Raw genomic sequence first — 57671 nt, forward strand, 5'->3', positions numbered from 1 at the left:
CGAAAACGCAAGTTCCGCGGAACTCTATCTTGAAGTTGGAGATCCTTCTTTGGATACGTCTAAAATCCCGATGACGAAATCCATATCGTATCAGGATCAATACGCGCGTTGGAATAAGATTTTTTCATCGGGCGGTTATCTACAGGGAAACGTGGGAGAATTTCCCGAAAACGAAAAACTTTTTTTCGCACAAAGAGAAATCCGTTCCGTTACCTTGATCCCTCTTTTTGTTTCGAACGAATGGTTCGGGTTCGCGGGTTTCGAAAATTTCAAAACGACAAAAATCGTCAAAGAGGAAATTTTTACGATTCGTACTTTCGTGGATCTGATCAGCGTATTTTTAGAAAGAAAAAACATATTAGAAGAATTGAAAGTTCATAGGGAAAAACTCGAGGTCCTCGTGGATCAAAGGACGGAAGAACTCAATCTTCAAAAGGAAATGGCGGAAAAAGCGAACAAAGCCAAGTCGGAATTTTTGGCGAACATGAGCCACGAACTTAGAACTCCGCTCAATTCCATCATCGGATTTTCAAGACTGATGCAACTCCCCGATGACATGGAAAAGGAAAACAAGTATAAGGATCTGATCTTTCATTCGGGAGTTCACCTTTTGAATATCATCAACGATATTCTGGACGTTTCCCGAATCGAAGCCGGTAAATTGGTGTTGAACGAATCGGATTTCGATCTTAAGGAACTGACATCCACTTCGATCGAAATGATTCTCGGGCAGGCGATCACAAAAAAGATCGGAATGACGTTCGAGTTTTTTCCCGAAGGAGCCGACTTCGAGATCAAAGCGGATCCGAAACGAATTCGACAAGTGATTCTCAACTTGCTCGGCAACGCGATCAAGTTCACCGATTCTTCCGGAGAAATTTTAATCCGACTGGAAAGATTGGAGGATCGGTTTCTTCTCGGAGTTCGCGATTCGGGAATCGGAATTCCTCCCGAAGAGATTCCGAATATTTTCGAAACCTTTTATCAAGTAAAGAGAGAAGACAGAGGCGCGTATGAGGGAAGCGGACTCGGACTTCCGATCGTTAAAAAGATCGTCGAAGCGCATCACGGTTCCATCGAAGTGGAGAGCGAACTCGGGCGCGGTAGCAAGTTCAGCGTTTTTATTCCATTCTCCCCTTTTCAATCGAAGAACGACGTTTCGTTATCGTCGGCCTCGAGTCGAAATTCGACTTCGAACGCTTCCATGCAAGAATCCTTATATCCTTCTGAACTTAAGTCTCTATCGCTTCTCCTTGCGATTCAGGATCGAATTTATGATAGAGCGATTGAAAGATATTTCATACATAACGCACAAGAGTTCATTGCGCTCCGTACCGTGAAAGATTTTTCCAAAATTTCACAAAAAAGCCTCGATTCTCATAAAATACTGCTATATGATACACGTCTGCTCTTGGAAGAAACGGCGGTTGTCAGGTCCTTGAGAACCTTATTGAACGGGGATCCTAAGTTCAGACATCTCGTCCTTTTGGAAACCGCGGATATTCCGCTTCCGTTTCAGGAAGATTTGCTTCCTTTCTTCCCGGATTATACGATCCAGAACCCGTTTTCCTTAGATAAGTTGAAATCGATTTTAATCGAAATTGAGAAGGAGATATATCTTGGAGATCGAACTGAAAAAGAAGAATACTCTTCATAGAATTCCGAACGATCCGATTCTGATCGTCGAGGATAAACAAGAGAACAGCATTCTTCTCGAAAGCTTATGCGACGAGCTCGGCGTAAAACACGAGGTTGCGGCTAACGGAGCCGAAGCCATGCAACTCATCGGGGATCGCAAATATTCGGTTATTATTTTGGATCTTATGATGCCCGTGATGGACGGGGGCTCGTTTCTCGTAAAACTCAAAGAAATTTATCCGAACGCGGTGGTTCTCGTTCAAACGGCGATCGACAGCAACGAGAAGATCATCGAGATCATGAAACTCGGAGTGTTCGACTACATCATCAAACCGATTTACCCCGAAATTTTTCTCAAGGTTCTTCAGAAGGCTTTGAACTATTGTTATCTCAAAAACATGGAGGACAATCTCGCCGAGATCGAAGGTCAAAAATTGAGAAGTCAACTCGAATGGCTTACTTATAAGGAAACGATCCGGAAATCCGATAGCGAATCGTTTGAAAAAACTTCGATTCACAGTTTGAAAACTTCCCTTTCCCAAGGAAGCGGGATCGGAGCGATGACGAGTCTTTTGGATATGATCGATTCCGTTAAAATCCAAGAAGGAAACTATTACAAGGTGGACAAGGAAGTCTTGGATCTACTTCTCACGAACAATCGGATCACCAAAAACATGCTCCTCGGTTTGGAAAAACTTTTGAATCTGATCGATCAGGATTTCGAACCTTCGGTCGTTTCTTCCAAGGAAGTTCTCGAAAAAATCAAGGAACTGCCCGAAAGTCTGAATTCTTTTATGAATTCGAAAAAGGTTTCGGTAAACCTTCCCGTTCTAAAAAGAGAATATAAGATAAACGTAAACCTTTCCCTTTTGTATCTGGCGATGGAGGAACTTTTTTTAAACGCGTTCAAGTATTGTTCGTCCAATTCTCCCATCGAAATTTTTACGAACATAAACCAAAGTTATTTTTGTATCACGTTTAAGAATCGAGTGGATGTGAAACCGTACGGCGGAATTCCGGAAAAGTTCGAACAACTCGTGATCCAACCTTTTTTCCGAATCTATCCTCCCGTGGAAAACGTAAGTCATCTGGAAAAGTTCGGTCTTGGTCTCGGGCTTACCGCGGTGGATCATATCGTCCGTAAACATCACGGTCTTTTTTTCATACACAACGCGAACGATCATACTTCCGAGGACGTGAGTCTTTGCGTTCTCGCGGAAATTTTTATCCCACTGGTTTGACAAAGGAGAAAGTAAAGAATGAAACGAATTCTCATCGTGGACGACTCGGCGGTTTTTAGAAAAATTCTGAACCTGCATCTGAGCAATTCCGATTTCGACATACTCGAGGCCGTGGACGGTCAGGACGGATTGGATAAACTCCGAGGCGATAAGGTGGATTTGATCGTAAGCGATATGAATATGCCGAACATGGACGGGATCACTTTCGTAAAGGAGATCAAAAAAGATCCGAAGAATAAGTTTACTCCGATCATCATGCTCACCACTGAATCCCAGGAAGAAGTAAAAAGCGAAGGTTTGGCCGCGGGCGCGCGGGCCTGGTTGACGAAACCGTTCTCGCCGGAAGAATTGGTGCAAACGATCCACAAACTTCTCCCTTGATAACTATATGTCATTTTTATTATATACAAATCCGGCAATATACGAATCGAAGGATTCTTCGAAATCCGGTTTGAAAGTAACCGTCGAAGGCGAGCTGACGATCTACGAAGCCTCCGAATTCAAGGAGAAGCTCGACGGCGTAATGAAAGAGTCTCCCTTTTTTTTGGAAATCGATCTTTGGAAAATCGCGAAGATGGACACTTCTTGTCTTCAGATTTTGCTCGCTCTCAAGAAGGAAGCCAAACGAAAGGACGCGAACGTACGTTTCGTAAATCACAGTCACAGCGTTCTTCGATTGATCGATCTTTTCGGACTGACTGGATTCTTGAGAGATAAGATCAAACTTTCCAAAGAAGAACGCGAAGAATTTTCGTTTCAATACGGTATGAATAAGGACTAAAGATGGATCTTTCCGAAGTCAGGGACACGTTTATATCCGAATCCGAAGAATTGCTTTCTTCTATGGAATCCAATCTTTTGATTTTGGAAAAGGATTCCGGAAACACCGAGGGAATTCATTCGGTGTTTCGTGCGATTCACACGATCAAAGGAACTTCCGGGATGTTCGGTTACGAACCGATCGAAACGTTTACGCACGATGTGGAAACGTTTTTGGATCGGATCCGTTCCGGTAAACAAAACCTGACCAAAGAAGGAATCGAATTTCTTTTTTTAGCCTGCGATCATATCCGTCATCTTGTGGGAATCGTGGGCGATACCCTCGTGCTCGATTCTAAAACTTCTCATAGACAAGCCGAGCTGATTCAACTCGTGAAAAAACTTCTTTCCGAAACCTCCGCGGAGAGAACACAAACAACTTCGGATTCGGGGAAGAATGGCGAATCCAAAAAGAATACGATATCGTCGGGCTTTAGCCTTCCTTCCAGTTCCGCGTATTGGCAGATCACCCTAGTTCCGAATCCGCATCTTTTCGAATCGGGAATGGATCCTTATACGTTCATCAAATACTTATCCCAATCCGGAAAGATCAGACATCTTTTCGTATATCCCGATTCGATTCCCGATTGGGAAAGTTTTAATCCGGAGTTATCGTATCTCGGGTTTGAAATTTCCTACGAATCCTCTTCGGACGGAAACGAAATTCATTCCACGTTTGAGTTTGTCAAAGAAGGAAGTTATCTAAAGATTCTCCCTCCGCGATGCGCCTTAAGTTTTTTTGCGGAGAATTGCGATAACTTTCCATTGGGCAAGGAGGTTTATTTAAACGCGCTCGAGATTCAAAAATCGTTAAACGAAGAGGAAATCGAAAAATTAAGAAATAAATCCGACGGGCTCGTATCCGAAGAAAATTCGAGTTCCGTGATCGACTCGGGCGCCTCGCCTTCCGGTTCTTCTTCCCTTACGGAGAATGGAAAAGAATCCGAAACCCTCAAGATGCAAACCAAAACCTTACGAGTCGATTCTTCCAAGATCGACACGTTAATCGCTCTTGTGGGAGAATTGATCACACAAGAAGCGAATCTCAGCAGAAGAATCGGAGAAACGGAAGACACTCAGCTGATCGAAAGTTCGGAATCCTTGTATCGTCTTGTCAGCGAGATTCGCGAGTTCGCTCTCAGTCTTCGTATGGTGCCGATCGCGGATCTTTTTGAAAAATACAAACGGGTCGTTCGCGATCTTTCCAAAGAACTCAACAAACAAGTGGAACTGGAGATCATCGGCGGAGAAACCGAACTCGATCGATCCGTGATCGAAAAAATCGCGGACCCGATCGTTCACATTCTTAGAAACGCACTCGATCATGGAATCGAAACGGCGGAGGAAAGAATTCAAAAAGGAAAACCCGCCACGGGGAAATTACAAATCCAAGCAAGTCACGGCACGGGAAGTATATTGATCGTGATCCAAGACGACGGAAAGGGTTTGGACGCGGAGAAGATCGTCGAAAAGGCGATTGCAAAGGGACTGATCGGACGAGATCAGAATCTATCCGAATCCGAAATTTATTCCCTGATCTTTCAGCCCGGATTTTCGACCGCCGAACAAGTCACCAATCTATCCGGCCGGGGCGTCGGTATGGACGTGGTTCTTCGTAACATAGAATCCCTGCGCGGAACCGTTCAGATTCAAACGGTAAAGGATCAAGGTAGTTCCTTTCAAATTCGTTTGCCTCTGACTCTTGCGATCATAGACGGTTTTTTGGTTAAGGCTTCCGGTCTTTACTTTATCGTTCCGATGCAGATGGTGCGCGAAACGGTGGAATCCAAGGTCGTATTGAACGGTTCTTCGGCCGGAACCATGAATCTACGCGGCGAACTTCTACCAGTGCTTCATCTTTCCGAATTTTTGGTTTTGGAAAGATCCGCATTCGAAAAAGAGAATATTCTGATATTAGAATACGAAGACAAGTCCTTCGGGATCGTAGTGAACGATCTTCACGGAGAGGTTCAATCCGTGATCCGTCCGATGGCGGAAATTTTCAAAAATATCAAATGTTTCAGCGGCACCTCGATCTTGGGAAGCGGTGAAATCGCGTTTATACTCGACGTTCCGGGATTGTATAATTCGATCCGAGATCAGGAACAAAATAAGAACAGGGAGCTTACCGCTAAGACGGGTTAGGGATTAGAAATACGGAATTATTTTACAGATTTTGAATATGGAGAAAACAGATGTTTCGAAAAAACTTAGGAATTTGGATCGGACTCGCCATCACCATAAACGGATTCGTTTTTTTATCGATTCAAAATTTTCGGAGTTTTGCTCCCGTTTCGGGAACGAATTCCGGAGAACGTTTGGAGTCCCTGCGACGATCCGGTGAATCTTTCTTGAAGACGGAGGAATCTTTTTCGGAATTCTCCCTTCATCTTTCTCTGGGAAAGGAAAAGGAATCCCTAATCGACGATCTCGATAAAATCGAAACGAATCTAAAAAATCTGAAATCGAATCTCGCCGATTCGGAACAAAAAGAAGACGCTTCGATCCGAAAGTTCGATAAGAAGATCGCTTCTCTTTTTTCTTCCTTGGAGGACTTGAAGGAGAGAATCTCGGCTTCTAAGGATTTAAAAAAAGATTCCCCTCTTCTTTTAAAATCTCCATTCTTCGGAGAATTTTCGGACTTTAGACAAGCCAGAACGGAAATCTACAAAGAACTATTGAAATCCGCGGAATCGGCTTCGGTCGCGGCCGTTCCCACGAACGCGGACAATCCGTTCTTAATTACAATTTTAGAATATACGGGAGTTTCGATTCTTCTGATAGGAATGCTCTGGTGGTTTAGTAGAAACAGTCAAAGTACCATTCTCAATTTGGAAAGGGAATTTTTGAGAATGAGAACCGCCGTGGACAACGTCACAACGAATATCATGATGGCGGACCGGAATTTCGACATCGTCTATATGAACAAAGCGATTCGGGAAATGTTCGGGAAAGCGGAAACGGACATCAAAAAACAACTCACCAACTTCAATCTCGGAAGTCTGATGGGAACCAACATCGATACCTTTCATAAAAATCCAGCGCATCAAAGAGGGCTTTTGAATCAGCTCAGCGGAACCTTTCAATCCTCGATCTCGATCGGAGGTCGTGATTTCGATCTGATCGCAAATCCGATCACGGACGTAAAGGGAAACAAACTCGGCACGGTCGTCGAATGGAACGATGTCACGGAACAGAATAAAATCCAAAAACAAAGAAAGTTCGAGAACGAGGAACTGACACGCGTTAAAGTGGCCTTGGACAACGTGACCACGAACATCATGATGGCGGACCGGAATCTGAACATCGTGTATATGAACAAATCGATTCGTTCCATGTTTCATCTCGCGGAAACGGATATCAAAAAACAGTTCGCATCTTTCAATCCGAGCGCGTTGATCGGAACGAACATCGACACCTTTCATAAAAATCCAGCGCACCAAAGAGGACTATTGGATAAATTGTCGGACACTTTCCGTTCTTCGATCACGATCGGAGGAAGGACCTTCGATTTGATCGCAAATCCCATCATCGACGAAAACGGAGAACGTTTGGGCTCCGTGGTGGAATGGAGCGACGTAACGGAACAAAACAAAATTCTCGAACAAAGAAAAATCGAAAACGAAGAATTGATCCGGGTTAAGGTCGCCTTGGACAGCACTTCGACCAACATCATGATCGCCGATAACGAATTCAATATTCGTTATATGAATAAGGCCGTCGTTCAGATGCTCGAGAACGGTGAATCCGATATCAAAAGACAGTTTGCGCATTTCAATCTCAAGACGTTGCTCGGATCGAATATCGATCAGTTTCACAAAAACCCCGCGCATCAAAGAGGAGTTTTGAGTAGTTTTACCGGAATTCACAAGGCTACGATTAAAATCGGAGGAAGAACGTTCAATCTCATCGCCAATCCGATTTTGGACGCAGGTGGAAAACGACTTGGTTCGGTTGTGGAATGGTCGGACGTAACGAACGAACTCGCCGTTCAGGACGAGGTGGAAGGAATCGTAAACGCGGCCGCAAAAGGAAACTTTACGACTCGAATTTCTTTGGATTCCAAGAGCGGATTTTTTCTCAATCTAAGCCAATCCTTGAACCAATTGCTGGAGGTCAGCAATCGAGGTTTAAACGAGGTCGTGGAAGCCTTGGAAAGAATTTCCGCAGGAAACCTGACCCAAAAGATAACGAACGAGTATCACGGAACTTTCGGAATGTTGAAAGAATATTCCAATACCACGATGGATAAACTCAACGAGATCATCGGAGATATCATCGTACGTTCTTCGAGTCTTGTAACGTCCGCGACTGAGGTTTCGTCCACGGCGAATTCTCTCAGCCAAGGCGCATCGGAACAAGCCGCGAGCGTCGAGGAAACGACTTCTTCCTTGGAAGAGATGACCGCATCCATCGATCAGAACGCGCAAAATTCTCGTCAGACGGAACAGATCTCTTCCAAATCCTCCAAGGACGCGGAAGAAGGCGGAGCTTCCGTGATCGAAACGGTGAAAGCGATGAAGCAGATCGCGGAGAAGATCAGCATCATCGAGGATATCGCGTATCAGACCAACTTACTCGCGTTAAACGCCGCGATCGAAGCCGCAAGAGCCGGGGATCATGGGAAAGGATTTGCGGTTGTCGCGTCCGAGGTTCGTAAACTCGCCGAAAGAAGTCAGAAGTCCGCAAATGAAATCAGCAGTTTGGCCGGAAGCAGCGTTGCGATCGCGGAAAGAGCGGGTGATTTGATTTCTCAGATCGTTCCTTCGATTCGTAAAACGGCGGATCTCGTTCAGGAGATCACTGCGGCCAGCGACGAACAAGCCGCGGGAGTTTCCGAAATCAACAAGGCTATGGGACAACTCGATCAGGTTTCTCAACAAAACGCATCGGCTTCGGAAGAATTGGCCGCAATCTCCGAAGAGATGAACGCACAAGCGGAACAACTCAGAGAATCGGTTCTTTTCTTTAAGATTTTGGACGGGGACAAACGGATGAGCAACGGAGGCGGATTGATTCATCGGGATCCTTCCGGAAGCAGAATCCTAAAAACGACTCCGACGACTCGAAAAGATTTGAACAAGGGTAAATCCGAAAACTCTGGTTTATCCTCAACGACCGAAAAGTTCGAGAAATATTAATAAGAGGCGGACGATGAACAATACTTTGGAGGAAAACCAGTTTCTTACGTTCTATCTCGGAGAAGAATGTTATGGAATTGGAATATTAAACATCAAAGAGATAATCGAATACTCCGGTTTGACGAACGTTCCCTTGATGCCCGAGTTCATTCCCGGCGTGATCAATCTAAGAGGAAACGTGGTTCCGGTCGTGGATCTAAAACACAAGTTCTTCAAAAGTAAGATAGAACCCGATCGAAAGACCTGCGTGATCATCGTCGAACTCCACTCGCAAAGAAACGGAGACGCAAAAGAAAAGACCGATCTCGGTATTCTCGTCGAATCCGTTAACGAGGTCGTATCGATTCCGGGTAACGATATAGAACCCGCACCCACATTCGGTTCAAAGATCAAAGTGGATTTCATTTTGGGAATGGCGAGACAGGAGAACGGGTTTATCATCATCTTAAACACGGAGAAAATTCTCAACTTGGAAGAATTGAGTTCGCTCGAGGAAGGTCCTCCCGTCGAAGCGCTCGTGGAAAACGCATGACGGAACCGGATACGATCCGGGATCTTTTTTTGCAACCCGGAGGTTTTTGTTGGGGCAGAAGAAACCTGAGAATCAGAACCCTTCTCGGTTCCTGCGTTTCGATTTGTTTCTGGAACCCTTCCCTTCTTTACGGAGGAATGGCGCACGTTATGCTACCGTCTCGGCCGAGCGGAGACGTTCGTCCGAACCTTGACGCGAAGTACGCGGACGACGCGCTCCAGCTTTTTTTTGAAAAGATCGGACAAACCGGAGGAAGAAGCGGTCACTATCAGATCAAACTTTTCGGAGGAGCTTCCATGTTTTCGACGGAAGAGGAAAAACTTCTCGAGATCAAATCGGAACGCGATATCGGAATGAAGAATATCCATTCGATTCGAGAACTCTTGAACAAAAATCGTCTTGCGATCACTTCCGAAGACCTCGGAGGTTTTTCCCATAGAAGGGTTTTCTTTTCGCTTTGGGACGGAGAAATTTATGTGGAACGTCCCGAGAGCGCATAACGTATGATCCGCGTTTTTATCGTAGACGATTCCGCCGTCGTTCGTCAGGTCCTTACGCAAATTCTAAGCAAGGATCCGGAGATTGAAATCATAGGATTCGCGTCCGATCCGATCTTTGCGTCCGAAAAACTTTCCTCGGTTTGGCCGGACGTTTTTATTCTCGATGTGGAAATGCCTCGTATGGACGGAATTTCCTTTTTAAAAAAGATCATGTCGGAACGGCCTACTCCCGTGATCATCTGTTCCTCGTTAGCCGAAAAAGAATCCGAAACCGCCGTACTCGCGATGAAACTCGGAGCGATCGACATCATCGAAAAACCTAAAGTCGGTTTAAAAAATTTTCTGGAGGAATCGGAAATCCTCTTTACGGATTCGATCAAGGCCGCTTCCAAAGCGCGGATTAAATTTCACGCGTCGCACAACGGCGATTCCGGTTTTTTTGAAAATCATAAACAAACGAAAGCGGATTTTTCCAAGATCAGCACGACGGATAAGCTGATTGCGATCGGAACGTCCACCGGCGGCACGCAGGCTTTGGAATTCATTCTCACCCAATTGAACGTGCATTGTCCGGGAATTGTGATCGTACAACATATGCCCGAAAAATTTACGGAAGCGTTCGCCAATCGTCTGGATCAAATCTGCGAGATTCAAGTGAAAGAAGCGAGGGACGGAGATCGAATCCAACTGGGTTCGGCATACATCGCACCCGGTAATAAACACATGGAAATTTATCTAAGCGGCGCTCAGTTTCACGTTCGTATTTTGGACGGACCCTTGGTCAATCGTCATCGACCTTCGGTGGATATTCTTTTCAATTCGGTGGCTAAGGTCGCGGGTAAAAACGCGAAAGGAATCATCATGACGGGAATGGGGAACGACGGCTCCAACGGACTTTTGAGAATGAAACAGACCGGCGCGTTTACGATCGCACAAGACGAGAATACTTGTGTCGTTTTCGGAATGCCCAAGGAAGCGATTCTAAAAGGCGCCGTGGATACGATTCTACCTTTGACCAAGATCGTAAAAGAGGTTCAGAATTTTTAAAGGCTCGGAGCAGCGCGCTCTGTGGTCTAAAGAAAAAAAACGGCGAACCCAAATTGTGGACCCGCCGTCGTTTTTTGTTATGCGAAAACGAAAGGAAAGAATTTTTAAACCAGACTGAGCGTGGTTTTCTTTTTTCTTTCGGCGATTTCCGCTTCGGTTTCGATATGAATCACCTCGTCCGGAACGATCTTGAAAATCGTTTGTCCTTTCGAAATGATCTTTCCGTCGCTGTCGTTTAACAAAATCTCCTTAACGGTTCCGCTGAAAGGAGCCGAGATCTTGTTGAACATTTTCATAACTTCCACGATGAACAAAGGTTGTCCCGCTTTGAAATGATCTCCCACTTTGACCATCGGAGGAAGATCCGGAGCTTCTTTGGAATAGAACATTCCTCCCATTGGAGCCACGATTTCGTCCGAGCTTGCTTTCGGAGGCGGAGCCAAAAACTTGATAAACGCGTCTCTTGTTTCCGTCTTTTTGAATTCTTCCGGGATAACCGCTTCGAGTTTTTCATCCACGCTCAGGTTGTAGAAACCTGAATTTAAACCTGCAGAAGGAAGAAGTTTCAGCAACTCGAGTCCCGTCTGAAAGCCGTTATGCGATTGAAGAACGGAAGCCAGAACCGCGGCTTCAACTCCGCCGATCGATTTGCCGGAGTTCAACGCGTTTACGAGTTCGATGGAATCCGCTGCGATTCCGCTTCTTCTGGAAAGCTCCTGATAAAAGGAAAGAGCCTTCTGAAGAATTTCGTTGTCGTGATCCCAGATCTGCTCCGAAGGAGGAAGATTCGGATCGGCTTCCATGTTCAGATAATGATACAAATCGGAAAGAACGAAGATCGGATTTCTAAGCCACTCGATTTTGGAGCCGGAAACTTTCCAAGAACGGTTCAGATGAAAACCGATAAAACCGGCAACCAAGTGCGCGTCCTTGAGAATCTCTCCGATCGGTCTCGTAATCAAAGTCAGTTTTCTTCCGAGAACTTTTTTCGCTTCCGGAGAAGGCGATTCGGAAATAAATTTCTTCCAAGCGATTTCGAGATCCACGTCCTTGGTGATCTTTTCCAGAGCACCCACTCCCGCGAGATAGGAAATCATAAACGCTGTGGAAGGTTTGAACATCGCGTCCTTACCGAGAATCCAGTTGATCAAACCGTAATGAACCAAAAGGTTCGTTTGAAGATCGTAACCTCTGAGTTCGGTTTTTCTCAGAATATTTCCTAAACGAACGAGATTGTCCGTACGGTTTTCTCCGTGAGAGATGAGAAGAGCGATGTTCGAATCATACGCTCCAGCTACTTTATAATGTACGAATAAACCCATGTCCGGGTTTCGGATGCTGATCCCTTGGTCGTCTCGGATTTCATCCGGAAGCGGTTTGGACCAGTTCATGATCACGCCGCCCGCGTGCGGTTGGATCGCTTTGTTGGTCGCGTTGATACGAACTTCCGCACCGGATGGATAACGGAGAATTCTTTCCGGTTTTTGAAGACGTTTGCCGTGCAGTGAAAGAAGAGCCATCGCCTCGATCAAACTGTCGACTATGAAAAATTCGTTTTGATTTTCCGGGTTTTTAAACTTCAGAGAATAAACCATCTCGGTAACTCTGTGTTCCACCTGAATTCTCGTGTTCACTTCCATAAAGAAGTGATTGGTTCCTTCCACGATGGACTCGAACGTGGAAACGCTGTTGAGTTTTACCGCGGCTCCGAAACGTTCGGATTGTTCTTCCATTTCACGGAGAACTTTCAGATCTCCTTTGAGAACTTCCGCTTTTTTCGGATGTGTCGCCGAACAAACGGCGATTTCTTTTTCGAGAAGTTCCTGAGTTAAGGAAAGTTCGAGAAGTTTTTGTTCGTGCATCTGAACGGAACAATCTCTTCCGCCCAAGGCAAGACACCATTCTCCGTTACCGATGAGCTGGATTTCGTTGTGTCTCGTGTTTTCGATGTTTAGTTCTATGAGAAAGTTTTTGTTCGTTCCCGGAGCGGTAACCTTGGATTCGGAAAGAATTTCTTGGACCGCACCTTTGACTTCTTCGATTTTGGAAACGACCCTTTGTCCCTTACCGCCGCCTCCGCCGATGTATTTAAAACGAATTCGATTTTTTGAATATTTTTCCCAAATCTTTTTCGTTTCTTTTTCGGCTTCGACTTGAAGATCCGCGATGGATACGAGTTCTATAATTTTAGAATATCCTAATTCTAACAACTTCTCCGCGTTGATTTCAAGCGATGCGGAGGAATCGAACGTAAAATCGATTCCTTTTTCCTTCGCTAATTTTTCCAGAGCCTTCGCGTCCGGAGCTTTTGCGAGAAGTGCGAGAGAGGAAATATTGTCCACACCGGGCGTTACGGAAACGTCCAGTTGTCTTGCGATTTTTTTCGCCGCGTCTTTAGAACCCGCTTGGTTCGCAACGTAAGAAGCGGGACCCATAAACACGACGCCGCTTTTTTCGATCGCTTCGATGAACTCGGAATCTTCCGCCATAAATCCGTAACCGGCGAAGATATGAGTGTATTTGTTGTCCTTTGCAATGGAGATGATCTGTTCGATTCTCTCCACTTTTTCTTCCTTACCGGCTCCCATATAATCGGGAACGCGGTGAATGTTGTGAGGAAAACGAAATCCTCGGAGTTCCGGCGCAAGAGCCATCGGATAAACGACGGAGTCTTTTTCGGAAAGAAGAATTCCGTATTCTCTGATTCCGATCGAATCGAAAATTTCCATCGCTTCCTTACGAACGGGACCGCGGCAAACGATCAGACATTTGATCGATTCGAGTGAAAAAGAACGAATCCAAGCGGAGTTGGATTGATGAAATTGAATGCGATTGTTTTGAAAGTCGATCATGTCGATTACTCAAACTCCCTTTGAGGTCCGGACAGAGGAGCCGGTTTATAATGTCGGATTAAATAATCCAGGTTTTGGAAAAGAATACTTCTTGTGGTTCCAGGAAGTACGATTCTGGAAACGGAACCGAGAGAAAGCGCTTCTTTCGGATTCATCAGTTCCTTTTCGTATTGTGTGGAAAGCACTTGGAGTTTTTTGTCGCGGACGACGATCGCTTCCTTTTCGGACATTCCCTTCTTTACGTTTTCCTGATATTCCCTTTGGATCGCGGAAACTTCGTCCTTGTAGACGTAGTCTTTTCCGGCGGGTCCCATCACCGCGATTCTTGCGGTAGGAAGCGCGAACACCATGTCCGCTCCCACGTGATAGGAGTTGAAACAAGCGTAAGCTCCGCCGAACGCGTTTCGAATAATCAAAGTTAAACGAGGCGTGCGGATGTCGATGATCGAATCCAAAAGTTTTCTACCTTCGAGAACGATTCCGTTTTGTTCCTGTTCTTTACCGGGTAAGAATCCGGTCGTGTCTTCCAAGAAAACGATCGGGATGTTGTAGAGGTTACAGAAGCGGATAAATCTCGTTCCCTTTCTAGCGGCGCTGATGTCGATCTGACCGGAGGAAACCGCCGAGTTGTTGGCGACGAACGCGACCACGTGACCGCCGATTCTTCCGAAAGCGGTTACTAAGTTTCTGGAACGTTGTCCTTGGATTTCGAAATACTGACCGTGATCGCAGATATTCTGAAGATACAAAGTGATGTCGAAAGGAGTATTCATCCCCGTTGGAGAGTTGAAGGTTTTCTTAAAAAGAATCTCTTCTTCGTAGATGAACCTGTCCGTCGGATCCGAGGTCGGATGGAACGGCGCAAAGGAATGATTGTTATCGGGAAGATAAGAAAGTAAACGAAGCGCGGTTCTCAAAGATCCGAGTTCGTCTCCGGTAACGATATCGACAACGCCGCTTTGTCCGTGAACCTTGGGTCCTCCCAAATCGTCCGCGGAGATATCTTCTCCTAATACGGATTTGACGACGCCCGGTCCGGTTAGACCGAAGAAGGTGTTATCGCACTGGATCATAAACGATCCCTGACGCGGAAGATAAGCTCCTCCACCCGCGTTGAATCCGAACATGAGCATCAAACTCGGAACTACGCCGCTGATTTTTCTCAGAGCGGTAAACGCCTCGCTATAACCGTCGAGACCGCCCACACCCGCCGGAACGTACGCTCCTGCGGAATCGTTCATTCCGATCAAGGGGATTCCGTGTTCTCCCGCCATGTAGATCAGTCTTGCAAGTTTACTTCCGTTGGTTGCGTCCATAGAACCGGCGCGCAAAGTAAAGTCGTGACCGTAGATCGCAACGTCTCTACCGTTGATGTTTAAGATTCCGGTAACGAGGGAAGCTCCGTCGAGACTCTTTCCCCAGTTTTGATAAAGGATATTGGGTTCTTGTTCCGTGAGAACTTTGATTCTTTCCCAGACGGTCATTCGATCTTTCGAATGTTGAACGAGAATCCTGTCGACTCCTCCTCCTGCGAGCGGTTTGCTCAGGAGATCTTTTCCTAATTCGTTGGCTTCTTCATAAAGACCACGGGTTTTAGGAACGTCAGGTTCTGACGTGGATTGGAATGGATTTTCCAGTGAATATTTTGCTTCGGACATGCGAGAACCTTTAAATGGAATGAAATATATCCAGTTTTTAAAGAAAGGATTCTCGGGAAAGTTAAATTCGAACCCGATCGACGGGAGAAACTATTTTATAGCGGATTCCAGAGTTTCAAAAATGCTAAACATGGAATTCATATCGATGATTTCGAAAACCTTCTTCACGGCCGGTTTGATTCCCGCCAGTCTAAGTTCCACGTCTCTTTCTTTACAGATTCTAAGGGCGGCTACGATGATTCTAAGTCCTGCGGAAGAAATGAATTCCACGGAAGAAAGATCCAAAACCAACACGGGAGAATTTCCGGTCTTGATCTGATCCATAAACACGGATTCGATTCTGTGAGTGTTATGAACGTCCAGGTTTCCGATCAAGTGGATGATTTTAGAATGATTCTTTATTTCAGATGTGATTTCCATTCGAAGCCTTGTGTTGAAAATTCTTCTTGAGAACGAGAACGTTCTTACCGCCTTCGCTGGAATAATCGACCGAATCCATCAGCTTTTCGATCAGATAGACTCCGAATCCACCTTTTCTTTTGCCGCTTAGATTGTCTTCGATCGAAGGCTCTCGAACTTCCTTTCTCTGAAAGACTTTCCCGGAATCAATTAATACAATGGTGATCCAGTCCCCTGTAAAGCGTATTTTGCATTCGAACTTTGGATTTTTCAAATCCGTATTTTCATAACCGTGCATTACGATATTCGTACCCGCTTCGTCGCAGGCTAAAAGAATATCGTCTCGCAGAGATTCTTCGAGGTTTCTGACCTTGATCGTTTCATATACGAATTCTCGAAACAAAGGAATCGACGAGGTGTTCGCTTCGAATTCTCTGGAGAATTGATAGTCATCGTTGAATTTCAGAATCATCACGGTGAAGTCGTCGAAAAGTTCGGGCGCACCCGAAAATTCACGAACGAGTTTGAAAAGTTCTTCGATGATCTGCGCGGAAGGAAGATGTTTTCTCGCGATCACTTCGCGTATCATTCTTTCTAAACCGAACTCCTCGTCCTTCGCGTTTTTCTCTTCGATGGCTCCGTCCGTATAAAGAATGACCATGTCCCCGGGTTCCACGATCATACTTCCACCCTTGTAACTCGCGGAAGTAATGACTCCGAGCGGAGGACCGGAACCTTTGATGAGTTCCCAGGTTCCGTCCTTGCGAATCAGAACCTGATCGTTGTGACCCGCGGATGCATAATCTAAAGTGAATATAGCGGGATTGTAATGTATAAAGAATGTGGTTACGAACATTCCATTGTGGGAATCTTCGTAGATCAGGGCGTTTCCTTGTTTTAGAATGTCTTCGGGATTGAGATCGTGATTTCTCGCCAACGTACGAATGATCGAGGAACTCATCGCCATAAAGATCGCGGCGGGAAGACTTTTTCCCGAAACGTCCGAAACCAAAAAGGAATATTGTCCGTCTTGGTATTGATAGTAATCGTAAAAGTCTCCCGAAACTTCTTTTGCGGGAACGGACTTAACTCCCAAATCAAAGTTGGATCGGAACGATTTCGGTTCCGGTAGAATGTTCTTTTGGATTTCCCTCGTGATTTCGATTTCCCGTTCCAAGGAACGTTGCATCGCCTTTCTCGAGATCATCTCATTTTGGAGATTGAGCGTTTCGTGACCTCTCGCGATGAGAGAAGCGAAGGTTTGTAAAAGGCGAAGATGAGAATAGTTGTAGGAAAGTTTATCCACTCGATCCGAAACCGTGATCGCGCCGAAGGCGCTTCTTCCCTGATGCGTCAACGGAAGAACGATATAAGAACCTTTCAAATATTCCAGATCCAAGTCGTGATCGAATGAGAAATTTTGAATGTCTTCTTTGACGGTCGTTTTTTCCTCTTCGATGGAACGATGGATAAAACTTCCCTGATAATTCGTGGTTCTGAAAATTTCCACCGTCTTTTCGGACGTGTATGAGATCGAAGTAAGAATTCCCATCTTACGGTTGATGAGAAAAATTCCGGTTTTACTCGCGTCCATTTCGCTGTGGATCACGGGAATCGATTGTTTCATCAGATCGGCTTGATTCTTAGCCGAAGAAACCACTTGCGAAAGTTCGAATAAACTTTCCAACTCGGAAACTTTCTTTCGAAGATCCTTGTTCGCGGCTTCTAAGTTTTGTAAAAGACCGGTCTTTTGGATCGCGAGCGCGGAGGTTCCCGAAAAACTTAGGAATAGTTCGAGATCGTCCTCCGTAAAAAAAGTGCGATCGATCGTGTTGATCGCCTCGATCACTCCGATCACCTGACCTTCCACCAAAAGAGGAGCGGCCATAATATTTCTCGTAACGAAATGAGACGCTTTATCCACTTCCCGATAAACTCTCGGATCGTTCATCGCGTCGTTGATGATCATCGGTTGTTTGTCTTGAACGACCATTCCCGCGACGCCCTTGCCGACGGGAACACGGACCTTCGTAACCTCGTCCTTTTTTTCACCGAGTACAGTGTGAAAGTACAGAAATTCTTTCGAATCGTCCAAAAGAAGAACGCTACAGGCTTCGGTGCGAAATACGGATTTGGAGGAAAGCATGATCGCTTCCAAAAGTTGGGAAAGATCGAGAGACTTGTTGATGAGTCCCGAAACTCGAATGATTTCGGTTAACAAAAAATCGAAACGATCGGTTTGTTTACGGATTTGTACGGATTCGAGCGCGACTCTCGAGGTGGTCATTAAGGAAAGAACGACTAACGACGATTCGCCGGAAACGAAGGATTCCTCCAAAAGATCGGAGATGATCCGAGTGGTCGCTCTTAAATGTTCGAAATCGGATTCTCTAAATTCTCCGCCGCTTCCGTTCGGTCTTCCGAGAAAGATCGTTCCGAAGATTTTCTTTTGATTGTCCGACGACGAGGCTCCGAGTTCTCCGACGTGTAACACGCAACAGACTGAGTTTTGTTCCAAGGGTGGAATGAATTTGCTCGGACTGCTTCCCTTTTTGAGGTTTACGTCCTGACCCGTTTTAAAACAAAATTCGGAAACGAGTCTCGCTTCTTCGATCGCATTGGGGGGAGGATTTCCGTGAATGGATTTGAGACTTCCGTCTTCTAAACGAAAACTGAATATACCGAATTGAGCGGTTGTGAGTTGTATGATTTCCGTGAGGAGGGATTCGAAAACAATCGTCAGACCCGGATTGTCTTCCAGGTAAAGGTTTCCATCAGAACTCTGTCTGAGGAGAGAATCCTGTTTTTTACTCGAGATCAAAGCAGAGGTTCAGCCGGCCTGAAACTTTAAGGATTCTTCCCGAAGTTTCTTATTCGCATTTTCTAATTCTCTAATGCGAGTCAAGGCTCCCATCAATTCTTCTCGGGAAAGATTCGTAACGACGTTGGTCGCGTCGAAAGCTTCTTTTGCATCCTTCAATTCTCTACCGGAATACTGAATGATGCCTTCGTACATACGTATGATTTCATCCGCGTTTTCCAATTCCTGCTCGTTGAGTCTTAGAACTTTTTCGTATCCTTTGATAATATCGTTTTGGATCTTTAGTTTTTTTTGTAAATCCTCGATCGACTCACTCATCCGTAACCACTCCTTTTATTTGTATTGACTTCAAGGAAATCGGTTAAAACCTGATTTCTTAGCGGGGACGTAGCTCAGTTGGGAGAGCGTTTGAATGGCATTCAAAAGGTCGGGGGTTCGATTCCCCTCGTCTCCAGTCACGACTTCCGCCACTTGAGTTTTTAAACTTTCGGCACTCTGTCAAACTCTTTTACTGTCCCATTCCGACTCCGAATTTCATTTCTTGATTCTACTCTTCAAATCCGGCGAAAGCTTTCTTTTTTTATGGTCTTTTGTTCCGTAGAAAGAATGTTCGGTAAAGAAAACGAAATCCTCGTTTCGATAGACTATGCCGAATCCAATCCAAATCACTCGGTTTGAAACCGAAAATACGAACCCTCTGATTCTCATTCCCGATTTTGAATTTCCGGGTAGAACGTTATACGCAGATCTGTTCGTTTCCTCTTACGACGTTCGGATTTTCGAACTTCTTACGAACCGCGTTCAAGTCGACTTTCCCAAATGGGAAGAATGGATCGAAACTCTGAGCCGTGAAATTCTCACCTTAAAAAGAAAGGTAAAAATCGTCGGAGAAGGATTGTTCGCCGGAATCGTTTTCGAACTTTTAAAAAGACATCCTCAAACGATCGAATCGGCTTGCGTTCTAAATCCCCCACTTTCCAAATCCAACGAGAATTTTCCTTGGCTTCCGAAAAACGTGGATTGGATCTTGGAACGATTTCCGTGGAACCCTTGGTTTTTGCTTTCGGGAGAACTTCATTCCTTTTACGAATCTCTGGAAAAAAGTTTCCAATTCGGTTTAACGGATTCGGATTTTTTACCCGCTCTCGTTCTTACGAAAAGTTCGGGTAAGATCACGAATCAGATCCAAAACTTCGGAGAAACGATCGAACGGTTTCCGGTTTTTAGAATCGAAGCGAGCGATTCCAAATCGGTTCAACCCTTGGTACGGAATTTAGTCATGAAAATTCTTGCTGAGGTTCCGATTTCTTCTGTCCAAAAAAAGTCAAAATTTAAGATAGAACCTGGTTTTTAAGTATGTCAGTAAGAAAGATTTTAAGAATGGGAGACCCGCTTCTCCGTCAAGTTTCGGAGCCCGTCACGGAAGACGAGATGCAAACCAAAGAATTCAAAAAACTGCTCCGTGATATGTTCGATACGATGCGTCATGCGGACGGCGTAGGACTTGCGGCTCCTCAGATCGGAATTCTTAAACAGATCGTCGTGGTCGGTTCGGAGGATAACGAACGTTATCCGGGAACCCCGGACGTTCCGGAAAGAGTCATTCTCAATCCGATCATCACACCTCTCACAAACGACACTTCCGGTTTTTGGGAAGGTTGTCTTTCCGTCCCTGGAATGCGGGGTTATGTGGAAAGACCGAATAAGATCAGAATGCAGTGGATGGACGAAAAAGGAAACCGTTTCGACGAAACGATCGACGGTTACAAAGCGGTCGTCTATCAACACGAATGCGATCATCTTTTGGGCGTTCTTTACGTGGATCGTCTGAAAGATACGAAGTTATTCGGCTTTAACGAAACCCTGGATTCCGGTAACAATATTCTAGATTAAAAAAAATAAATATATGAAATCACTGGTTGAGTATTTCCTTTCTAAAAGTATATTCGTAAACCTTCTCACCTTCTTAATCATTCTGATCGGCGGTTTTACCGCGGTGCGAATGAATCGCGAAGCCTTCCCCAACATCAACTTCGATATCGTAAGCGTCGTAACGGTTTTCCCCGGAGCTTCTCCGGCGGAAATCGAGAAGTTAGTCACAAAACCTCTCGAAGAAGCGATCAAAGAAGTGGACGGGATCAAGGAATTTCGATCGGCTTCGATCGAAAACCGCGCGGGAATCGTGATTACCCTGGACCCCGATTCCAAGGATACGCAAAAGGTCGTGGACGATATCAAATCCGCGATCGACAGAGTGGAAGACCTTCCCGAAGAAGCGGAAGATCCTTTAGTTACGGAGATCACGACCTCGAGACAACCGGTGATCGAAATCGACATCAGCCTGAAATCGGACGATTCCAGCGTGGAAGCCGAAAAACGTCTTAAAGCTCAGGCAAAAATCGTGGAACAAGCCTTGGAAGACATTCCGGGCGTTGCGAGAATCTCCAAACGAGGCTGGAGAGAAACGGAGATGCAGGTGGACATCAATCCGGCCGCGATGTTCTCGCATTATCTCACGAGCCAAGACGTAATTTTCGCATTAAAAAACCGTAATATAAATTTTCCGGGCGGAAACATCGCCGGAAATCAAAAGGAAGTCATCCTAAGAACCATAGGAGAATTCGATTCTCCGAAAGAAATTTCAGGCGTTCATATCCGTTCCAACGAAATCGGGAATTCGATCCGAATCGACAACGTGGCCCATGTCACGGAAGGTTTGAAGGAAGCGGAATATCTCGATAAGGTCAACGGAAGAAAAACGATCGCTCTTACCGTTATCAAACGGGAAAAAGCGGACGCGATTCTAGTCGTGGACGAGGCGAAGAAAGTCGTCGAAGAATTCAAAAAGAATTCCAAGGACGAATTCGAATACGCGTTCGTAAACGATCTTTCCAAATATATCCGAAGAAGACTCGGTGTTCTTTTATCCAACGCCGTGGGCGGTTTGATTCTCGTAACCGCTTCCCTCTTTTTGTTCTTAGGCTGGAGAGTGGCTCTCATGACCGCGCTCGGGATTCCCGTATCTTTCGGCGCGACGTTCGTCATCATGAACTACTTGGGATTGACCTTGAATCTGATTTCGATGTTCGGTTTGATCATCGTAGTGGGGATCTTGGTCGACGACGCGATCATCATCTGTGAGAACGTGTATCGTTACATGGAAGAAGGAATGCCCGTGTACGAAGCTGCTCTGAAAGGAACGGTGGAAGTGATCGATCCCGTAACGGCCACGGTGACTACAACCGTCGCGGCGTTTGCTCCGATGCTTTTTATGACCGGAATTTTCGGAAAGTTCATCTACAGCATTCCGTTAGTCGTCATCATCGCGCTTCTCGCTTCGTTGTCGGAAGCGTTTTTTATTCTTCCCTCCCACTTATACGATATCAATAAACACAAGTTTCATTCGGGAGAAATCAAGGAAGAAAGCGGCTGGTTTTATAAACTCAAGGTCAACTACTATCTTCCTCTTTTGAAGTTCGCGTTAAGACATAGACTTCAGATCTTCGTTTATCTGTTTGCGATGTTGATCGGAAGTTTTGCTCTTTTTGCGGTGGCCGGAAAGTTTAAACTTTTTCCGGGATCGGTGGACGTGTTTCAAATCAAACTCACCGGACAAACCGGGATGTCGTTGCAGGAAACGGAACGATTTACGCACGTATTGGAAAACGAACTCGCTAAAATTTCCAAAGAAGAAATCGAAAACTACGTGACTCGCGTCGGAATCATTCAAAAAGATCCGAATGATCCGTTCACCAAACGCGGAAAACACTACGCGCAGATTCTCGTTTATCTAACTCCCGAAGAAAACAGAAAGAGAGCGACGGACGCGATCATCTCCGAAGTCAGAGAAAAAACGATCTGGCTCTTGAACGAAAAATCAGTAAAGATCGTGGAAGAAACCCGTAAGAAAGAAGCGGAAAAGAAAAAGGAAGAATACAAACCGTTCAACCTGGATTCTTTTCCGGCAGAATTCTCCCGTTTTAAGGGACAACTCCTCGCTTTGGATTTTGAAAAAATTTCGGGCGGACCTCCCGTCGGAAAACCGGTCGCGATCGAAATCCGCGGAGACGACTACGACAGTTTGATTCGGATCGGGGAAGAATACAAAGCGGTCATGGCCAAGGTTCCCGGTGTTACGGACATCGGAGACGATTTTAACGAAGGCAAGGACGAAGTAAAAATCAAGGTCAGCGAATCGCTTGCCTCCACGGCGGGAGTTTCGGTCTTTAAGGTCGCTCAAGCGATCAACACTGCGTTCCAAGGAACCGTGGCGACTAAGATTAAACGCGCCGATGAAGAAGTCGAAGTCAAAGTACGATTTCCGGAAGAAGTCAGAAAATCCATAGACTCCTTGAACAATATCTTTGTCAGCAACCAAGTGGGAAAACTCATTCCCGTATCGAAGCTGATTACTTATGTTCGAGAACCCGGTTTTGCGAATATCAATCACTTGGATGGAAAACGTCTTTTGACGGTGACCGCCAACTTGGATGAAACCAAAACGGACACAAGAAGGGCCAACGCGGAAATCGCAAAACTTTCCAAAGGAATCATCGAAAAGTATCCCGGATATAGAATGCGTTTCGGCGGAGAAAACAAGGACACGGAAGAATCTCTCGCAAGTTTGGGAAGAGCCTTTTTAGTCGCGTTTATCATTATCTTTATGATTCTCGCCTCTCTTTTTAGATCGTTGATTCAACCGGTCATCGTAGTCAGTTCGATTCCGTTCTCGTTAATCGGAGTGATTTTGGCGTTTGTTCTTCATGGAGAATACTTCGGCTTTCTCGCCTTCTTAGGAATCGTCGGTCTTGCGGGAGTGGTCGTAAACGATTCCATCGTTCTCGTCGATTTCGCGAACCAGTTGAAGATGGAAAAACCGAACGAAGACATCGATTCGATTCTCATCGAAACCGGTTTGTTGCGTCTCAGACCCGTGGTTCTTACCACAGTGACCACGGTTCTCGGTTTATTACCGACCGCGTACGGAATCGGAGGAAGAGATCCGTTCCTTGTGCCGATGGCGCTTGCGTTCGGTTGGGGACTTGCGTTTTCCTCTTTTTTAACCTTGGTCGCGGTTCCGGTTTTATATAAGACGGTGCATAACGCGCAGGTTAGAATGAACCGCCTCCTGGGAAGATATTAGATTATTATAAAATCTGAATGCTTTCTTTGAAGCCCATAAGTTTTACGGAAAAATTTTCGGAATTCCGACGAAATCTTGATCAATCTTGGTGATCGTTGATGATTTCCGGAACGGTCACGAAATGATATCCTTTCGAAAGCATTTCCTGGATAAAATCGGGAAGAATGTAGATCAGCTTTTCGGATTGTCTCGGAGAACCCAAGTGCATCAAAATGATCGCTCCGTTCATTCCGTTCTTGTCCGCCTCTTCCCATCTGTATAAAAAGTCCAGAGCTTCGGCTCTGGTTTTGTAATTCGGGTTCGGCATGATTCTCGTCTTGCCGGTCTGAGGATCTTTCTTATAAATGAATTTCTTATATACGAAATCCGGAATATCCAAGGACCCCACCGAGTTGTTGCTCCAAAAGATATGATGGGTATAACCTAACTTGCCGAAGGTGCGGATCACGAGAGGATCGAAACCACCGTACGGAAGACGGTAGTATTTCGTAAGTTCCTTTCCCGTAACGGACTCGAATTTCTCCTCCACCATTCTCATTTCTTGTTGAAGAAAATTCGTGTCGGGGATCTCGTCCGAAACGTAACTTAAGAGCGCCCTTTTGCGAAGAGAGGGTTCGTATAAACTTCTCGGAATATTATAATGACTCCAAGTATGATTTCCGAATACGACTCGGTTTCCGAGTTCGGAAAGCTTTTTCAAATAGTATAGGTTCGTATTGCTGAAGAAGGATCCGTTTTTGAGAGCCGGGTTCTCGTTCGAAACGAACAACGTGATCTTGATCGGAAAACGGGAAAGATATTCGTAGATCAGCTTTAAATCTTCTCCCGTTCCGAGGTCGAAAGTGAGCGCGATCTCCTTAAAACGAACGTCGCCTCGGTTGATATTTTTACCGACGTCGGCGCCCGGAAGAATCTCCAAATTCGTTTTGTTTTCCGAAACCTGATCGGACAGATCTCCGTCGGGAACCGCGTCATATAAATCCGATTTGAACTTAAGAAGTTCCTCTTCCTGTTGTTGTTCTTCCAAGCGAAGAGAGGTTAAGGTTTCTTCCAGGTTCGTGATATGAACCGTTTGTTTTTCGACCGTGGCTTCGAGTCTGAAAATTCTATGTGTTAAGGTAAGAATGGAAACGGCGCTTAAGAAAGTGAAAAAGCCGATGGAAAAAAGTATACGAAGAGTTTTGAACTTTCTTTCGATTACCTCGGACTCGATTCCGCTCTTTTTGATTTCGGAAATCGTTTTGGAAAGTTCCGATGATTCTTCCTCGCTTAACATGAAGATTCGATTGAAATTGGGAATTTCGAATCCTTCAAATCATTTTTAGGAAATAATTTTTAAAAATTTTCCCTTTTTTCCCTGTCTCACTAAGTATTCTTTTCCTTTTTGAATCGGAAGTTTTTCGTCCGTAATCTTATCTTCGGAAAGATACAAACCGCCCGCTTTGATGAGCCTTCTTCCTTCGGAAACGGATGGAACAAAAGAAAGTTTACTCAAAACCCAAACGAGCAAAGGCTCCGGCGTTTCGGCAAAGAATTCTTCCCCGAGGGTGACTTCTTTGATATCATCGGGAACCGCTCTGGATTTGGGATTGTGGATTTTTTTCCATTCTTCGATCGCCGCTTCGTTTTCGGACGCGGGAGAGAATTGATCCATGATCAACTTTGCAAGTTCGGTCTTCACTTCTTTCGGATGAAGTTCCTTTTTTGCCATTCCGTTTTTGCGGTTTTGAATTTCAGGCAAGGGAAGATCGGTCAAAAGTTCGAAGTAATTCCACATCAGATCGTCGCTGATCGACATGAGTTTCCCGAACATGTCGATCGGAGCTTCCGTAATTCCCACGTAATTGCCGAGGGATTTGGACATCTTTTTGGTTCCGTCAAGTCCCACAAGTAATGGGAGCGTAAGAACGCACTGCGCTTCTTTTCCGTATTCTCTTTGAAGATCGCGGCCGACCAAAAGATTGAACTTTTGATCAGTTCCTCCGAGTTCTACGTCGCATTCCATCGCGACCGAATCGTAACCTTGGACGAGAGGATATAAGAATTCGATCATAGAGATCGGTTGTCCGGCCTTATAACGTTTGCTGAAGTCGTCTCTTTCGAGCATTCTCGCTACGTTGTATTTGGAACTGAGAACGAGAACGTCTTCGAAATTCATTCCGGAACACCAGCTTGAATTGTAGACGATTTTCGTTTTCACCGGATCGAGAACCTTAAAGACCTGGCTTTGATAGGTTTTGGAATTCTCAAGAACCTCTTCCCGAGAAAGTCTTTTTCTGGTTTCGGATTTACCCGTCGGATCTCCGATCATCGCGGTAAAATCTCCGAGTAAAAACGAAACCTCGTGACCCAGATCCTGAAAGTGTTTTAATTTCTTGAGTTGAACAAAATGACCGAGATGAAGATCCGGCGCGGTCGGGTCGAAGCCCGCCTTGATTTTAAGCGTTTTCTTTTTTTGAAGTTTGGATTTTAACTCTTCTTCGCTGATCAGATCAACGGCGCCTCGGCGAATGATTTCGATTTGTTTTTGAATGTCCATGAAAGAAAAATCCGGATCGGGTGTGAAACTTAATGCAAATTTGTAGGGGGAAAGAAACCTGTAAAGCAGGAAGAATTCTCAAAATGGAAAAACAGAACCGAGCCGAACAAATTTCTAAACTTCAAAAAGAGTCCTTTGATATTTTGATCATCGGAGGCGGATCCACCGGAGCCGGAGCCGCTTTGGATGCAGCCAAAAGAGGTTATAAAACGGCGCTCATCGAAAAGAAAGATTTCGCATCGGGCACCTCTTCCCGTTCCACCAAACTCATTCACGGTGGAGTTCGATATTTGGCTCAATTTCATTTTAAACTGATTCACGAGGCTTTGACAGAAAGACAAAGGCTTTTGGAAAACGCTCCTCATTTGGTCAAACCTCTGAAGTTCGTTCTTCCAGCGTATCGTTTTTACGAAAGACCTTACTATGGAATCGGTCTTACTTTGTATGATATTCTCGCGTCGAGAGGGAAACTTCCGTCGCACAAAACGGTTTCCAGATCGGAAACAATCTCCGAATTTAAAGCGATCAAAAAAGACGGCCTTTTCGGCGGAATCACCTACTACGACGCGCAGTTCAACGACGCTCGTTTGAACGTATTGATCGCAAGGTCGGCGCAAAAAGAAGGGGCGACCGTAGCCAACAGGGTCGAATTGGTTTCTTTCATTAAGGAGAATGGAAAGGTAAAGGGAGCCAATCTCAAGGACTTGGAAACGGGAAAGACCTTTCCGGTTTACGCGAAAGTGATCGCGAACACCACCGGAATCTGGGTGGATCATATCCGCAAACTCGACGATCCAAGAACGTTTAACGTTCTTTCTCCGAGCCAAGGAATTCATCTTGTGTTCTCCAAAGAAAAAGTTCCCTGCGAATCCGCGATGATCATCCCGAAAACCAAGGACGGACGAGTCGTGTTTATCATTCCTTGGGAAGATCATGTGATCTTAGGGACCACCGATACTCCGATCGAGAATCCGGGAGACGAACCTCTTCCGATCGGAAACGAGGTTCAATTCTTACTCGATACGGGAAATGATTATCTGGAGAATCCGGTTTCCGAAAAGGATATTCTTTCCGTGTTCGTCGGAATCCGTCCTTTGATTTCTCCGGAAGGAAATCAGGATACGAAAAATATTTCCAGAGAAGAAGTCATTCTCGTTTCCAACTCGGGGTTGGTTACGATGGGCGGAGGAAAATGGTCCACGTATAGAAAGATGGCAGAAGATCTCGTGGATAAACTGATCCAAGTCGGAAACCTGGACGAACAAGAACCTTGTTCCACGAAGTTTTATGCCTATCCGGGCGCGGACGGATATTCGGAATCCTTGTATCAGGAAATCGAAAAGACTTATAAGATCGATACGATCTTTGCAAAACGACTTCAGAATTATTACGGAACCGAAGTTTTTGAAATTCTCGGCAAAAAACCGAAACTTTTAGGAAAGGGAATTCCCTACTTCGAAGAAGAAGTTCTTTTTGCAGCCCGGGAAGAATTCGCGTTAGGCGTCACGGATGTTCTCGCGAGAAGATTTCGGATTCTTTTCGTGGATTTGAACATGGCTCAAAAGATGGTTGTGCCGGTTTCCGCTCTTCTTTCCAAACAACTCAAATGGAAAGATAAAACGAAAAAGGCGGAAGAATCCTCCGCCTTGGAATTGATCGAGAGTTTAAGAAAGTCTTATCGTTAAAACCGTTTATTCGTTCCGACAAAGACTTTTCGTGAAAACAAAGCGCGCCCCACCCTTGTTTAGGGTGGAGGGGTGCGGTGGTGGGAAATTTTCCGCAAAAATCTTCTCTATCAGAAAATTCTAATCTTCACAAGAAGATTTTCATCGAAGTCCTTTGTCGGAACTCCGACAAATCTTAACCGTCGATATAATCTTTCAATTTCTTAGAACGAGAAGGATGTCTGAGTCTTCGAAGCGCCTTCGCTTCGATCTGACGAATCCTTTCTCTCGTAACCTTGAATTGATAACCGACTTCTTCCAAGGTCTGAGGATAACCATCGTCCAAACCGAAACGCATACGGATCACTTTTTGTTCACGCGCAGGAAGAGTATGTAGAACCTGACGAATCTGTTCCGCGAGAATGCTCGAAGCCGCCGCATTCACCGGAGTTTCCACTTCCGTATCCGGAATAAAATCTCCGAGTTCCGAATCTTCCTCCGAACCAACGGGGATTTCGAGAGAAATCGGTTCTCTCGCGACGTTTTTGACCATCTTCACTTTTTGAACCGGCCAGCCCAATCTTTCGGCGATCTCTTCGTTGCTCGGATCGCGCCCGAATTCCTGAACGAACAATCGAGTTTCTCGGATCACCTTGTTGACCTGTTCGATCATGTGAACCGGAACGCGGATCGTTCTCGCCTGATCGGAGATCGCGCGGGTAATCGCCTGACGAATCCACCAAGTCGCGTACGTGGAGAATTTATAACCTTTCTTATATTCGAACTTGTCCACCGCCTTGATCAGACCGATGTTTCCTTCTTGGATCAAATCGAAGAAGTGCATTCCTCGGTTCGCATAACGTTTCGCGATGGAAACCACAAGACGAAGGTTCGCTTTCACGAGTTCCTTTTTGGCTTGGGAGATTTCTCGTTCGCCTTTGATGATCTTTTCGCCCCAGTCTTTGATCTCTTGAACGGTGGAACCCGCTTCCTGTTCCATACGACGAAGTTTTCTTTCGTTGTTGCGAATGTCCTTGATAACCTCTCGAACCTCGTCGATGTTTACGCCCATCTTCACTTCGATGTCGTCTAACTTTTCGTTCTTTTCGATAAAACGGTTGAACGCTTTGATGTCGCGAACGTCCTGTCCGTACTGAGCCTTAATCTTTAAGAAATGACGATCGATCTCCTTGATTCTAAAGACCATGGACTTGATCTTTTGGGAGATCTTTTGGATTTCCTTTTGGGAAACGCCGAGCTCGCGGATCGCGTTGTGGATGATTTCTGTGGAAGCGTCTATCTTCTCTTTGAATTCCTTATACTTTTTGGAGGTTTCGGAATACTTTCTGATTTTGGAAACCGCTTCCTGAAGAACCTTTTCCTGTTCTTGGATCACGAGAATATTCTTAAAGAATAATTCCTCGAGTTTATGCGCCTCTTCCGCGTTGAGCGCATACATTTTGTCCACTCGGATCAAATCGTACACTTTGATCTTTTTGCTACGGATCTTCGGTAAAAGTTTTATGTAGTTCGCACGGAGAATGGAAGAACTTAAGATCGTTTCTTCGATGATCTTTTCGCCCTTTTCGATTCTTTTTGCGAGAAAGACTTCGGTTTCACCGGAAATCAAACTTACCTTTCCGATTTCTCTCAAATAAAGTTTGATCGGATCTTCGGAACCGCTCGCTGAGGAAGAGGATTCTTTTTTCTTTCTCGCAGGTTTGGAATCGTCCTTAGGAACGAGAGTGGAAGCCGGCTCCAGAGTGTTTCTGGTATATTCTTCCACGATTTCGATTCCCATCTCGTGCAAGAGGGTGAAGAAATCGTCTATCTTTTCTGAGTTCAGAATTTTATCGGGAAGAATCTCATTGATATCGTCGTATGAGACTTCTCCGTTTGCCTTTCCAAGAGATATAATCTTCTGAACCTCAGGCATGCTTTGCAGATTTTCCATCATTCCCATTCCCTCTAAATTATGTGGTAGCCGACTGATTCCGGATATGTTCCAGAATCTTTTCTTTTTCCTTACGGTAGAAACTCAGTTCCGTAAAGATCTCGGGCGTAAAAAAACGTTCTCTTCTTTGATCGAGTTCCCGAATTCTATCCTCGATTCTAAACTTCTTTTGTTGTAACAAAAGAATTCGAAAAACCTTATGGAGTTCGCCCGGTTCCGTCTTTTCGGAATCCTCTTCCAAAAGATACGGAGCCAAGGCCTGTTTCAAATCCTCGGGCAAATCCGAGGCTAAAATTTGTACCGGAGAGATTTCGCCTTCTCCCGTATAAATCGTATATAAATAATCCCAAAGAAAGGAACTCGCGGTATCCATGAATTCCATCGAGGAAATTTCCTCGGAATAGGAAAACAAACCGGTGTGTTTCACGAGCATGGAGATGATTTTTCTCTCGCAATCCAAAGCCGGACCTGCGATCTGTTGAACTTCCTTTAAGTTAGATCTAGTATCGGCATTCGAGGGTCCATTCTTTGCACCGGTTCCACCTTTAAAATCGCGGAGAACCGCATCCATGCTGATTCCGAGTTTGTTCGCCCCCAGTCCCAAAAAGAACTGCTTGTCGGTTTCCCGATTCAGGTTTTGGATAAAAGAATATAAGTTCTGAAGCGCCTTTCTTTTTTTCTCGGGCAACGCGCGAGAATCCGCGTTTTCCAGCAATTCCTCTACGACAAACTCGGAGCCTTGGATTTGATTCGAAATGATTTCGTTCAATTCCGGTCGGGTCAGGGATTTGGACAAATCAAAGGGATCTTTTCCTTCGGGAAGAAGTACGATGGAACATTCCATTCCTTCTTTTAGACAGATTTCGGCGGCTCTGAGAGCGCCTTTCTTACCGGCGATGTCCCCGTCCAAAACAAAGGTCACTTTTTCCGCGAACTTCTTTAAGGTTCGAATGTGATTCTCCGTTATGGCCGTTCCCATGGAAGCGATCACGTTTTCGTAACCCCTTCTCACCAAACCGATCACGTCCAGATAACCTTCGACGAGCATCGCTTCTCCCGTCTTACGAACCCCTTCTCTGGCTCTGAAAAAATTATAAAAAGTACGGCTCTTATCAAAGACCAACGAGGCTTGGCTGTTGATGTATTTCGCTTCCTTACCGGGCCCTAAAATTCTTCCCGAAAATGCGATGGTTCTTCCCGATAAATCCAAAACCGGGAACATGATCCGATCCCGAAAGAAATCGTAAGGGCGGTTGTTTCCCGCTTCCTTTTCCCGAAGAAGACCTAACTGAATTGCTCCCGCAATTTCGTCCTTGGTCTTTAACACTTCTTTGGCGAGAGTATCAAAACCTTCCGGTGCGTATCCGAGCCCGAACAACCGAATTTCGGAATCTTCGATTTCCCTGGACTTCAGATAATCCAAGGCATTCTTCCCGACCGGCGTATGTAACAGATGTTGATAATATTCAGAAACTCTTTGATTGATCTTGTATAAAAAATCCGAAAGTTCCGCGTTTTTAGAGCTCTTTTCTTCGAGAGGAATTCCGGAATACTCGGAAAGAATTTCCAAGGATCTGGAAAAATCCACTCTCTCATAATCCATTACGAAACGAATGAGATCTCCGGACGCTTTACAACCGAAGCAGTAATAAAATTGTTTCTCAGCGGAAACGTTGAAGGAAGGTGATTTTTCCTGATGAAACGGACAAAGTCCTAAGAAATTCTTTCCTCTTTTTTTGAGAGGAACAAAACGGGATATATAAGATTCGATAGGGACTTCCCGGTGAACTCGATCAATAAAATCCTTTTTGTTAGACAAAGATAGCCCACTTATGAGATTCAGGAAAGCCTGGATTTAACGATTGCCGAAACCTTAGTACCGTCGATGCTTTTTCCTTTGAACGCGGCCATAACACGACCCATGACCTTTCCCATATCCTTTGCGGTCGGTTGCATTTCCGCAAAGATTTGATCGATCGTTGCGATGATTTCCGACTCCGGAAGTTCGGGTGGGAGATACTCCTTGAGAACGGAGGCCTCGCCTTCTTCCTGCGCTAAAAGATCGTTTCTTCCGGCCTTTTGATACATCTCGATCGCATCCAGACGTTTTGCATAAGCTTTCTTGATGACGGAAACGACTTGATCGTCCGCGAGTTCTTTCGCTCCGGTTTTGGTCAGTTCGTATTGAATATCGGATTTGAGAAGACGAAGCGTGGAAAGATGAGGTTCTTTCTTCGCTTTCATCGCCTCTTTCAGATCGTCATTGATTTTTATCTGCAGGGACATAGGTTTTTAAGATTCAAGTGAGTGGAATCCGAAGATTCCGATTTTGGCAAAGCCTAAGATTAGGCTTTGTCTTTTTTAGAGAAAAGGCGTTTTTTCTTTTCTGCTTTTCTTTTTGCGGATTCGATCGCTTTTTTCTTTTTAATACTCGGTTTTTCGAAGTATTCTCTGCGTTTGATTTCGCTCATAATTCCTGCGTTTGCGCAGTCGCGTTTGAAACGTTTCAGAGCAGATTCGATCGACTCTCCGTCTTTTACAATGATTCCTACCATTCTATTCTTAGGTTCCTTCGTTTTAATAGCCGCTCCGAAAACGAATCATTCGGAGACAAAATTGCATGCAAAAATGACCATCGATTTCCGTGAAGAAATAGATAGACGAGATTTACGATACCAGAAAAAGGGGGTATTATGTCAAGGGTTTTCCGACAAAATCTCAAAAAGACGTCGGTTTTCCGACGATTTTGACCTTAGGCGGCAAAAAATTCCGCTTTTTGGATTTCGGAAATCTCGATTTGTGCTACGATTCCGAATTTTCCATTCTTAATCACCACGTCTCCGTTGAGCCTTCTGTTTTTATCCAACTCGATCACGGTTCCGTTTTTTAAATGAAGAATGATATCGATCCCTCTGTAGTCGATGTATCTTTCCAGGGTTTTCTTGAACTTTTCTGCTTGATCCATTCTTTCCTCCGAGGGGTGGCCTCGTGAAAATTTACGGTACAACCGTTCATTCCCTGAAGAACTTTTTAAAAAAGATTCAAATTACGTACATCGGTTTCAAACGATTTCGCTTAACAAGCGTCATGTACTTTTCGAATTCACGAGGAGTTCTTTCCAAATCGGTTCTATGGTTTCGATCGGAGAAGATAGTTCCATAAACTGAATCTCGTAGTCCACGATGAGATGATTCACCTGAAAGACGACTTCGTCGAATCTCGCTTGAACGACTTCCGTTTTACAATCCGGAGATAAGGTGAGAATCGACCTCGGACTTAAGACATACAATTTATCGTAAGGTCTCAAATGCGCTTGGATGATCGCCTTGAGTTCCCGCATGATTTCGCCGGATCTTTGTTCTCCGAGAAGTTTAAAGTAAGAATACAAATCCTGAAATCGAAAGTGCGTGATCACCATTTCATTGCTTAAGGAGTTTCGAATATCGCGCACGATCTGATCCGAAAATTCTTCGAATAGATCCTCCGAAATTTTGTATTTATGAGTGATCGGTTTGATTGCGGATTCCATCTCAAGGCTCCCTTCTTCTTTGAATATCGGATCGGATTCCTTTGAAAATTCGTAAGATTCTTTCCAATCGCCCAATTTTAAGGGAAGAATCGTTTTTTTCAAGAGAGCTTTTCGCTTGAATTCGGAGGCACTCGAAAAACTCTGTTGGAATCATTTTCCCAGAGGAATCTATGTCGGTCCACCCTACACAAACATTGAGTCTTTCCCAGTATCTGATCGAGGAACAACTCAAGTTACCCCAGGCTACAGGGGATTTTACGGCTCTTATGAGTCACTTAGTTTACGCGGCAAAAATCGTTTCCAGAGAGGTTCGTAAGGCCGGTCTTTTGGAAAACATTCTCGGTTCCACCGAAGTCGTAAACGTCCAAGGCGAAACCCAGATGAAACTGGACGAGTATGCGGACAAGGTATTCAATCACACACTGACCCGATCCGGTCACCTTTGTATTTTAGGAAGTGAAGAACACGAGGAAACCGTTCCCGTTCCGAACGGTTATAAAATCGGTAAATATACGATCGCAATCGATCCGCTCGACGGCTCCTCGAACATAGACGCGAACGTTTCCATCGGTACGATCTTTTCCGTTCATCTTAGAAAAAGTCCGGGAGGAACTCCGGGAACGTTAGGCGATCTTCTGCAAGCCGGTTCCGGTCAAAGAGCCGCCGGTTACGTTTTATACGGATCTTCTACGATGCTCGTACTTTGTACGGGAAAAGGAGTTTCCGGTTTTACGCTCGATCCTTCTTGCGGAGAATTCATTCTTTCTCATCCCGAAATGCAAATGCCCGAGACCGGCGGAATTTATTCCATCAACGAAGGGAATTACAACTATTGGTCCGATGAAGTGAAGAATTATATCCGGGACATCAAGTCCATCGAAGGCGGCCGCAAACCTCAATCGGGCCGATATATCGGTTCCTTGGTTGCGGACTTTCATCGAAACCTTTTGAAAGGCGGAATCTTTCTTTATCCGAACGATACGAAATCCACGAAATATCCGAACGGTAAATTAAGACTTCTTTATGAAGCGGCTCCGATGGCGTTTATCGCGGAACAAGCGGGCGGTATGGCGGTTACGGTTTACGGAGAACGAATTTTGGATCTCACTCCAAAAGAACTTCACGAACGTACGACCCTTGTTGTGGGAAGTAAAAAGGAAGTGGAACACTTTTTAAAGTTCGCTCCGAAAAAACCGTAACGATCGTCTGCAACGCTTCGAGTTCGTACAAGTTTGATCTCGTTCTAGCAACGAATCTTTTTTACTGCGCGCTCGGATCGAAGATCGGAATTCTCAAAGTGAATCGGGTAAATTGCCCCGGTTCACTTTCCAATCTCAAACTTCCTCCGTGTTCGTTCGCAATTCCCAAACTCACGGACAATCCGAGTCCGGTTCCTTTATCAGCCGCCTTCGTCGTGAAGAACGTTTTAAAAACCGATTTTTGAATTTCGAAGGGAATTCCCGTTCCGAAATCACAAACGTTGAACTCCGCGAATTTCTTTTGTTGATCTTCCACAACGTCGACTTCGAGAAGAATTCTTTTTCCCTCGTCGTATTCGGGAAACTTTTGATTGAGACTGTCTACGGAGTTGTTGACTAAGTTCACCAAAATCTGAAGGATCTGCCCTTCTCTGCATTGAATCGTATAACCAGGATCCACATTTTTCCAACCGACTTCGATTCGATTCATTTTAAAGATCTGTTGTGTGATCGATTCCAGTTTGATTAGAATTTCGGAAACGTCGACGGGATGAAGCGATCCCTTATCGTCTCTGGAAAAACGAAGAAGATTTTTCATGATCGTTGAAATACGAGCGCTTTCGTCCCGAATTTTAACGGCTAATTGTTTCGACTTATTCGGATCGACGTCTCCCCTTGCGATCATCGCCGCGTATTCGGAAATGGCGAGCAACGGATTGTTGATTTCGTGCGCGAGGGTTCCGGCCATCATTCCCATCGCTTCCAGTTTTTGACTTTGTCTCAACTGTTCCTCGAGTTCGTATCTTTCCTTCTCCGCCTTTATGCGCAATTCATGATCTTCTAATTCGTGTAAGGCTCTTTGAACCGCGGGAAGAAGTTTTTCGATTCTATCCTTCAACACGTAGTCGGTCGCGCCCATCGTAAGGGTTTGAATCGCCGCGTCTTCTCCATAGGTTCCCGAAACGAAGATGAACGGGGTTCCGGGGCAGATTTTTTTCGCGACCTTGAGGGCTGAGAATCCGTCGTATTTCGGAAGACTGAAATCGGATAAGATCAAATGCGGTTTTTGTTCGAGAATCGCCTGCGAAAAACTTTCCGAATCGCTCGCATGAATCGGATAATAGTCGATCTTAGCTCGATTCAATTGTCTTTGGATCAGCTCCAAGTCGACCAACGAATCTTCTAAGAAAAGAAATTTCCATTTATTCATTCTCTATACCGTTCTCTTTTTTTGAGTTTTCGGAAAGTTTAGGAAGGGTGAAAGAAAACTTGGAGCCTTCGTTCAAAGCGCCTTCCGCGAATACCTCTCCACCGTGACGTTGTACGATTCTTGCGACGATCGCCAAACCGACTCCCGTGCCTTCGAATTCTTCCTGGGTATGAAGTCTTTGAAAAACTTTAAACAATCGATTCGAATACGCCTTGTTGAAGCCGACTCCGTTGTCCTCGACACAATAGGAATTGTACCCGTCCACTTGTTTGCAGCCGATCTTGATTACCGGTTGATCCTTCGTCGAAGAATACTTCGCTGCGTTGGAAATCAAATTCATCCAAACCTGTTTCAGCGCGGCCCCGTCCGCAAGTGCGTTCGGGAGATCGGCAACTTGAAAGGAATATTTCTTTTGAGAATAATTCTGCAGAACGACCGCGATCACTTCTTTAACCATGTTGTTCATGTCCACGACGCGAGTGACGATTTCGATCTTGGAAACTCTGTGAAAGTTGAGAAGGTCTTGGATCAGACTGTTCATATAAACCACGTTTTTTTGAACGATCTTCAGCAATCGAACGGCTTCGGGATCCATCGAACTTTCGAAGTCTTCAATAATAATATTCAAGAAACCTTCTATACCTCGGATCGGAGCGCGAAGATCGTGCGAGACGGAATAACTAAACGATTCCATGTCCTTGTTCGCGGTTTCCAAGGTTTCGATCGATTTTTTCAACATCGCAAAGTTACGCACTCGTACGATCAATTCCTCCGGAGTGAACGGCTTGATGAGATAATCCTGCGCTCCTTCCTGCAAAAGTTTGACCCTGAAATTCTGATCGGATTTGGCGCTTAAGAATAGTATATAAGTTCCTTCGAGTTCGGGATTCTTCCTGATTTCGCGAACCATCTGATCTCCGCTGAGAACGGGCATCATGATATCCGTAACGATGATATCCGGTTTTTCTCGAAGCGCTTTTTCCAAACCCTGTTTCCCGTCCGAAGCGACCACAAGATTGAACTCGGAGGATAACGTATCGAAGATATACTTTCTCATTTCGGAATTGTCTTCGACGATCAAAACCTTAGGGCGATTGTAGAACGCGTTGGATTCGTCGGTTTCGATTCTTCTTTTTTTGAGTTCGAAAATATCGCTCATCAATGCGGGGGTCAGTTCCTCCATCTCCGCGGCTTGTTTGTTTTCTTCGATCTGATACGGAGCATAAATCGGGATCTGAACCTTAAACAAAGCTCCTCCCAAAAGAGAATCAAAAACTCCGATCGAACCTAAATGCAGATTTACGAATTCTTTGGCGATCGCAAGTCCGAGACCGGTTCCTCCGAACGACCTCGAATCTCCCTCTTCTCCCTGTCTGAATTTTTCGAAGATCTGTTCCCGCAGACGTTCGGGAACTCCGGGTCCGCTGTCGGCGACAAAGATGGAAGCCAACGCTCCTTCCATTTTCAAAGAACAATGAATCTTTCCCGAATCGGGAACGAACTTAAACGCGTTCGAGATCAGATTCAAAACGATTCTTTCCACTTTGGAAACGTCTATCTGAGCGGGAAAACTTTCGGGAATGTTCAGAACCAAATCTATGTTTCTTTCCTTCGCGACCGAATCGAAATGTGCGGCGATGTATTGAATCAGCTTGGCAAGGTCCGCGTTCGAATATTCCAAAGCCATCTTTCCCGCTTCCAACTTGGAAAGATCAAGCAGATCGTTTACGTGTTTTAAAAGAGTATAAGAATTTCTTTCGATCGTTTCCAAAAACGTACGTTGTGTCCCGGAAAGTCTTTGATCCTTTAACATGGTCCGAGTCGGTCCTATGATCAAGGTCAAAGGAGTTCTGAGCTCGTGACTGACATTGGCAAAGAATTGAGATTTGAGTTGATCCATTTCAAAAAGTCTTTTGTAGACTTCTTGGATCTCGTTTTCCCTTTGTGTAAGTTCTTCGTTGAGCCGGAGCAAGTCCTTGTTGGATTTCTGAATCTCCTGTGCCCTTTGATAGATTTCGGTTTCCATCGTGGCCGTGAGTGTTCGCAGTTCTTCGGTGACCTTGTTCTGTTCCGTGCCCATGTTTTTGAGTCGGACGAACTCCGTGACTTCTTCGGCTCTATGGATGATATAAAGAACCTCTCCTTTCTTGTTCAATAAGGGAGAATTCATCGGGCTCCAATATTTTTCCTCGAAGCCTCCGCCCTCCGATTCGGGTCGCCTAACGTCGTATTTTTGAACGGCCATCGTATTGGGAATCTTATCCTTCAAAACGATATTCAAGGAAGCTCTGAGATTGCTGACTCCGTCCGCGTTCGGATCGGAAGGATTATCGGGAAAAACTTCGAAAATTCCTTTTCCAACGATTTCGTTTCTTTTGGTTTTTGTGGCTTGGAGATATGCGTCGGTTACTGCGGCGATTCTAAAATCGGGCAAAAGAATTAGATAAAGTCCGGACAATGACTCGAAGATGAGTCTGTATTCTCCTAGTTCTAAATCGACGCTTTTTACCATAAATTTCTAATTCCGTTGGGGAATCGTATCGAAATAGCATTCGCTTTGAATTCGAATTACGAGGACATACAATTATCAAAGTTCAAATGGATTTTCAAATGCTTTTTGTTGAAATTTACAATTAGACTCGTTTTATAAAAGTATAACATAAATACCGATAAAGAGACGGGCTTTTTCAAAGGTAATTCTCAAAATATTTCGGATTTTCCCTTCTCGGAAGAATTTTTTAGAAAGAATTTATTGCCAGCGCCTTCTATATTCTCCGTACACTTCGTTAAAACGGATTCTTCGTCGCGGAATGTTCATTCCGTTTCTTGAATGCGACTAAATTCGAGAAACTTACAGTATACTAGGCTAGTATACTGCCCAACAATTGGAAAGTATATGAATACATTATAAAATTGGAGAATTCTAAAGTAGCAATCGAGAGAAAAACGGAGAATTAGTCCGAAAAAACGAGAATGCGGAAATTATTCTGCGTTATTTAGTCAATTTCTTGCACGTCGGTTTCCGCGAGAATTTTTCTTCGTTTGCCTAAGGATTCCTTTAAACTTAAAAAATCGGAGAGAACGAAAATGATCGTGATAAAGGATAAAATCGCCTCTAAGATCACGAGAACTTCGGCGCTTGTGCTTTCCGGAACGATTTTAATGATTCCTATGTTCGTAAAAATCATCAGACTGAAGTAGAAGAACTTAAAGGACAAAAGAAACGGAGTGATCTCGTTCGGAATACCGGAAAACGATTTCGGATCGACTCGATACAAACAAAAGTAATCGAATCCGAAGGAAACGATGATAACTCCGATATTCACCGCGATAAATACAAGAAATTCGTAATATTGAAGATCCAAACCGGAAAGTTCCGAAATCTTTCGAAACCCTTTGATAAAAAAATAGATCGATTTGATTCCAGCCAAACCCACGATCAAAAAATGAATGTTGATCGCGGTAAACTCGCTTTCATCCAGATAAACGATCGTCAAACCGAGTACAATGACCGCGGCGTATTCCACAAGAATCTTGAGTATGTTGCGAATGACGTATCGATCGATATACATGGATCAGATCGCCACCTTTTTGTAGAAGATTCTTTTGGTGATCTCGGCAACGGTCACATACAAAACGATGATTCCCACGAGCAGAGCCAAAAATTCCGGAGGAAGAGGAACCAATCCGAACAAACCTGCGATCGGCGTATAAGGAATCGTGATCGTAAGAAACACAACGGAGAGCGTCGTTAAGAACAAAGGAGTTCCCGGTCTGCTTGTAAAAAAAGCGTTTCTCGTTCGGATCACAAGAACGATGAGCGAAGCCGATACGACGGATTCTATAAACCAACCCGTTCTAAACTGATCGTGATCTACGCGTAAGATCCACTGTAAAACTCCGAAGGTCAGATAATCGAAGAAGGAACTTACCATTCCGAACACGACCATAAATTTTCGAATCGCTCCTATGTCCCAGCGTTTCGGGGTGGAAATCATTTCCGTATCGACCCGATCGGTTGCGATCGTCATCTCGGGAAAGTCCGTCAAAAAATTAGTGAGTAGAATTTGTTTCGGCAACAAGGGTAAGAATGGAAGAAAGAGGGAAACTCCCGCCATGCTGAACATATTTCCGAAGTTGGCGCTCGTCGCCATAAATACGTATTTCAGCGTGTTTGCGAACGTGGTTCTACCTTCCTTCACTCCGTCGACTAAAACTTCCAAATCCTTTTCCAACAATACGAGATCGGCGGCGTTCTTCGCTACATCCACCGCTTTTTCCACGGAAATTCCGACGTCCGCGGAATGAAGAGCGGATACGTCGTTGATTCCGTCTCCGATATATCCGACCACGTTTCCCGCTTTCTTCAATGCGATGATGATTCTTTCTTTGCTGTTGGGTTCGACTTCCGCAAAAACGTCCACCTCTCCCACTTTTTGAATCAAGGCTTCGTTGCTCATCGTTTCCAGTTCGGGACCGCAAAGAGTATTCGAATTTTCTAATCCGATTCGGGAACAAAGACTGCTCGCCACAAAACGATTGTCTCCCGTGATTACTTTCAGCGATACGCCTAAGTTTTTCAGATTGGATACTGTGAGTTCTACGTTCTTCTTCGGAGGATCGAAAAAGGAAAGAAGTCCTAGAAAAACCATATTCTCCTCTTCCGATTTTTCGATTTTGGAGTTCGTTCCGATTTCCTTGATCGCGATTCCTAAAATTCGATTTCCTTGTTTTCCCAAATCCTCATATTTGCGGAGAATCTGGTCCTTCACTTTTTCGATTTCTATTTGAGAACCGTCGGACGATCTTGCAAAATTACAAATTTCTAATACGTTGACGAGGGCTCCTTTTGTGATCATTCTATGCCCGCCGGAATGGGCAACGAGGATGCTCAGTCTTTTTCGTAAGAAGTCGTACGGAATTTCGTCCTTTTTGACAAAGCCGGAGATGTCGAAGTTCAAATCGGTTCGAATCGATTGATCGATCGCGTTTACGAAACCGGTTTCAAAGGAAGCGTTTAAAAACGCGTTCAATGCGACATCCTCGTTCTCGTTTCCGTAAATATCGAGGGAGGATTGAATTTTTACGATTCCTTCCGTTAGTGTTCCGGTTTTATCCGAACAGATGATGTTCATGTTTCCGAAATTTTCGATCGCGGCAAGTCGCTTAACAATTACCTTTTTCTCCGCCATTCTTTTGGCGCCGTGGGAAAGATTGATGCTGATGATCGCAGGCAGAAGTTGCGGGGTTAGACCGACCGCCAAGGCCAAGGAGAAAAGAAAGGATTCCAACACGGGTTTATGAAGAAACACGTTCACGACAAAGATCGCGATGACCAAAAGAAGAGTAACGTGAAGCAGAAAGAATCCGAACTTACGAACTCCGGCCTCGAATTCGGTTTCCATCGGACGCAGTTTCAAACGTTCCGAAATTTTTCCGAACTCGGTTTCCTTTCCGGTTTTTACGACGAGTGCCTTTCCTTCTCCGCTGACTACGTGTGTTCCCATCCAAAGAGAATTGGTTCTTTTGGATAAGGGAGAATCTTCTTTGACGGTCTCGATGAATTTTTCTGCCGCGAAGGTTTCACCCGTGAGAGTCGCTTCGTTGACGAATAGATCTTTGGATTCGAGAAGAATACAATCCGCAGGAATGATATCGCCCGCGCTCAATCTCAAAACGTCGCCGGGTACGACTTCTTCCAAAGGAATTTCCTTTAGGGAAGAATCCCGAAACACGCCGACTCGGATTTGAACCATGGCTAAGAGTTTGCTTACGGCGTTCATCGCCCCTCTTTCCTGCCAAAAGCCGAGGATACCGCTGACGAAAACGATTCCTAAGATGATGATCGCATCGGTTGAATCCCGAACGACGATGGAAAGTCCGGCCGCAAAAAACAAAAGAAGAATGATCGGGCTTTTAAACTGGGAAAAAAACAAACCGATCGAAGAGGATTGTTTTTTGGTGGAAAGTCGATTCTCCCCAAAACGGGAAAGACGATTCTTTGCCTCGACCTCCGATATTCCGTTCGGTTTTGAATCCAATCGGTCGAGGCATTCTTCCCGAGTCAGACTCCAAAAGTGTGCGGTTTCTTGACCATTCCTTTTTTCTTTCATTCTGGAGTCGAACCTCTTTGGTTTAAATTCGTTTTATTTTTTCCAGGGAACCAGCGCTCTTACTTCGAGGTTTCTCAGATACAAACCGCCCCATATAAAGAATCCTAAATATACGGGAAATAGAATATGACTGAGCCAGGGATTTAAGATTCGAACGTGGGATGCGACCGCTCCGCCCAAGTATCCGGTCAATAAGATCGCGCCGAGAACGGAAGTTTTGGGAAACGCGTATAACAGAGTGCAGACGATGAGGGTGGTGCCGAGCCAAGGCATTACACTATTGGGATACGCGAGTTTGGCCGCGTCCTCCATGGCTTCTTTGGGCATATAATCGAGGAAGAATTTTCCGACTCCGTCCATGAGCAGGAATGCGATCGCGAGTCCGCTTAAAATTCTTCCGGTCCAGAGTTGACCTTTTGAAACGGTTTGTGATTCCATAAAAATCTCCTTTGCACGTTTTGTCGCGCTCAAAGGTTAAAAGAACTTAGATCCGATTCAACCATTAAACTTACGGAAGAATCGGATTCAAACGGAGATCGAAAAAAATTATTTTCTGCGGATCACTTCTTTTTTCAATTCTTCCTTAACCGCGTCTCGGGTGCTTCCGACCTTGTTTTTCAATTCCAAAGAATAATGGATTTGAAACTTGGTCACGACCGGTTTCTCCTCGGAATGTTCCATGGACCAACGGGTTACGTCGTTCTGAACGATTTTCGCGAGGTCGTTGATACGCGGAACCCTCGTGTTAAAACGAATCGTTTCGAACGCTCCCGTATTTCCGTTTAACACGACGATGATGATTCCGTCGTCCACGAAATTGATCTTATTAAAACGAACCAATTCTTCACTGATGAGCGCGTCCCCGCCCTTATCCACTTTTCTTTTAATGTATTTGGATCCTCTCAGCTGACGCAACTGATAACCGTCGCTCGTGATATGAACGCGGAAATATTCCAACGGATCCTTGGAAGGTTTTAAAAAAGCCGCGGGATCGCCCGTGTTCAGAGAAACCTCTCTTCCTTCTTCGTCTAAAACGACCTCGTTGTCTCCCGCGGGATTGGGAACCGACTCGTATTTTACGCTTTCCCCTTCGACGGTTTTTGTGGTCGAGGAACAGGATAAAACGAATAAACTCAGACTCACCGCGATCCAAAGGACCGCGTTTTGAACGGTGGATTTTGATTTAAGGAACGACATTGATTCTTAATTCTCCGAAACTGATTTCTTGGTAAAAAATTCGATTGAAGCGGGAAAACTCGCGTATTATTTGTCTTTTAGCATATTATAACATTTGAATAAAGATCGTAGCCAATCCGAGAAAGCAGAAAAACCCGAAGACGTCCGTAAACGTCGTCACGAAAATCGAGGACGCGATCGCTGGATCGATTCCCAACACCCGCAACAACAACGGGATCGAGGTTCCGATCACGGCGGCGATCACTAAGTTCGCCTGCAAGGCCATAAACATAACCATAGAAAGGGTGAAATTGCCCGTGAAAAGATATACGATGATTCCTGCCGTTACGCCCACCATAAAACCGTTCAGCAAACCGACAAGACCTTCCTTTCGAATCGCCGATTTCCAGTTTCCCGTAGAAAGATCTCCGGTCGCCAGATTTCGTACGATCAAGGTGATGGATTGAGTTCCCGCGTTCCCGCCCATACCGGCGACGATCGGCATCAGAGAAGCGAGTAACACGTATTTTTCGATCGTAGCTCCGAAGAAGGAAACTACGGAAGCCGCGAGAGACGCGGTTCCCAAATTGATCAAAAGCCAGACCATTCTTCTTCTTGCAGAAGTAAGAACGGAGGAGGATAACTTTTCCTCTTCGGAAACCCCTCCCAAACGGAGAATATCCTCCGATGCCTCTTCGTGGACGATATCCAAGATGTCGTCCACGGTGATTCTTCCCAAAATTCTTCCGAGATCGTCCACGACCGCGGCGGAAACCAAATCGTATTTTCGGAAGATCTTCGCGACCTCTTCCTGATCGGTGTCGTAGTGAATGGATGTGAACCCGGTTTTCATCAAACGATGAACCTTGGTGTTCAAAGGAGCGAGAAACAAATTCTTCAGTTTTACGTATCCCTTAAGTACGTTGTCCTCGTCCGTGATGTATAAATGATAGATGTCGTCCGTTTCTTTTGCGATCTTTCTGAGTTTGATGATCGCCTTTCTCACCGTGTCGGTTTCGACCGCGGACGCGAAGACGGTATTCATCAAACGACCGGCGGTGTATTCCCGAAAGGTAAGTTGTTTTCTGACTTGGGAAGAATCTTCCTCGTCGATCGAGTTTAAGATCTCTTCCGCCTTTTCTCTCGGAAATTCGGAGATGAGGTTGGAGAGTTCGTCCGTTTCCAAGTTCTCCAAGATCGGAGAAATTTCTTTCATCTGAAAACGGGAAATCAAATCCGCTTGGAACTCTTCGTCGAACTCGACCAAGATCGAACTCTGCAGTTCCGAATCGCATCGTTTGAATACGTAGAACGCTTCGTCCTCTTCGAGTTTTTCCAAAACCTCGGCGATATCCGCGGGGTGATTGAGTTTGAGAAAACGATCCAAAAAAACGTTTTCTCCGGCTTTGATTTTTTCGGAGAAGAATTCGATCCATTCCAAAGAAGAAGGATTCGCTTTTTCCGAAAATAGGCTTTGGCTGATTCCTTTTTCTTCCATAAAAATTCTCCCCAAGAAACGGCTCCAGAGAACAGGATTGAAAACTTGACAGACCGATCAATGAATTTCCAGACGAGGCTTAAAAAAGGAGTTTTTCATTTGACCCGGTCGTACACTGCTCAATCGTAGAAAGAAGGTGCAACTAAGATGAAACCGTTTCTGAAATCCTTTCTTTTTATTTCCCTTTGTCTGATTCTTTCCGTAAACTCGGTTTCCGCCGATGCGTTCTATTATCCTTGGGAATACAACAAGGTGTATAACGAGAAGATCGCCTTGGAAATCGAATTGGATTCCTTGAGAACCCGATATAGAAACGAAACCGAGAATTCCAAAAAGGAACGTTTGGAATTCGATTCCAAAATCCGTTCTTTGGAAGAATTGCTCGCAAGAGAAAAAGAATTCAGGGCCAAGGACAACGATCTTTCCGAAGAAAAACTCAAAGCGTTGGAGAATCAGATCGCGGTTCTCAAAGCGAAAAGTTCCAATAAGGAAAAGGAACTGATCGAAGAAAACGAAAGACAGGCTCGTAAGTTCCGGGAACTTCTCGAAAATCTAAAGGAAGAATTGGAACGGGAAAGAGCGGCTTGTCAGAAAAAGACGGAAGCCCTTCAGAAAGAATACGAAAAAAAGATCGCCGATTTGGAAGCGAGAATTCTTTCCTTAAACGACGAAATTTCCAAACTGAAAAATCTTTCCGAAAACCAAAAGAAAGAACTCGATCGTCTCGCGGATCAAGCGAACGAACTGGAAAACAAACTTACGGACGAAATCAAAAAGGGTCAGATCCGTTTGAAACGGTTTCACAACCGTCTCGTCATCAATATCGACGATAAGATCTCCTTCGATTCCGGCTCGGCCGATTTGAAAAAGCAGATTCTTCCGGCGCTCGATAAGATCAAAGAAATTCTCGGAAATTATCCGGGCAATCTCATCATCATCGAAGGACACACGGATAACATTCCGATTCGAACCAAAAAATTTGCGGACAACTGGCAGCTTTCCGGCGAACGCGCGTTATCCGTTCTTCATTACTTTTTGGAAAGTAAGAATTTGGATCCGAGAAACTACTCCCTCGCCGGTTACGGAGAATTTCAACCGATCGTATCCAACGATACGCCCGAAAACAGAGCGCTCAACCGAAGAGTGGACATCGTAGTCGTTCCGCGTTGATGGACGATTTTTTTCAACTTCATCACGTAGAAAGAAGTCAGGAGAAAGGTCTGAAAAGATCGATTTTTCTGGCGATCCTCGTTTCGCTTTGTATCTTCTTTGTCGAACTTTTCGGAGGAATTCAAAGCGGAAGTATCGCCCTTCTCGCGGACGCGGGTCATATCATCACGGATGCGATCGCCTTGTCCTTGTCGTTTATCGCTGTGATTTTGGCTTCGAGAAAACCGAATCACAGATTTTCCTTCGGTTATTATAGAATCGAAATCCTCACGTCGCTCTTGAATTCGATTTTGATTTTCGGAATTTCGTTTTATATTTTCTACGAAGCCCTGGAACGATTTCAAAATCAAAAAGAGATCCTGAGTTTTCAGATGGTCTTTTACAGTTCCTTGGGAATCGTTTTGAATCTTCTCAGCGCTTGGATCTTATTTCGGTTTAGCAGCGAGAATATCAACATCAAGTCTGCATACGTTCACGTTTTGAGCGATCTTCTTTCCACGGCGGGAGTTCTGATCGGTTCGATTCTCATTTACTTTACAAATTGGAACTGGATCGATCCATTGATTTCTGTTTTGATTTCTGTTTTGATTCTTCGTTCCGCTTGGGGAATCTTTAAGGAAAGTCTTTCCGTTCTTTTGGAATCCTCTCCGCAAACATTCGAAATTCCTCATATTCTCGAACATATCCGAAAGATCGAAGGAATTCTCGGGATTTTGGATTATCATTTTTGGGCGATCACGAGAGGGGTTCACGCCTGCACGTTGAGAATTTCGGTAAACGATCTTAAGAATTCGAACGAGATCGTGTTTCAGTGTAATCGGATTTTAAAATCGGAATTCGGAATCGATTTCGTTACGGTTCAATGTGAACTTTCGGATTTGACCCGAAGGATCGGAGATTTACCCGTTTTGGATTCTCACGGAACACACGACCATCACGGTCACGGACATCATCACCATCACTAAAAAACTTTTCGATCCGAGGTTTAGAATTTCCTCTTAAGAAATGAAAATACGCCCGCTGTTTGGCGACGCTCGAAAGAAATTCGCGTTCGAAAACTCAGCGCAAAGATCGGATCTTTCTTAAAATATTTTTTTGATAAATCGGAGTTTTTCCGGGATGAATCGAATAAAACAAACCGATATCCGGAAATAGGTTCGTCAATTCCACCCCACTCACAAGATCCGTCAGCCAAGAATAGATCAAATCCAAAGCCGTTTCGTATCCGTACGGATGATTTTCGTCGATTCTAAAATCGGGATCAGTGTCCTTTCTGCGGGAAAGCTCCAGTATTTTAGAATATAATAATTGCTGAATGTCTAATATATTCCCCACGGTTTTCGAGTCCGCGGAATCCTTTTTTTCGCGCAAAAGGGTCCGAAGGATCAGTTCCACATAACCGCAAAAAAGCGCGGAAGCGGACAACATTTCGGAAAGATGGATTTCCGGCGCCCAACCGTGGTAGTTCATAAAGATCAGATTCTTCAGCGGAAGGGAAACGGATTCGCCTTTCAATCTGCAATGAGTGGCTTCTTTCGCGTATTCAAGATCGAAAATTTCTATTTCCAATCCGGGAGTTTCCCGATCCAAATAAATCACGTCGAAGGTTTCAAAAGAAGATTTTGCCACGACCAAAAAGCCGTTGCAATTCGCGCCGTTCGTCAAAAAGGATTTGGAAAGATCCAAAACGATTCGGTCGTTTTCAATTTTGTAACTCGTGCGGATATTGGAGATTCTTCCCTTCCAACCCGATTCGCTGACTCCCATCGAAATGATGTTTTTTCCGGATGCGACTTCCTTTAAAAGTTGGGAGCCGATTTCAACGGCTTCTTTTTTACTCGGAAGAGGATTGTTTTCTCTTTCGTTTACAAAACCTTCCGATACGAATTTCAAAATTCTACCGGCCACGTTGGTCTGAGCCATGATCGCGATTCCGAGTCCGATTCCCCTCGGATAAGAACCGAGCGCGTAGATTTTTTTGTGAAACTCTTCGAAGGAGCCGCCCGCGATCGCTTGAAAGTAACCCTCTTCCACTAAATACGGAAGCGCGTCTTTGAATACGCTTCTAAATTCTTCCTTGGGAACGGAAGTTAGGAATTCCTTCAGACTCATAATACCTCCGCCAACTTTTTCTTGTCGGAAGCAAAGACTTTCTTAAGATATTGACCCGTATAGGAATTTTTTATTTTTGCGACTTCTTTCGGGGTGCCTTCCGCGATCACGAGACCGCCTCCGTCTCCGCCTTCGGGTCCCATGTCCACGATCCAATCGGCTTGTTTGATTACGTCCAAGTTGTGTTCGATTACGATCATCGAATTTCCGCGATCTACGAGAGTGTGCAGAACCTCGGAAAGATGTCTAACGTCTTCGAAGTGAAGTCCCGTGGTCGGTTCGTCGAGAATATACAACGTTTTTCCCGTGGGACGTTTGGAAAGTTCCGTGGCGAGTTTGATTCTTTGCGCTTCCCCGCCCGAAAATGTGGTCGCGGGTTGACCGAGTCGAATATAACCGAGACCGACTTCCAAAAGTGTTTCGAGTTTTCGTTTTACGATCGGTATGTTTTCGAAAAAGTCGTTCGCGTCTTCTACGGTCATTTCGAGAACGTCGAAGATATTCTTCCCTTTATAACGAACTTCTAATGTTTCTTGGTTGTAACGTTTTCCTTTGCAGACTTCGCAGGTCACGTAAACGTCCGGCAAGAAGTGCATTTCTATCTTGAGAATTCCGTCGCCTTCGCAGGTCTCGCATCTTCCGCCGCTTACGTTAAAGCTGAATCTTCCCGGTCCGTATCCTCGAAGTTTCGCTTCTTCCAAACCGGCGAACATTTCCCGAATCGGCGTGAAAAGTCCCGTGTAAGTCGCCGGATTGGAGCGAGGAGTTCTTCCGATCGGAGACTGATCGATGTTGATGATCTTATCGATGTTTTCAAAACCTTTGATCGTTTTGTGTTTGCCCGCCAAGGTTTTCATCTTCATCACTTTGTGAGCCGCGGCGTTGTAAAGAATGTCGTTGATCAAGGTCGATTTGCCGGAACCGGAAACGCCCGTAACGACGACTAACTTTCCGAGAGGAATGTTTACGTCTATGTTCTTGAGATTGTTTTCTTTCGCTCCGACGATCTGCAGTTGATTTCCGTTTCCGTCCCTGAGTTTTGCGGGAATCGGGACGCTCAGTCTTCCCGAAAGATATTTTCCGGTCAGAGAATTTTTATGATTGGCGACTTCGGTCGGAGTTCCCGCACAAACCACGGAACCTCCGTGAACTCCCGCTCCCGGTCCCATGTCGATCAACCAATCGGATTCTTCCATGGTTTCCTGATCGTGTTCTACGACTAACACGGTATTGCCGAGGTCGCGCAGGTTTTTCAAAGTGGAAACGAGTTTTGTATTGTCCCTTTGGTGCAAACCGATCGAAGGTTCGTCGAGAATGTAAAGAACTCCCATCAATCTCGATCCGATCTGAGTCGCGAGACGGATTCTTTGCGCTTCTCCGCCCGACAAGGAACCTGCGCTTCTTTCCATCGTAAGATAACCGACTCCGACGTCGTTTAAAAAGGAAAGTCTCTGGAGAATCTCCTTTAAGATCGGTTTTGCGATCACTTCTTCCGCGCCGCTGACCTTTAGATTCTGTACGAAGTTCAAAGCCTTTTCGATGGAATACGAAGTGAATTCGTCCACGGGAACGTTATGCACCTTTACGGAAAGACTTTCCCGCTTCAGACGTTTGCCCTTGCAGGAAGGACAAGGATGATTGGTCATATACGATTCGAACCATTGACGCATGGAATCCGATTTGGTTTCCTTGTATCTTCGTTGCAGATTGGGAATCACACCCTCGTATTCTTTGGTGAATTCGTAATGAGAGTTCGCGCCCCGAAAATCGTATTCGATTTTGATTTTCTTATCACCGTAAAGAATCGTTTGTCTCGTTTTTTCGGGGAGATCCTTCCACGGAGTGTTCATCTTGAACTTTAAAGAATCGGATAGGGACTTGAGAGTCGCCATAAACCAAAAGCCGTTGCTCTTGGAACCGGCCCAGGCTTCGATACAACCGTCTACAAGAGAAAGTTCCGGATCGTTTACCAAAAGATCCTCGTCGAATTCCAACAAACTTCCGAGACCGTCGCAGGTCTCGCAGGCTCCATACGGAGAATTGAAGGAAAACATTCTAGGTGAAAGTTCGGTAAATCCGATATCGTGTCCGTTCGGACAAGCCATCTTTTGGGAAAGAATATGATCCTTGGAACCGTCGTCCAAAATCACAAGCCCTTCGGATTGTTTGAGAGCGGTTTCTACGGAATCGGCGAGTCTGCTTCGGATTCCGTCCTTCATCACGATTCGATCGACGACGATCTCGATGGAGGTTTTAAAATTTTTCTTCAGTACGATTTCTTCGTCGAGGGTGCGGATTTCACCGTTGATTCTCACCCGATTGAAGCCGTCCTTGCGGATTTTGTCGAGAACGTCCTTGTGCTCCCCTTTTTTACCCGCGATGACGGGCGCGAGAATTTGAAGTTTGGTTCCTTGCGGAAACGCGAGAACCCGCGCGGTGATTTGATCGATGGACATGGATTGGATCGGAGTTCCACATTCGGGACAATGCGGTTTTCCGACACGCGCATACAAAAGTCGGAGATAATCGTAAATTTCCGTAACTGTTCCGACGGTGGATCTCGGGTTTCGATGCGTCGTTTTTTGTTCGATGGAAATTGCGGGAGAAAGACCCTCGATCAGATCCAAATCGGGTTTTTCCATCTGACCCAAAAATTGTCTGGCGTATGCGGACAAACTTTCCACATACCTTCTTTGACCTTCCGCATAGATCGTATCAAAAGCGAGGGAAGATTTGCCCGAACCCGATAAACCCGTAATGACAACGAGCTTGTCTCTCGGAATATCCACGTTGATATTCTTAAGATTGTGCTCTCTCGCTCCTCGAATCCGAATTTCCTGCAATGAAATACCCTCTGACTTTTTAGGATTTATGGCGTACTCAAATCTGAAAACTTTTTTCCTAAATGAAATTCTTCTTTTTCAGAAGGAATCCGGTCTTTAAACTGGCGCAATGTTTCGAAATCTTATCAAAATTCTATCGTATCCGATTCGTCTGATCTTTCACTGCATCCGCTGGTTTCGATTTCGATTCTTTCGAGGCAATCATTACTTTCTGGAAATTCCGTCCGAGTTTTCGAACTACCGCAAATCTTTCTTTATGAGACTTCTTTCGTCCAAGGACGATGAAGTTTTTTTCACGGATTTTTTACTCGAACTCAAACTTCTTTCCCAGATTCCGAATCTCGAAAAAATTTCGATTCTGATTCAACAACCCGAGTACGGATTCGGAGAAACGCTCAGCATCGCGGAACGATTGCAGATTCTAAAAGAATCCGGCGTAAAACTCGACGGATTCGCTCTGACCGGCGGATTAAAATCCTTATTCTTACTCGGAGTTTGCGACGAACGATGGAGTTCGGAGGCTTCCGAATTCTTCCCCGTTTTACCTTCCGCGGAATCTTTCTTTTTTGGAAACGCGGGAAAAAAATGGGGAGTCAAGGTCGAAACCTTTCAAAGCGGACCTTATAAATCTTTCGGAGAATCCTTTCAAAGAGAAGGTTTTTCGCCCAAGGCAAGGGAGAATTTAAACGCGCTTCTCAAACAAATGACGGACGACTTGGAATCGTTGTTCAAACGTTATACGGGCTTTGCTCTCAAAACGTTTGCGGAACCTTTTTTATCCGCAAAAACGTTGAAGGAAAGAAAATTCATCACGGGCTTTTTGCACGAAGAGGATTTTAGGGAGAATTTTTTATACGCTCATTACGAAAACGACGAAAAGGATCTAAAGCCGATCACAAAGGAATTGAATTTCTCTTCTTTATATCGTTTTGCTAAATTACGAAATTTTAAACTTCTTCCGGGGAGAGAACCCATCGTCGCGGTTCTTCCCTTAAAAGGAAACATTCATCACGATACGATCGGAAAGGGAGAAGGCAAAACCGACGGAATCTCCTATCATTCCGTAAAATCCGCTCTCAAGGAACTCAGAGACGAACCTTCCGTAAAAGCCGTGATTTTGGAAGTGGATTCTCCCGGAGGTTCCGCGTTCGTTTCGGAACTTTTGTATCAGGAAATCAGAAAGTTACAAAAGAAAAAACCGGTCTATGCGTATGTACAAAACGTGTCCGCGAGCGGAGGTTACTATCTTTCCTGCGGGGCTTCTAAAATCTACGCTTCTCCGTACGGAATCGTAGGAAGCATCGGAAGTATTTCTCTTCGTTTGGATATGAAAAATCTATACACCAAACTCGGCGTGACCAAGGACCGAGTCGGGTTTTATAAATACAGGGATTTATTGTCCGAATACGGGCCGATTCATCCGGAATCCAAAAAATTGATGGAAAAGGAAATCCAAGAATCGGAAGGACTTTTTTACAAACGGGTTTCGGACGCGCGCCAGATCGAAGTGAATACCTTGGACAAACGTTTCGGTCAAGGCCGCGTTTTTACATCGAGTCAGTTTTTAAAGGACAAGATGATCGATTCCATCACGGACTTTTTGGGAATGCTCGAAGACATCAAACAGGAATTGAAAACCGAAAGGGTTCAACTTCGGTATCTGCCCACCCTATTTACCTTTCAAAGTTTTCTAAAATCCTTAACGCCCGGATTTTTAGCAAACCGACTCGGCTTACATCGATCTTCGGTTTTTACGGAAGAATTTCGATCCGCGTCCGTTCCGATCGCCGATCCTCTTCGAAAGAAGTTTCAGTTTGAAGAAGCGGAGTTTTTATTCCATTCTCCCTTTTGGAAACAGGGATAAAGAATGTTTACTTAGAGGCGGCTTTTGAAATCCGATTGAGAAGCGCCTCTTTGCCGTTTTCGTCCTTGGGAGTTTGACACCAGGCTTCTTTGATTTTTCTACGATCGCATTCCACAAAAAACGAATAGATGGATTTCATGTATTCCTCGTTATTCGAAACGACGACGGAATATTCGGAATCGGATTCGATTCGAAAACCGATCTGCGCGAATTCCTTTGGAATTCCGTTTAACGAATCCTTTAATACGACTGTGCACTGAGGAGCGTAGTGTCTGTATTTGAGCCCGGGGCTAATCGGGGCCAAATTCGTCGACGTCGATGCGGTCGCTTTTGATATTTCGCCGAATTCGCCAAAAGATTCCAGTCCTTTTAAATCGGGAAGAATTTCCAACAGCTGATTTCGATCCACAAAACCCGGACGAAGTAGCACCGGAACATCGGAAGTAAAGTCGATCACAGTGGATTCGATTCCGATCTTGGGTTCCACACCCGTAAGAATACAATCCACTTTGCCGTTAAATTCCTCCAAAACATATTCCATTTTTGTTAAGGACGGTTTTCCGGAAAGATTGGCCGAAGGCGCGGCAACCGGAACACCGCAGGATTCCAAAAATTCTCTTGCGGTGGGATTGGATGGAATTCGAACAGCGACCGTTTTCAAATCCGCCGTAAAAAGATCCCGGTTGCGTTTCGGAAAAATTCCGGTGATCGGTCCGGGCGAAAATTTTTGAAACACAAGTTCGCCCGGTTGGTTCACCTCGCCGCAAATTCTCAGGGACGAAAGATTTTCAACGTGAAGGATGAGAGGATTGTCGGACGGGCGATTCTTAACTTCGTAGATTCTTCTGCAGGCTTTGTGATCGAAAGCGGAGGCTCCGATTCCGTAGACCGTTTCGGTCGGAAAAACGACAAGCCCTCCTCGAAGCAGAATTTTCGCCGCTTCTTGAGGAGAGTCGGTGATGAGAGTATTAACCTTGTTTTCTGGCAAGTTTCTCCGAGTGATGTTGACGATCCGCTTTCGCTTCTTCGGGAGCCGTTTGTTGAGTTTCCGGAGCGGGAACGTTCGGATCTTTTACGGGCTCTTTCACTTTTTGTACGGGAGGAAGTTTATTAGAAACTAATAATTCTAGATAATCGTTGATTCCCGGATCGTTGTCGCTGATCAATTGCCAGAAAGAAAATCCTCCGAGATCGTATTGTCTCAAAAGATTCATCTTATCTTCAAAGGCTTTTCGGTTCATATAAAACGCAACACGGTCGCAACCTTCGGACTTATACCAAATACTAGGATCCTCGTATGTTTTACCGGTGTGAACCCAGGAGAACTTGGAAAGATTGGTCCAAGAATCGGAACCTTTGGTGTTGGCGAGAATCTGATCGATGTTAGTCGGTTGTCTGTGAATTCCCAAATCCTTTTTACGAACCGCGTCCTGATAATAAACGGACTTGATCTTCGCGTTGCAATTCAAAGCCCAATCGTATCCGTAAGTCGGAATCGCCATATAAAGCTGACGGGAAGGAACTCTCGCTTTCGCGTATTCGATGATACTTTTGATCCAAGTGTTCGGAGCCTGCGGTCCCGGTCCGGGGTTTCTGTATTTACGAGGATGCAATTCATATGCCATAATCTTAATACGATCCGCGTATTTTGCGAGGAAGGCGTAGTCGTGCGTCATAGGCCCTCTCCAGTTTTCCGCGTAATCCATCTTGATCTTGTCTTTCAAACCCTTGCAGGCTTTTAAGGATTCTTTTTTAGCGGGAGTTTTCGGGTGAACCGCAACGGAAAGAATTTTACCGCGTTTATGAATCTCTTTGGAAAGAATGACGATGAACTCTTCGAACTTTTCCTTTTTCTCGCAGCTCATTCCTTCGTAGTCGATGTCGATCCCGTCGTAACCGTATGTGTCCACTTCATGAAGAATGTTCGCCATGTGACGATCGCGGATATCGTTGCGACCGTTCATACCGATGTTCTCGGAGATTTTTTCGTATTTATTTTCCCAACGGAAAATCGTAGGAATGATCTTTACGTTCGGATTGAGTTTGCGAAGTTCCGCGACTCGTTCGTGTTTTTGAGTGCTTCCCCAGCTGGAATAAAGATCTCCGTTATTCGATTCTCTTCCTTTCATTCCGTAGATAAACGGATGAATCTCGTTGTAGAGATGAACCGTTTTTTTCATCGCTTCGTAATCGGAAAACCAAGTGGAAGCGCGGAACGTCGTATTGTCGTCCGCTTTCGGAAGAAGCGTAGCCTCGGGCATATCTCCACCGAAAGAAAAGAAACTCGATTTGGATTCTTGGGAAGAATCTTCGGATTTGGAAGCCGTGTCGTCGCTCTTTGCGCTTCCGTCCGTTTTATCGATAAAGAACAGATTTTTGATTCCGTCCATGATCCCGACGGAACTCGTACGAACGTTTTCCCCCGTAGGGTTGGAATCTCCTTTTTTGAGAAGGTTGATTCCTAAGGAAAAGGAAAGTGCGGATAATAAAAACCAAGTTAAGGAATAGAATAAGAACTTATTCTTAGGTTCGGAAACTTTCTGAAAAGGAACGGGTTTTATCAAACCTTCGGGGATATTGTGTTTGTCTTCTTGTTCGTGTGCCATCGGTGTTACTGTCTAATTATCGAATCGAAACCTAAGAAAATAAAGAAGTTTCCTAATTCGATGATTTTGGGACCCACTTCCAGAGATTTACAGGGTGAGAGACTGTCAAATGGTTCTTTTTACAAGTTGACGAATTCCATAGGTAAGCGAAAAAAACCGCTTATGCCTCTTTCCAAATCTCTGAAATTATTTATCACCTTAAACGCATTCTTTCTTACTTTCTTGATTCTCGCCGAAGTGACAGGTTCAAAACTTTTTGTCTCTTTCGGTTTCACACTGACGATGGGAGTGATTCCGTTTCCGGTCACGTTTATCGTAACGGACTTGTTGAACGAGTACTACGGAAGAAAGGGAGTTCGTTTTACGACTCTTGTGGGAATGGTCATGATCTTTGTAGCCTACTTTCTTTTGATGCTGGATATGTCCATTCCGGCGGCGAAGAATTCCCCCGTGGACGATCATTCTTTCAACGTGGTTTTCGGGAACTCGGGAAAGGTGATCGTGGGTTCGATCGTGGCGTATTTGATCGGACAGTTGATCGATATCCAGATCTTTCACTTTTTAAGAGTCAAAACCAAGAACAAATACATCTGGCTTCGAGCGACCGGATCGACCATCGTTTCTCAGCTTGTGGATTCTTTCGTCGTGATTTATATCGCCCTCGGAGGCGGAAATCTAACCTGGCAGGAACTCAATCAGATTTCGACGAACAACTTTATCTACAAATGCGGGGTTGCGGTTGCGATTACTCCTCTGATCTACGGAGCACACAAAGCGATCGATTGGTATTTGGGCGAAGAAGCGGAAACCATGATCGAATCCGCGATGAAGGAAGGACGATCGGATACGGAACCGCTTTCTCCGGGTTGAAACGCGATCCATAGAGAGCGTTTCAGCCAAAAGGTGAAACCGTTGGCTCTGAACGAAGTTCAGAAATCAACGCAATCTATCGAGCGACCATAGAAGCAAGATACTGAGTTAAGAGAGCATTTCAACTCACTCAAAGTAAAACCAAATCCGATTTTTCCAAGGATCAAAAACGGAAACGTATTTTAAATCCTGGACCTCAAGCGCAAACCCACGAGAAAGCAAATCGGATTTTAACGATTCCCAGTCTCCCTTAGAAATTCGAAACGTAAGCGTTCCGGGACTGACCGGGCAATTTTTAGATTCTTTGCTGAAGATCAAAACTCCTCGATTTGTCTGAAAAAGTTCGGAATGGTTTTTGGAACTGCTCCGAATTTCCAAACCGAAAAGTTCCCTGTATAAATTCGCCGAAACGGAACAATCCGTGGATTGAAAATTGGCCGCGTAAAATTGGATCATGTTGGGATAAAGGTCCGCTTCCTTTGGGAAGAATGCGGATTCTTCTTCGTTTAATTGGTTGTCTAAAGAGTAAAACCCAAAAAACTGGAAGAAGAATTTTTTGCGAGAATCACATGGCAACAGATCAGGAAGACTACGTTCGCATATTTGATACGACTCTGAGAGACGGAGAACAATGTCCCGGAGCCGCGATGACCGAAAACGAAAAAGTGGAAATCGCCGCTCAACTTGCCACGATGAAAGTGGACATCATCGAGGCGGGGTTTCCCGTTTCTTCCCCCGTTCAATTTCAAGCTGTCGAAAGAATCGCTCGAGAAACAGAAGGTCCGGTCATCGCCGCACTTGCAAGAGCGATGAAAGCCGATATCGAAGCCGCATCGAAGGCTTTACAACCCGCGAAAAAAAGAAGAATTCATACCTTTATCGCATCCTCTCCGATTCACATGAAATACAAACTCGGAAAGGAACCCAAAGAAGTTTTAAAGATGGCGATAGAAGCCGTTACTCTTTGCAGACAATTCGTGGACGACGTGGAATTTTCTCCCGAAGACGCGACCCGAAGCGAACCGGAGTTTCTCCGAGAACTTTGCGAAGCCGTGATCGAAGCCGGTGCGACCACGATCAACATTCCCGATACGGTCGGTTATACGACTCCCGCTGAATACGGAAATCTTTTCAAATTCTTAATCACAAACGTAAAAGGCGCAGACAAAGCGATCTTCTCCGCGCATTGTCACAACGACCTTGGACTTGCAACCGCAAATTCTTTGGCGGCGGTTCAAAACGGAGCGCGTCAGATCGAATGTACGATCAACGGAATCGGAGAAAGAGCCGGCAACACGGCCATGGAAGAAGTTGTCATGGCGATGAGAACCAGAAAAGACGCTCTTGGAATTCAAACCAGAATCAAAACCGAAGAAATTGCACGGGCTTCTTATCTCGTAAAGACGATTACGGGAATGCTCGTACAACCGAACAAAGCGATCGTGGGCGCCAACGCGTTCGCACACGAATCCGGAATTCATCAGGACGGAGTCATCAAACACAGGGAAACCTACGAGATCATGAAACCGGAAA

At 45.0% G+C, this 57671-nt stretch carries 43 protein-coding genes, 1 tRNA gene and 2 pseudogenes (2 of these 46 only partly in view); 21 read left to right on the forward strand and 25 right to left on the reverse strand.

Going from position 1 to position 57671, the window contains the following annotated elements:
• The 10 genes and pseudogenes from LEP1GSC052_RS05425 to LEP1GSC052_RS05465 all read left to right on the forward strand — a co-directional run.
• Positions 1-1132: pseudogene (locus LEP1GSC052_RS05425) on the forward strand (PAS domain-containing sensor histidine kinase); its annotated part reaches 563 nt to the left of the window's first position; the annotation flags it as partial.
• Between the two features lie 75 nt (positions 1133-1207).
• Positions 1208-1657: pseudogene (locus LEP1GSC052_RS21785) on the forward strand (PAS domain-containing sensor histidine kinase); the annotation flags it as partial.
• On the forward strand, positions 1620-2879 hold the full coding sequence (locus tag LEP1GSC052_RS05430) for a hybrid sensor histidine kinase/response regulator (RefSeq protein ID WP_010574801.1): 1260 nt from the start codon (positions 1620-1622) through the stop codon (positions 2877-2879). The pseudogene LEP1GSC052_RS21785 and the gene LEP1GSC052_RS05430, both read left to right, overlap by 38 nt.
• An 18-nt stretch (positions 2880-2897) precedes the next feature.
• Positions 2898-3260: a response regulator gene (locus tag LEP1GSC052_RS05435; RefSeq protein ID WP_010574802.1), complete on the forward strand. Its 363-nt coding sequence runs from the start codon at positions 2898-2900 to the stop codon at positions 3258-3260.
• 7 nt (positions 3261-3267) lie between these two features.
• Positions 3268-3660 (forward strand): STAS domain-containing protein, encoded by a 393-nt coding sequence (locus tag LEP1GSC052_RS05440; protein WP_020985668.1) that lies wholly within the window; start codon positions 3268-3270, stop codon positions 3658-3660.
• A 2-nt stretch (positions 3661-3662) separates the two neighbouring features.
• Entirely contained in the window at positions 3663-5843 is a 2181-nt protein-coding gene (locus LEP1GSC052_RS05445) for a chemotaxis protein CheA (RefSeq protein ID WP_010574804.1), read from the forward strand.
• 50 nt (positions 5844-5893) lie between these two features.
• Complete coding sequence (locus LEP1GSC052_RS05450) at positions 5894-8839, forward strand: methyl-accepting chemotaxis protein (RefSeq protein WP_010574805.1); 2946 nt, start codon at positions 5894-5896, stop codon at positions 8837-8839.
• Positions 8840-8852: 13 nt separating this feature from the next.
• Positions 8853-9371, forward strand: a complete 519-nt coding sequence (locus LEP1GSC052_RS05455; RefSeq protein WP_010574806.1) for a chemotaxis protein CheW — start codon at positions 8853-8855, stop codon at positions 9369-9371.
• Positions 9368-9871 carry a chemotaxis protein CheD gene (locus LEP1GSC052_RS05460; protein WP_020985796.1) on the forward strand — a complete coding sequence of 168 codons (504 nt, stop codon included), beginning with the start codon at positions 9368-9370 and terminating at the stop codon, positions 9869-9871. Before LEP1GSC052_RS05455 ends, LEP1GSC052_RS05460 begins: the two co-directional genes overlap by 4 nt.
• Positions 9872-9874: 3 nt before the next feature.
• Positions 9875-10918: a protein-glutamate methylesterase/protein-glutamine glutaminase gene (locus LEP1GSC052_RS05465; protein ID WP_010574808.1), complete on the forward strand. Its 1044-nt coding sequence runs from the start codon at positions 9875-9877 to the stop codon at positions 10916-10918.
• 104 nt (positions 10919-11022) lie between these two features.
• On the opposite strand, the gene LEP1GSC052_RS05470 is transcribed toward LEP1GSC052_RS05465, so the two are convergent.
• The 5 genes from LEP1GSC052_RS05470 to LEP1GSC052_RS05490 all read right to left on the reverse strand — a co-directional run bounded on the left by LEP1GSC052_RS05470 (position 11023) and on the right by LEP1GSC052_RS05490 (position 18966).
• The gene (locus LEP1GSC052_RS05470) at positions 11023-13770 is read right to left on the reverse strand and encodes an ATP-binding protein (protein WP_010574809.1); all 2748 of its coding nucleotides are present in this window, start codon (positions 13768-13770) and stop codon (positions 11023-11025) included.
• Positions 13771-13775: 5 nt separating this feature from the next.
• Positions 13776-15428: an acyl-CoA carboxylase subunit beta gene (locus LEP1GSC052_RS05475; RefSeq protein ID WP_010574810.1), complete on the reverse strand. Its 1653-nt coding sequence runs from the start codon at positions 15426-15428 to the stop codon at positions 13776-13778.
• A 90-nt stretch (positions 15429-15518) separates the two neighbouring features.
• Entirely contained in the window at positions 15519-15848 is a 330-nt protein-coding gene (locus LEP1GSC052_RS05480; protein WP_010574811.1) for an STAS domain-containing protein, read from the reverse strand.
• Positions 15832-18648 (reverse strand): SpoIIE family protein phosphatase, encoded by a 2817-nt coding sequence (locus tag LEP1GSC052_RS05485; RefSeq protein ID WP_010574812.1) that lies wholly within the window; start codon positions 18646-18648, stop codon positions 15832-15834. Before LEP1GSC052_RS05485 ends, LEP1GSC052_RS05480 begins: the two co-directional genes overlap by 17 nt.
• 9 nt (positions 18649-18657) lie before the next feature.
• On the reverse strand, positions 18658-18966 hold the full coding sequence (locus LEP1GSC052_RS05490) for a hypothetical protein (protein ID WP_010574813.1): 309 nt from the start codon (positions 18964-18966) through the stop codon (positions 18658-18660).
• Positions 18967-19029: 63 nt separating this feature from the next.
• Here LEP1GSC052_RS05490 and LEP1GSC052_RS05495 point away from each other — a divergent pair.
• The 4 genes from LEP1GSC052_RS05495 to LEP1GSC052_RS05510 all read left to right on the forward strand — a co-directional run bounded on the left by LEP1GSC052_RS05495 (position 19030) and on the right by LEP1GSC052_RS05510 (position 23791).
• Positions 19030-19102 (forward strand) — tRNA-Ala (locus tag LEP1GSC052_RS05495).
• 192 nt (positions 19103-19294) lie between these two features.
• The gene (locus LEP1GSC052_RS05500; protein WP_010574814.1) at positions 19295-20002 is read left to right on the forward strand and encodes a hypothetical protein; all 708 of its coding nucleotides are present in this window, start codon (positions 19295-19297) and stop codon (positions 20000-20002) included.
• A gap of 2 nt (positions 20003-20004) precedes the next feature.
• Positions 20005-20541: a peptide deformylase gene (def, locus tag LEP1GSC052_RS05505; RefSeq protein WP_010574815.1), complete on the forward strand. Its 537-nt coding sequence runs from the start codon at positions 20005-20007 to the stop codon at positions 20539-20541.
• A 13-nt stretch (positions 20542-20554) separates the two neighbouring features.
• Positions 20555-23791, forward strand: coding sequence for an efflux RND transporter permease subunit (locus tag LEP1GSC052_RS05510; protein ID WP_010574816.1), 3237 nt, complete (start codon positions 20555-20557; stop codon positions 23789-23791).
• 79 nt (positions 23792-23870) lie between these two features.
• On the opposite strand, the gene LEP1GSC052_RS05515 is transcribed toward LEP1GSC052_RS05510, so the two are convergent.
• Together LEP1GSC052_RS05515 and tyrS are read right to left on the reverse strand one after the other, a co-directional pair.
• Positions 23871-25067: a polysaccharide deacetylase family protein gene (locus tag LEP1GSC052_RS05515; RefSeq protein WP_010574817.1), complete on the reverse strand. Its 1197-nt coding sequence runs from the start codon at positions 25065-25067 to the stop codon at positions 23871-23873.
• A gap of 45 nt (positions 25068-25112) precedes the next feature.
• The gene (tyrS, locus tag LEP1GSC052_RS05520; RefSeq protein WP_020985609.1) at positions 25113-26330 is read right to left on the reverse strand and encodes a tyrosine--tRNA ligase; all 1218 of its coding nucleotides are present in this window, start codon (positions 26328-26330) and stop codon (positions 25113-25115) included.
• Between the two features lie 32 nt (positions 26331-26362).
• On the opposite strand from tyrS, the gene LEP1GSC052_RS05525 reads away from it, so the two are divergent.
• On the forward strand, positions 26363-28015 hold the full coding sequence (locus LEP1GSC052_RS05525) for a glycerol-3-phosphate dehydrogenase/oxidase (RefSeq protein ID WP_040912863.1): 1653 nt from the start codon (positions 26363-26365) through the stop codon (positions 28013-28015).
• A gap of 175 nt (positions 28016-28190) precedes the next feature.
• Here the strand turns inward: LEP1GSC052_RS05525 and rpoD are convergent, their stop codons facing one another.
• The 6 genes from rpoD to LEP1GSC052_RS05555 form a co-directional block, all read right to left on the reverse strand.
• Positions 28191-29948, reverse strand: a complete 1758-nt coding sequence (gene rpoD, locus LEP1GSC052_RS05530; protein ID WP_010574820.1) for an RNA polymerase sigma factor RpoD — start codon at positions 29946-29948, stop codon at positions 28191-28193.
• A gap of 19 nt (positions 29949-29967) precedes the next feature.
• A complete protein-coding gene (dnaG, locus tag LEP1GSC052_RS05535; RefSeq protein ID WP_020986737.1) occupies positions 29968-31767 on the reverse strand; it encodes a DNA primase in 1800 nt (599 codons plus the stop codon).
• A gap of 20 nt (positions 31768-31787) precedes the next feature.
• Positions 31788-32234, reverse strand: a complete 447-nt coding sequence (locus tag LEP1GSC052_RS05540; RefSeq protein ID WP_010574821.1) for a GatB/YqeY domain-containing protein — start codon at positions 32232-32234, stop codon at positions 31788-31790.
• Positions 32235-32293: 59 nt separating this feature from the next.
• Positions 32294-32503 carry a 30S ribosomal protein S21 gene (rpsU, locus tag LEP1GSC052_RS05545; protein ID WP_000232823.1) on the reverse strand — a complete coding sequence of 70 codons (210 nt, stop codon included), beginning with the start codon at positions 32501-32503 and terminating at the stop codon, positions 32294-32296.
• Between the two features lie 197 nt (positions 32504-32700).
• A complete protein-coding gene (locus LEP1GSC052_RS05550) occupies positions 32701-32913 on the reverse strand; it encodes a hypothetical protein (RefSeq protein WP_010574823.1) in 213 nt (70 codons plus the stop codon).
• A 120-nt stretch (positions 32914-33033) separates the two neighbouring features.
• Positions 33034-33477 carry a hypothetical protein gene (locus LEP1GSC052_RS05555; protein WP_040913309.1) on the reverse strand — a complete coding sequence of 148 codons (444 nt, stop codon included), beginning with the start codon at positions 33475-33477 and terminating at the stop codon, positions 33034-33036.
• Between the two features lie 170 nt (positions 33478-33647).
• Between LEP1GSC052_RS05555 and fbp the strand changes: the two genes are divergently transcribed.
• The gene (gene fbp, locus LEP1GSC052_RS05560; protein ID WP_020986656.1) at positions 33648-34676 is read left to right on the forward strand and encodes a class 1 fructose-bisphosphatase; all 1029 of its coding nucleotides are present in this window, start codon (positions 33648-33650) and stop codon (positions 34674-34676) included.
• Between the two features lie 61 nt (positions 34677-34737).
• Here the strand turns inward: fbp and lvrB are convergent, their stop codons facing one another.
• From lvrB to mgtE, 7 genes are all read right to left on the reverse strand, one after another.
• Positions 34738-35886, reverse strand: coding sequence for a hybrid histidine kinase/response regulator LvrB (lvrB, locus tag LEP1GSC052_RS05565; protein WP_010574826.1), 1149 nt, complete (start codon positions 35884-35886; stop codon positions 34738-34740).
• Complete coding sequence (gene lvrA / locus LEP1GSC052_RS05570; RefSeq protein ID WP_010574827.1) at positions 35879-38398, reverse strand: hybrid histidine kinase/response regulator LvrA; 2520 nt, start codon at positions 38396-38398, stop codon at positions 35879-35881. Before lvrA ends, lvrB begins: the two co-directional genes overlap by 8 nt.
• Positions 38399-38882: 484 nt before the next feature.
• Positions 38883-39458, reverse strand: a complete 576-nt coding sequence (locus LEP1GSC052_RS05575) for a hypothetical protein (protein ID WP_010574828.1) — start codon at positions 39456-39458, stop codon at positions 38883-38885.
• A gap of 3 nt (positions 39459-39461) precedes the next feature.
• Positions 39462-41999 (reverse strand): magnesium-translocating P-type ATPase, encoded by a 2538-nt coding sequence (gene mgtA / locus LEP1GSC052_RS05580; protein ID WP_010574829.1) that lies wholly within the window; start codon positions 41997-41999, stop codon positions 39462-39464.
• 33 nt (positions 42000-42032) lie between these two features.
• Positions 42033-42437: a DoxX family protein gene (locus tag LEP1GSC052_RS05585; protein ID WP_010574830.1), complete on the reverse strand. Its 405-nt coding sequence runs from the start codon at positions 42435-42437 to the stop codon at positions 42033-42035.
• A 108-nt stretch (positions 42438-42545) separates the two neighbouring features.
• Positions 42546-43196 (reverse strand): LA_2219 family laminin/E-cadherin/plasminogen-binding protein, encoded by a 651-nt coding sequence (locus LEP1GSC052_RS05590; protein ID WP_010574831.1) that lies wholly within the window; start codon positions 43194-43196, stop codon positions 42546-42548.
• 85 nt (positions 43197-43281) lie between these two features.
• Positions 43282-44673 (reverse strand): magnesium transporter, encoded by a 1392-nt coding sequence (gene mgtE, locus LEP1GSC052_RS05595; protein WP_010574832.1) that lies wholly within the window; start codon positions 44671-44673, stop codon positions 43282-43284.
• Positions 44674-44820: 147 nt separating this feature from the next.
• On the opposite strand from mgtE, the gene LEP1GSC052_RS05600 reads away from it, so the two are divergent.
• The gene (locus LEP1GSC052_RS05600; RefSeq protein WP_010574833.1) at positions 44821-45843 is read left to right on the forward strand and encodes an OmpA family protein; all 1023 of its coding nucleotides are present in this window, start codon (positions 44821-44823) and stop codon (positions 45841-45843) included.
• Positions 45843-46808, forward strand: coding sequence for a cation diffusion facilitator family transporter (locus tag LEP1GSC052_RS05605; protein WP_010574834.1), 966 nt, complete (start codon positions 45843-45845; stop codon positions 46806-46808). Before LEP1GSC052_RS05600 ends, LEP1GSC052_RS05605 begins: the two co-directional genes overlap by 1 nt.
• 94 nt (positions 46809-46902) lie before the next feature.
• Here the strand turns inward: LEP1GSC052_RS05605 and LEP1GSC052_RS05610 are convergent, their stop codons facing one another.
• Both LEP1GSC052_RS05610 and uvrA read right to left on the reverse strand, forming a co-directional pair.
• The gene (locus LEP1GSC052_RS05610; RefSeq protein WP_010574835.1) at positions 46903-47955 is read right to left on the reverse strand and encodes an acyl-CoA dehydrogenase family protein; all 1053 of its coding nucleotides are present in this window, start codon (positions 47953-47955) and stop codon (positions 46903-46905) included.
• Positions 47952-50798 carry an excinuclease ABC subunit UvrA gene (uvrA, locus tag LEP1GSC052_RS05615; RefSeq protein ID WP_020986153.1) on the reverse strand — a complete coding sequence of 949 codons (2847 nt, stop codon included), beginning with the start codon at positions 50796-50798 and terminating at the stop codon, positions 47952-47954. The genes LEP1GSC052_RS05610 and uvrA overlap by 4 nt, the downstream gene beginning before the upstream one ends.
• Positions 50799-50907: 109 nt before the next feature.
• Between uvrA and sppA the strand changes: the two genes are divergently transcribed.
• Entirely contained in the window at positions 50908-52662 is a 1755-nt protein-coding gene (gene sppA / locus LEP1GSC052_RS05620) for a signal peptide peptidase SppA (protein WP_010574837.1), read from the forward strand.
• 7 nt (positions 52663-52669) lie between these two features.
• Here sppA and LEP1GSC052_RS05625 read toward each other — a convergent pair whose 3' ends face one another.
• Both LEP1GSC052_RS05625 and LEP1GSC052_RS05630 read right to left on the reverse strand, forming a co-directional pair.
• Positions 52670-53650, reverse strand: a complete 981-nt coding sequence (locus LEP1GSC052_RS05625) for an L-threonylcarbamoyladenylate synthase (RefSeq protein WP_010574838.1) — start codon at positions 53648-53650, stop codon at positions 52670-52672.
• A complete protein-coding gene (locus LEP1GSC052_RS05630; protein ID WP_010574839.1) occupies positions 53631-55268 on the reverse strand; it encodes a glycosyl hydrolase family 18 protein in 1638 nt (545 codons plus the stop codon). Before LEP1GSC052_RS05630 ends, LEP1GSC052_RS05625 begins: the two co-directional genes overlap by 20 nt.
• 162 nt (positions 55269-55430) lie before the next feature.
• Here LEP1GSC052_RS05630 and LEP1GSC052_RS05635 point away from each other — a divergent pair, with 162 nt between their 5' ends.
• Entirely contained in the window at positions 55431-56138 is a 708-nt protein-coding gene (locus tag LEP1GSC052_RS05635; RefSeq protein ID WP_010574840.1) for a queuosine precursor transporter, read from the forward strand.
• 126 nt (positions 56139-56264) lie between these two features.
• Here the strand turns inward: LEP1GSC052_RS05635 and LEP1GSC052_RS05640 are convergent, their stop codons facing one another.
• On the reverse strand, positions 56265-56594 hold the full coding sequence (locus tag LEP1GSC052_RS05640; RefSeq protein WP_010574841.1) for a hypothetical protein: 330 nt from the start codon (positions 56592-56594) through the stop codon (positions 56265-56267).
• Between the two features lie 38 nt (positions 56595-56632).
• Between LEP1GSC052_RS05640 and LEP1GSC052_RS05645 the strand changes: the two genes are divergently transcribed.
• Positions 56633-57671, forward strand: the 5' portion of a protein-coding gene (locus LEP1GSC052_RS05645) for a 2-isopropylmalate synthase (RefSeq protein WP_100755066.1). 548 nt of this gene lie beyond the right edge of the window; the window shows 1039 of its 1587 coding nt (coding positions 1-1039); its start codon is at positions 56633-56635; its stop codon lies off the right edge, out of view.

Origin of the sequence: Leptospira kmetyi serovar Malaysia str. Bejo-Iso9, assembly GCF_000243735.2 — a bacterium.
GTDB lineage: Bacteria > Spirochaetota > Leptospiria > Leptospirales > Leptospiraceae > Leptospira > Leptospira kmetyi.

Coding starts and splice junctions, on each gene's coding strand:
- LEP1GSC052_RS05435 (WP_010574802.1), top strand. CDS start 2,898: ATGAAACGAATTCTCATCGTGGACGACTCGGCGGTTTTTAGAAAAATT.
- LEP1GSC052_RS05440 (WP_020985668.1), top strand. CDS start 3,268: ATGTCATTTTTATTATATACAAATCCGGCAATATACGAATCGAAGGAT.
- LEP1GSC052_RS05445 (WP_010574804.1), top strand. CDS start 3,663: ATGGATCTTTCCGAAGTCAGGGACACGTTTATATCCGAATCCGAAGAA.
- LEP1GSC052_RS05450 (WP_010574805.1), top strand. CDS start 5,894: ATGTTTCGAAAAAACTTAGGAATTTGGATCGGACTCGCCATCACCATA.
- LEP1GSC052_RS05455 (WP_010574806.1), top strand. CDS start 8,853: ATGAACAATACTTTGGAGGAAAACCAGTTTCTTACGTTCTATCTCGGA.
- LEP1GSC052_RS05460 (WP_020985796.1), top strand. CDS start 9,368: ATGACGGAACCGGATACGATCCGGGATCTTTTTTTGCAACCCGGAGGT.
- LEP1GSC052_RS05465 (WP_010574808.1), top strand. CDS start 9,875: ATGATCCGCGTTTTTATCGTAGACGATTCCGCCGTCGTTCGTCAGGTC.
- LEP1GSC052_RS05470 (WP_010574809.1), bottom strand. CDS start 13,770: ATGATCGACTTTCAAAACAATCGCATTCAATTTCATCAATCCAACTCC.
- LEP1GSC052_RS05475 (WP_010574810.1), bottom strand. CDS start 15,428: ATGTCCGAAGCAAAATATTCACTGGAAAATCCATTCCAATCCACGTCA.
- LEP1GSC052_RS05480 (WP_010574811.1), bottom strand. CDS start 15,848: ATGGAAATCACATCTGAAATAAAGAATCATTCTAAAATCATCCACTTG.
- LEP1GSC052_RS05490 (WP_010574813.1), bottom strand. CDS start 18,966: ATGAGTGAGTCGATCGAGGATTTACAAAAAAAACTAAAGATCCAAAAC.
- LEP1GSC052_RS05500 (WP_010574814.1), top strand. CDS start 19,295: ATGCCGAATCCAATCCAAATCACTCGGTTTGAAACCGAAAATACGAAC.
- def (WP_010574815.1), top strand. CDS start 20,005: ATGTCAGTAAGAAAGATTTTAAGAATGGGAGACCCGCTTCTCCGTCAA.
- LEP1GSC052_RS05510 (WP_010574816.1), top strand. CDS start 20,555: ATGAAATCACTGGTTGAGTATTTCCTTTCTAAAAGTATATTCGTAAAC.
- LEP1GSC052_RS05515 (WP_010574817.1), bottom strand. CDS start 25,067: ATGTTAAGCGAGGAAGAATCATCGGAACTTTCCAAAACGATTTCCGAA.
- tyrS (WP_020985609.1), bottom strand. CDS start 26,330: ATGGACATTCAAAAACAAATCGAAATCATTCGCCGAGGCGCCGTTGAT.
- LEP1GSC052_RS05525 (WP_040912863.1), top strand. CDS start 26,363: ATGCAAATTTGTAGGGGGAAAGAAACCTGTAAAGCAGGAAGAATTCTC.
- rpoD (WP_010574820.1), bottom strand. CDS start 29,948: ATGGAAAATCTGCAAAGCATGCCTGAGGTTCAGAAGATTATATCTCTT.
- LEP1GSC052_RS05540 (WP_010574821.1), bottom strand. CDS start 32,234: ATGTCCCTGCAGATAAAAATCAATGACGATCTGAAAGAGGCGATGAAA.
- rpsU (WP_000232823.1), bottom strand. CDS start 32,503: ATGGTAGGAATCATTGTAAAAGACGGAGAGTCGATCGAATCTGCTCTG.
- LEP1GSC052_RS05550 (WP_010574823.1), bottom strand. CDS start 32,913: ATGGATCAAGCAGAAAAGTTCAAGAAAACCCTGGAAAGATACATCGAC.
- LEP1GSC052_RS05555 (WP_040913309.1), bottom strand. CDS start 33,477: ATGGAATCCGCAATCAAACCGATCACTCATAAATACAAAATTTCGGAG.
- fbp (WP_020986656.1), top strand. CDS start 33,648: ATGTCGGTCCACCCTACACAAACATTGAGTCTTTCCCAGTATCTGATC.
- lvrB (WP_010574826.1), bottom strand. CDS start 35,886: ATGAATAAATGGAAATTTCTTTTCTTAGAAGATTCGTTGGTCGACTTG.
- lvrA (WP_010574827.1), bottom strand. CDS start 38,398: ATGGTAAAAAGCGTCGATTTAGAACTAGGAGAATACAGACTCATCTTC.
- LEP1GSC052_RS05575 (WP_010574828.1), bottom strand. CDS start 39,458: ATGTATATCGATCGATACGTCATTCGCAACATACTCAAGATTCTTGTG.
- mgtA (WP_010574829.1), bottom strand. CDS start 41,999: ATGAAAGAAAAAAGGAATGGTCAAGAAACCGCACACTTTTGGAGTCTG.
- LEP1GSC052_RS05585 (WP_010574830.1), bottom strand. CDS start 42,437: ATGGAATCACAAACCGTTTCAAAAGGTCAACTCTGGACCGGAAGAATT.
- LEP1GSC052_RS05590 (WP_010574831.1), bottom strand. CDS start 43,196: ATGTCGTTCCTTAAATCAAAATCCACCGTTCAAAACGCGGTCCTTTGG.
- mgtE (WP_010574832.1), bottom strand. CDS start 44,673: ATGGAAGAAAAAGGAATCAGCCAAAGCCTATTTTCGGAAAAAGCGAAT.
- LEP1GSC052_RS05600 (WP_010574833.1), top strand. CDS start 44,821: ATGAAACCGTTTCTGAAATCCTTTCTTTTTATTTCCCTTTGTCTGATT.
- LEP1GSC052_RS05605 (WP_010574834.1), top strand. CDS start 45,843: ATGGACGATTTTTTTCAACTTCATCACGTAGAAAGAAGTCAGGAGAAA.
- LEP1GSC052_RS05610 (WP_010574835.1), bottom strand. CDS start 47,955: ATGAGTCTGAAGGAATTCCTAACTTCCGTTCCCAAGGAAGAATTTAGA.
- sppA (WP_010574837.1), top strand. CDS start 50,908: ATGTTTCGAAATCTTATCAAAATTCTATCGTATCCGATTCGTCTGATC.
- LEP1GSC052_RS05630 (WP_010574839.1), bottom strand. CDS start 55,268: ATGGCACACGAACAAGAAGACAAACACAATATCCCCGAAGGTTTGATA.
- LEP1GSC052_RS05635 (WP_010574840.1), top strand. CDS start 55,431: ATGCCTCTTTCCAAATCTCTGAAATTATTTATCACCTTAAACGCATTC.
- LEP1GSC052_RS05640 (WP_010574841.1), bottom strand. CDS start 56,594: ATGATCCAATTTTACGCGGCCAATTTTCAATCCACGGATTGTTCCGTT.